The organism is Achromobacter sp. 1014246743 (assembly GCF_059760725.1).
This window is the reverse complement of record NZ_JCBANA010000046.1, coordinates 1-53,885: the sequence shown is the minus strand read 5'-3', so window position 1 is coordinate 53,885 and position 53,885 is coordinate 1. Positions and strand designations below refer to the sequence as shown.

General features: G+C 67.6%; 54 protein-coding genes and 1 pseudogene (1 of these 55 running past the window's edge). 20 read left to right on the top strand and 35 right to left on the bottom strand.

Annotation, left to right across the window (positions count from 1 at the left end; translation table 11 throughout):
* A protein-coding gene (locus tag AC6LJ2_RS19525) for a substrate-binding domain-containing protein (RefSeq protein ID WP_498151985.1) crosses the window boundary here: on the top strand, positions 1–474 show its 3' portion. 336 nt of this gene lie to the left of the window's left edge; the window shows 474 of its 810 coding nt (coding positions 337–810); its start codon lies beyond the left edge, outside the window; the stop codon is at positions 472–474.
* Here the strand turns inward: AC6LJ2_RS19525 and AC6LJ2_RS19520 are convergent.
* The 5 genes from AC6LJ2_RS19520 to AC6LJ2_RS19500 form a co-directional block, all read right to left on the bottom strand.
* A complete protein-coding gene (locus AC6LJ2_RS19520; protein ID WP_498151981.1) occupies positions 409–1,176 on the bottom strand; it encodes an SDR family oxidoreductase in 768 nt (255 codons plus the stop codon). The two genes, AC6LJ2_RS19525 and AC6LJ2_RS19520, sit on opposite strands and share 66 nt — an antisense overlap.
* Positions 1,177–1,320: 144 nt before the next feature.
* On the bottom strand, positions 1,321–1,572 hold the full coding sequence (locus AC6LJ2_RS19515) for a hypothetical protein (RefSeq protein WP_263913161.1): 252 nt from the start codon (positions 1,570–1,572) through the stop codon (positions 1,321–1,323).
* A 129-nt stretch (positions 1,573–1,701) separates the two neighbouring features.
* Entirely contained in the window at positions 1,702–3,396 is a 1,695-nt protein-coding gene (locus tag AC6LJ2_RS19510) for a nicotinate phosphoribosyltransferase (RefSeq protein WP_498151980.1), read from the bottom strand.
* Positions 3,397–3,432: 36 nt separating this feature from the next.
* Complete coding sequence (gene prs, locus AC6LJ2_RS19505; protein WP_498151979.1) at positions 3,433–4,290, bottom strand: ribose-phosphate diphosphokinase; 858 nt, start codon at positions 4,288–4,290, stop codon at positions 3,433–3,435.
* Between the two features lie 99 nt (positions 4,291–4,389).
* Complete coding sequence (locus AC6LJ2_RS19500; RefSeq protein ID WP_498151978.1) at positions 4,390–5,043, bottom strand: NUDIX hydrolase; 654 nt, start codon at positions 5,041–5,043, stop codon at positions 4,390–4,392.
* 197 nt (positions 5,044–5,240) lie between these two features.
* Here AC6LJ2_RS19500 and AC6LJ2_RS19495 point away from each other — a divergent pair, with 197 nt between their 5' ends.
* The 3 genes from AC6LJ2_RS19495 (at position 5,241) to chrA (ending at position 8,200) form a co-directional block, all read left to right on the top strand.
* A complete protein-coding gene (locus tag AC6LJ2_RS19495) occupies positions 5,241–5,792 on the top strand; it encodes a cytochrome b (protein WP_498151977.1) in 552 nt (183 codons plus the stop codon).
* Between the two features lie 87 nt (positions 5,793–5,879).
* Positions 5,880–6,821, top strand: coding sequence for a chromate resistance protein ChrB domain-containing protein (locus AC6LJ2_RS19490; RefSeq protein ID WP_498151976.1), 942 nt, complete (start codon positions 5,880–5,882; stop codon positions 6,819–6,821).
* Positions 6,818–8,200 carry a chromate efflux transporter gene (chrA, locus tag AC6LJ2_RS19485; protein ID WP_498151975.1) on the top strand — a complete coding sequence of 461 codons (1,383 nt, stop codon included), beginning with the start codon at positions 6,818–6,820 and terminating at the stop codon, positions 8,198–8,200. The genes AC6LJ2_RS19490 and chrA overlap by 4 nt, the downstream gene beginning before the upstream one ends.
* 18 nt (positions 8,201–8,218) lie before the next feature.
* On the opposite strand, the gene rpiB is transcribed toward chrA, so the two are convergent.
* Together rpiB and AC6LJ2_RS19475 are read right to left on the bottom strand one after the other, a co-directional pair.
* The gene (gene rpiB, locus AC6LJ2_RS19480; RefSeq protein WP_498151974.1) at positions 8,219–8,653 is read right to left on the bottom strand and encodes a ribose 5-phosphate isomerase B; all 435 of its coding nucleotides are present in this window, start codon (positions 8,651–8,653) and stop codon (positions 8,219–8,221) included.
* A gap of 316 nt (positions 8,654–8,969) precedes the next feature.
* The gene (locus AC6LJ2_RS19475) at positions 8,970–9,833 is read right to left on the bottom strand and encodes an aldo/keto reductase family oxidoreductase (protein ID WP_498151973.1); all 864 of its coding nucleotides are present in this window, start codon (positions 9,831–9,833) and stop codon (positions 8,970–8,972) included.
* Between the two features lie 113 nt (positions 9,834–9,946).
* Here AC6LJ2_RS19475 and AC6LJ2_RS19470 point away from each other — a divergent pair, with 113 nt between their 5' ends.
* Entirely contained in the window at positions 9,947–10,846 is a 900-nt protein-coding gene (locus tag AC6LJ2_RS19470; protein WP_498151972.1) for a LysR substrate-binding domain-containing protein, read from the top strand.
* A gap of 6 nt (positions 10,847–10,852) precedes the next feature.
* Here AC6LJ2_RS19470 and AC6LJ2_RS19465 read toward each other — a convergent pair whose 3' ends face one another.
* Complete coding sequence (locus AC6LJ2_RS19465) at positions 10,853–11,470, bottom strand: CGNR zinc finger domain-containing protein (protein ID WP_498151971.1); 618 nt, start codon at positions 11,468–11,470, stop codon at positions 10,853–10,855.
* A 123-nt stretch (positions 11,471–11,593) separates the two neighbouring features.
* Here AC6LJ2_RS19465 and AC6LJ2_RS19460 point away from each other — a divergent pair, with 123 nt between their 5' ends.
* The 3 genes from AC6LJ2_RS19460 to AC6LJ2_RS19450 all read left to right on the top strand — a co-directional run bounded on the left by AC6LJ2_RS19460 (position 11,594) and on the right by AC6LJ2_RS19450 (position 13,861).
* On the top strand, positions 11,594–12,511 hold the full coding sequence (locus AC6LJ2_RS19460; protein ID WP_498151970.1) for an alpha/beta fold hydrolase: 918 nt from the start codon (positions 11,594–11,596) through the stop codon (positions 12,509–12,511).
* Between the two features lie 128 nt (positions 12,512–12,639).
* The gene (locus tag AC6LJ2_RS19455) at positions 12,640–13,236 is read left to right on the top strand and encodes an NAD(P)H-dependent oxidoreductase (RefSeq protein WP_498151969.1); all 597 of its coding nucleotides are present in this window, start codon (positions 12,640–12,642) and stop codon (positions 13,234–13,236) included.
* 25 nt (positions 13,237–13,261) lie between these two features.
* Positions 13,262–13,861, top strand: a complete 600-nt coding sequence (locus AC6LJ2_RS19450) for a TetR/AcrR family transcriptional regulator (protein WP_445656529.1) — start codon at positions 13,262–13,264, stop codon at positions 13,859–13,861.
* A 12-nt stretch (positions 13,862–13,873) separates the two neighbouring features.
* On the opposite strand, the pseudogene AC6LJ2_RS19445 reads toward AC6LJ2_RS19450, so the two are convergent.
* The 3 genes and pseudogenes from AC6LJ2_RS19445 to AC6LJ2_RS19435 all read right to left on the bottom strand — a co-directional run.
* A pseudogene (locus AC6LJ2_RS19445) lies at positions 13,874–14,869 on the bottom strand (NADP-dependent oxidoreductase); the annotation flags it as partial.
* Positions 14,870–14,935: 66 nt separating this feature from the next.
* On the bottom strand, positions 14,936–15,724 hold the full coding sequence (locus AC6LJ2_RS19440; RefSeq protein WP_445656527.1) for an SDR family NAD(P)-dependent oxidoreductase: 789 nt from the start codon (positions 15,722–15,724) through the stop codon (positions 14,936–14,938).
* Positions 15,725–15,750: 26 nt separating this feature from the next.
* A complete protein-coding gene (locus AC6LJ2_RS19435; protein WP_263913178.1) occupies positions 15,751–16,842 on the bottom strand; it encodes an oxidoreductase in 1,092 nt (363 codons plus the stop codon).
* Between the two features lie 180 nt (positions 16,843–17,022).
* Between AC6LJ2_RS19435 and AC6LJ2_RS19430 the strand changes: the two genes are divergently transcribed.
* Positions 17,023–17,595: a TetR/AcrR family transcriptional regulator gene (locus AC6LJ2_RS19430; protein WP_263913179.1), complete on the top strand. Its 573-nt coding sequence runs from the start codon at positions 17,023–17,025 to the stop codon at positions 17,593–17,595.
* Positions 17,596–17,719: 124 nt separating this feature from the next.
* On the opposite strand, the gene AC6LJ2_RS19425 is transcribed toward AC6LJ2_RS19430, so the two are convergent.
* From AC6LJ2_RS19425 to AC6LJ2_RS19405, 5 genes are all read right to left on the bottom strand, one after another.
* Positions 17,720–18,811 (bottom strand): extracellular catalytic domain type 1 short-chain-length polyhydroxyalkanoate depolymerase, encoded by a 1,092-nt coding sequence (locus AC6LJ2_RS19425; RefSeq protein ID WP_263913180.1) that lies wholly within the window; start codon positions 18,809–18,811, stop codon positions 17,720–17,722.
* Between the two features lie 27 nt (positions 18,812–18,838).
* The gene (locus AC6LJ2_RS19420; RefSeq protein ID WP_263913181.1) at positions 18,839–19,261 is read right to left on the bottom strand and encodes a ribbon-helix-helix domain-containing protein; all 423 of its coding nucleotides are present in this window, start codon (positions 19,259–19,261) and stop codon (positions 18,839–18,841) included.
* Positions 19,262–19,369: 108 nt separating this feature from the next.
* On the bottom strand, positions 19,370–20,158 hold the full coding sequence (locus tag AC6LJ2_RS19415; protein WP_263913182.1) for a hypothetical protein: 789 nt from the start codon (positions 20,156–20,158) through the stop codon (positions 19,370–19,372).
* A 147-nt stretch (positions 20,159–20,305) separates the two neighbouring features.
* The gene (locus tag AC6LJ2_RS19410; RefSeq protein ID WP_498151968.1) at positions 20,306–21,334 is read right to left on the bottom strand and encodes a MerR family transcriptional regulator; all 1,029 of its coding nucleotides are present in this window, start codon (positions 21,332–21,334) and stop codon (positions 20,306–20,308) included.
* A 71-nt stretch (positions 21,335–21,405) separates the two neighbouring features.
* A complete protein-coding gene (locus AC6LJ2_RS19405) occupies positions 21,406–22,383 on the bottom strand; it encodes an alpha/beta fold hydrolase (RefSeq protein ID WP_498151967.1) in 978 nt (325 codons plus the stop codon).
* Positions 22,384–22,451: 68 nt separating this feature from the next.
* Here AC6LJ2_RS19405 and AC6LJ2_RS19400 point away from each other — a divergent pair, with 68 nt between their 5' ends.
* The gene (locus tag AC6LJ2_RS19400) at positions 22,452–22,868 is read left to right on the top strand and encodes an RrF2 family transcriptional regulator (RefSeq protein WP_498151966.1); all 417 of its coding nucleotides are present in this window, start codon (positions 22,452–22,454) and stop codon (positions 22,866–22,868) included.
* A gap of 7 nt (positions 22,869–22,875) precedes the next feature.
* Here AC6LJ2_RS19400 and AC6LJ2_RS19395 read toward each other — a convergent pair whose 3' ends face one another.
* Positions 22,876–23,214, bottom strand: coding sequence for a hypothetical protein (locus tag AC6LJ2_RS19395; protein WP_498151965.1), 339 nt, complete (start codon positions 23,212–23,214; stop codon positions 22,876–22,878).
* A 140-nt stretch (positions 23,215–23,354) separates the two neighbouring features.
* On the opposite strand from AC6LJ2_RS19395, the gene AC6LJ2_RS19390 reads away from it, so the two are divergent.
* The 7 genes from AC6LJ2_RS19390 (at position 23,355) to AC6LJ2_RS19360 (ending at position 29,431) form a co-directional block, all read left to right on the top strand.
* A complete protein-coding gene (locus AC6LJ2_RS19390; protein WP_263913187.1) occupies positions 23,355–24,035 on the top strand; it encodes an RraA family protein in 681 nt (226 codons plus the stop codon).
* Positions 24,032–25,315, top strand: coding sequence for an aminotransferase class I/II-fold pyridoxal phosphate-dependent enzyme (locus AC6LJ2_RS19385; protein WP_263913188.1), 1,284 nt, complete (start codon positions 24,032–24,034; stop codon positions 25,313–25,315). Before AC6LJ2_RS19390 ends, AC6LJ2_RS19385 begins: the two co-directional genes overlap by 4 nt.
* An 81-nt stretch (positions 25,316–25,396) precedes the next feature.
* The gene (locus AC6LJ2_RS19380; protein WP_445656518.1) at positions 25,397–26,218 is read left to right on the top strand and encodes an ABC transporter substrate-binding protein; all 822 of its coding nucleotides are present in this window, start codon (positions 25,397–25,399) and stop codon (positions 26,216–26,218) included.
* A 16-nt stretch (positions 26,219–26,234) separates the two neighbouring features.
* Complete coding sequence (locus tag AC6LJ2_RS19375) at positions 26,235–26,924, top strand: amino acid ABC transporter permease (RefSeq protein ID WP_263913190.1); 690 nt, start codon at positions 26,235–26,237, stop codon at positions 26,922–26,924.
* Positions 26,917–27,606: an amino acid ABC transporter permease gene (locus AC6LJ2_RS19370; RefSeq protein WP_025140471.1), complete on the top strand. Its 690-nt coding sequence runs from the start codon at positions 26,917–26,919 to the stop codon at positions 27,604–27,606. The genes AC6LJ2_RS19375 and AC6LJ2_RS19370 overlap by 8 nt, the downstream gene beginning before the upstream one ends.
* 31 nt (positions 27,607–27,637) lie before the next feature.
* On the top strand, positions 27,638–28,372 hold the full coding sequence (locus AC6LJ2_RS19365) for an amino acid ABC transporter ATP-binding protein (RefSeq protein ID WP_263913191.1): 735 nt from the start codon (positions 27,638–27,640) through the stop codon (positions 28,370–28,372).
* A gap of 117 nt (positions 28,373–28,489) precedes the next feature.
* Positions 28,490–29,431 (top strand): LysR family transcriptional regulator, encoded by a 942-nt coding sequence (locus tag AC6LJ2_RS19360; protein ID WP_498151984.1) that lies wholly within the window; start codon positions 28,490–28,492, stop codon positions 29,429–29,431.
* Between the two features lie 63 nt (positions 29,432–29,494).
* Here the strand turns inward: AC6LJ2_RS19360 and AC6LJ2_RS19355 are convergent, their stop codons facing one another.
* From AC6LJ2_RS19355 to imuA, 6 genes are all read right to left on the bottom strand, one after another.
* Positions 29,495–29,881 (bottom strand): I78 family peptidase inhibitor, encoded by a 387-nt coding sequence (locus AC6LJ2_RS19355; RefSeq protein ID WP_263913193.1) that lies wholly within the window; start codon positions 29,879–29,881, stop codon positions 29,495–29,497.
* 106 nt (positions 29,882–29,987) lie between these two features.
* Positions 29,988–31,208 carry an MFS transporter gene (locus AC6LJ2_RS19350; protein WP_498151964.1) on the bottom strand — a complete coding sequence of 407 codons (1,221 nt, stop codon included), beginning with the start codon at positions 31,206–31,208 and terminating at the stop codon, positions 29,988–29,990.
* 53 nt (positions 31,209–31,261) lie between these two features.
* On the bottom strand, positions 31,262–32,140 hold the full coding sequence (locus AC6LJ2_RS19345) for an amidohydrolase family protein (RefSeq protein WP_498151963.1): 879 nt from the start codon (positions 32,138–32,140) through the stop codon (positions 31,262–31,264).
* A 119-nt stretch (positions 32,141–32,259) separates the two neighbouring features.
* Positions 32,260–35,484, bottom strand: a complete 3,225-nt coding sequence (locus tag AC6LJ2_RS19340) for an error-prone DNA polymerase (RefSeq protein ID WP_263913196.1) — start codon at positions 35,482–35,484, stop codon at positions 32,260–32,262.
* A gap of 28 nt (positions 35,485–35,512) precedes the next feature.
* On the bottom strand, positions 35,513–36,982 hold the full coding sequence (locus AC6LJ2_RS19335; RefSeq protein ID WP_263913197.1) for a Y-family DNA polymerase: 1,470 nt from the start codon (positions 36,980–36,982) through the stop codon (positions 35,513–35,515).
* A complete protein-coding gene (gene imuA / locus AC6LJ2_RS19330) occupies positions 36,912–37,610 on the bottom strand; it encodes a translesion DNA synthesis-associated protein ImuA (RefSeq protein ID WP_445656514.1) in 699 nt (232 codons plus the stop codon). The genes AC6LJ2_RS19335 and imuA overlap by 71 nt, the downstream gene beginning before the upstream one ends.
* 300 nt (positions 37,611–37,910) lie before the next feature.
* Here imuA and AC6LJ2_RS19325 point away from each other — a divergent pair, with 300 nt between their 5' ends.
* Positions 37,911–38,963 carry a cache domain-containing protein gene (locus AC6LJ2_RS19325; RefSeq protein ID WP_498151962.1) on the top strand — a complete coding sequence of 351 codons (1,053 nt, stop codon included), beginning with the start codon at positions 37,911–37,913 and terminating at the stop codon, positions 38,961–38,963.
* A gap of 40 nt (positions 38,964–39,003) precedes the next feature.
* Here AC6LJ2_RS19325 and AC6LJ2_RS19320 read toward each other — a convergent pair whose 3' ends face one another.
* Entirely contained in the window at positions 39,004–40,536 is a 1,533-nt protein-coding gene (locus AC6LJ2_RS19320) for an amino acid permease (protein ID WP_498151961.1), read from the bottom strand.
* Positions 40,537–40,606: 70 nt separating this feature from the next.
* Here AC6LJ2_RS19320 and ypfH point away from each other — a divergent pair, with 70 nt between their 5' ends.
* Entirely contained in the window at positions 40,607–41,323 is a 717-nt protein-coding gene (gene ypfH / locus AC6LJ2_RS19315; RefSeq protein WP_263913201.1) for an esterase, read from the top strand.
* A gap of 40 nt (positions 41,324–41,363) precedes the next feature.
* Positions 41,364–42,164 (top strand): IclR family transcriptional regulator, encoded by an 801-nt coding sequence (locus AC6LJ2_RS19310; protein WP_175216595.1) that lies wholly within the window; start codon positions 41,364–41,366, stop codon positions 42,162–42,164.
* Between the two features lie 115 nt (positions 42,165–42,279).
* Here the strand turns inward: AC6LJ2_RS19310 and AC6LJ2_RS19305 are convergent, their stop codons facing one another.
* The 11 genes from AC6LJ2_RS19305 to queE all read right to left on the bottom strand — a co-directional run bounded on the left by AC6LJ2_RS19305 (position 42,280) and on the right by queE (position 53,373).
* The gene (locus tag AC6LJ2_RS19305) at positions 42,280–43,113 is read right to left on the bottom strand and encodes an SDR family NAD(P)-dependent oxidoreductase (protein ID WP_498151960.1); all 834 of its coding nucleotides are present in this window, start codon (positions 43,111–43,113) and stop codon (positions 42,280–42,282) included.
* A gap of 1 nt (position 43,114) precedes the next feature.
* The gene (locus AC6LJ2_RS19300; protein WP_263913204.1) at positions 43,115–44,104 is read right to left on the bottom strand and encodes a tripartite tricarboxylate transporter substrate-binding protein; all 990 of its coding nucleotides are present in this window, start codon (positions 44,102–44,104) and stop codon (positions 43,115–43,117) included.
* A 41-nt stretch (positions 44,105–44,145) separates the two neighbouring features.
* Positions 44,146–45,879, bottom strand: coding sequence for a thiamine pyrophosphate-binding protein (locus AC6LJ2_RS19295; RefSeq protein ID WP_263913205.1), 1,734 nt, complete (start codon positions 45,877–45,879; stop codon positions 44,146–44,148).
* Between the two features lie 14 nt (positions 45,880–45,893).
* On the bottom strand, positions 45,894–46,727 hold the full coding sequence (locus AC6LJ2_RS19290; RefSeq protein WP_498151959.1) for a hypothetical protein: 834 nt from the start codon (positions 46,725–46,727) through the stop codon (positions 45,894–45,896).
* Positions 46,728–46,923: 196 nt separating this feature from the next.
* Positions 46,924–48,345 (bottom strand): efflux transporter outer membrane subunit, encoded by a 1,422-nt coding sequence (locus AC6LJ2_RS19285; RefSeq protein WP_498151958.1) that lies wholly within the window; start codon positions 48,343–48,345, stop codon positions 46,924–46,926.
* A 59-nt stretch (positions 48,346–48,404) separates the two neighbouring features.
* Entirely contained in the window at positions 48,405–49,325 is a 921-nt protein-coding gene (locus AC6LJ2_RS19280; RefSeq protein ID WP_263913208.1) for an efflux RND transporter periplasmic adaptor subunit, read from the bottom strand.
* Positions 49,326–49,327: 2 nt separating this feature from the next.
* Entirely contained in the window at positions 49,328–49,540 is a 213-nt protein-coding gene (locus AC6LJ2_RS19275) for a DUF1656 domain-containing protein (protein ID WP_025140452.1), read from the bottom strand.
* Entirely contained in the window at positions 49,537–51,588 is a 2,052-nt protein-coding gene (locus AC6LJ2_RS19270) for an FUSC family protein (RefSeq protein WP_263913209.1), read from the bottom strand. The genes AC6LJ2_RS19275 and AC6LJ2_RS19270 overlap by 4 nt, the downstream gene beginning before the upstream one ends.
* Positions 51,585–52,058, bottom strand: a complete 474-nt coding sequence (locus AC6LJ2_RS19265; RefSeq protein ID WP_263913210.1) for a MarR family winged helix-turn-helix transcriptional regulator — start codon at positions 52,056–52,058, stop codon at positions 51,585–51,587. The genes AC6LJ2_RS19270 and AC6LJ2_RS19265 overlap by 4 nt, the downstream gene beginning before the upstream one ends.
* A 242-nt stretch (positions 52,059–52,300) precedes the next feature.
* The gene (queD, locus tag AC6LJ2_RS19260) at positions 52,301–52,744 is read right to left on the bottom strand and encodes a 6-carboxytetrahydropterin synthase QueD (RefSeq protein WP_498151957.1); all 444 of its coding nucleotides are present in this window, start codon (positions 52,742–52,744) and stop codon (positions 52,301–52,303) included.
* Complete coding sequence (queE, locus tag AC6LJ2_RS19255) at positions 52,741–53,373, bottom strand: 7-carboxy-7-deazaguanine synthase (RefSeq protein ID WP_263913212.1); 633 nt, start codon at positions 53,371–53,373, stop codon at positions 52,741–52,743. Before queE ends, queD begins: the two co-directional genes overlap by 4 nt.
* Positions 53,374–53,885: the final 512 nt, after the last annotated feature.

The window sequence follows — 53,885 nt, the reverse complement described above, 5'->3', positions numbered from 1 at the left end:
CTGGGCCTATCGTCCGGCCTGGTTACGCCGGACGCCCTGGCGGCGTTGCCGCTGATTGTCACGATGGAAGGGTGCCGCTATCGGGAATACCTCGAGGCCCTGTTGCAGGAAGCCCCGGCGCGGCCCCGCATCCGCGGGGTTGCGGATAGCGTTCCCGCATTGATGCAGATGGTGTCCGCCGGGTTGGGCGTATCAATCTTGCCGAGAATGGCCATGAACCCGGCCGGGACGATGCCTGGCCCGTCGGGAGGGGCCATGAAGCCCGCTGAGGCAATGCCCCGCGTCGAGTGGCGGCCGCTGGCGACCCGCAGCGGCGAAGGGCTTCCCATCTGCCTGCTCACCCAGCCCCGGCCGCCGGCCCGCCACGTCGCCGCGTTCATCGACATGATCCGCCTGGCGGCTACGCCGTCAGACGAGCCGATGCCCGCCGTCCACATGCAGCACCGTGCCGGTTGTGTAGCCATTGCCAAGTAGAAAGACGATGGCATCGGCGATGTCGTCGCCGGTGCCGACCCGGCCGACCGGCAGCCGTTCGGCCATGGCTGCCAACAGCGATTCACTATCCGCGCCCGCGACGTCGTTCCAGATGGGCGTGCGTACCCACCCCGGCGATACGGCGTTGATGCGCAGCGGCGCAAGCTCGACGGCCATGGCGCGCACGACGCCTTCCAGGGCGGCATTGATGGCGGCGACGGCGACGCCTTTGGGTCTGGGGCGGTAGGCGGCAATGCCGGACGTAAGGGTGATGGAGCCGTGCGTCGGCATGCGCGGCGCGCCGTGTTTAGCTAGCAGGATGGGCGCGATGACCTTTGAGCGGATGGCGCGGTCCAGCGCGTCCAGGGGCAGCTGCGGCAGTAGTTCGTAGGCGCCGCGGATGTCGGCGGCGGTGCAGATCACGTGGTCCACCGGGCCTGATTTCTCGAACAGTTGTTGGACTTGTGCTTCGTCGGTCACGTCTGCTTGAAGCAGGATGGGGTCGTTGAAGGCGGGCGCTTGCTTGGGGGCCTTGTCGCCCAATGCTCTCAACTGCTCGCGCGCCGCATCAAGCTTGTCGCGGGACCGGCCCACGATCAGCACCTGGCAGTGCATTTTCAGCAACCGCGCACTGACGGCCAGGCCCATGCCCGAGTTGCCGCCGACGACCATGACCCGCTGTCCTGCAAGGCTGTTGCCCATGTTCCATTCCTTGAAGTCTGTGTGTGGAATGGGCGATGTTGGCGCGACGCTCGGCCAGGCGCCAGCAGGAAGATCTGATAGGGGTATCGGCCTTGCCGATGCGGTTTGCGGGCCTGTGGCGCTCGGCAGCAGGCCCGCTGCCGATCAGTTGCTATTGATCCAGGTCTGCGTATCGCGAATGAACCACGGCAGATTCAGCCTTTCCCCTTCGCCCGTCTGAATGGTCAGGTTCTGCCCCGAGGACGCCGCGCCGCTGGGCACGGGCTTGGCCGCCGTGGGCGGCCGGCTGCGGTAGTCCATGTCGGTGCGCTTGGGCGGGGTATTCGCGCAGGCGGTCAGTGACGCGCAGGCGACGGCGATCAGGATGGGGGGGAGGGCGGAACGAAGGGGCTTCATGGTTTACGGATTCCTGCGGGGGGCACAGGCCGGGGTGCCGAGCAATCAAGGCCTCGTACCCCATACCTTACTCGCAATGCCGCCACCCGGTGAATCGCGCATTGAAGTCGGCGATTCACCCGGTCAGTCTCAGCGGCTTCCCCAATCGATAGTCCCCGCTTCCGGGCAAACCCAAGACCCTTGCAGCCGTTCCCGAATCTCGCCCAAGCTCTGCTCGACCAGCAGCTTGCCATCCCGAAACACCGGCACCAAGGCGCCGCCTTCCGCTTGCTGCGCGGTCTGTTGGTCATGCAGCACATAGCCGGTGGCCGTTTCATCGACCCGCAGCAAGCCCTTGGCCGACCGCTTGACGCCTGAATCCGTCACGGGGTCCTTCACCAGTTCCTGGGCCTCGCCGTTGACTTCGGCGTACGTTGCCTTCAACGCCCAGCCAAAGGTGTCGCGCGTCAGATACTGGTAGGTATACGAGCCGATGCCCAAAACGACGTTGCCGGATGCAAAACCCTTTTTCTCCAGCCGCACCAGAATGTCACGGCCCCGGGCCAAGGTGATGGAATCGCCGTAGATCAGGCCGACGTGCGAGTCCAGCAGCTTGTAGCCGCGGTCGGTGACGACGCCGCCGAAGGTGTCCCACAGGCATTGCACGGCGCCTTTGACTTCGGGTTCGCGCAGCGTTTGGGCGGCACGTGCGTCTTCGTCCAAGCGCCAGTACATGCCGGTCGCAACATCGCGCACCGCTTCGAAGCCTTCGCGACGGGCAGCCGCCAGTGCGGCGGCGTCTTCCACGCTGGCCACGTCGGTGCAGAAATAGCCGGTCAGGATCTTCACGGGATCACCCGAGTCCGGGCGGAACACGACCTTGGCGTTGCCGAACGGATCGGGCTGACGGGCCAGGATCTCGGCCTTCAATGCCGCCGCAAAGTCCGTGACGACTTGCCAGAAGTCCCAGGTATCGGACACGACCGACACGATGCCGGCGGGATAGACCTGGGTGACCAGGCGGCGGATGGTTTCGATTTCGCCTTCCTTGCTGCCCAGGCACATGACCGAGTGTTCGGTGGCCGGGACCGAACCGCCGATCAGCTCGCGATCGGAATCCGCGCCGTACAGGTCTTCCAGGTAGTCAATCGCCGGAATGGTGTCGGTGCCGGTGAACGACAGCAAGTGGCCGGCGCCGCTCTTGCGGGCGTCGTACAGGCCGGACATGCCGCGCATCGAGAAGTCGTGGCCTTGCCAGTTGACGAAGTCCATCGGGCTGCCGGTCAGGCGGGCGAAGTAGGTGAGAAGCTTGCGGTATTCGAAGGCGATGGTGGCGACGGTGGAGGCCTTCCAGGATTCGCAGCTGAACAGGGTTTCGATGTAGGTCACCAGCCACGCGAATTCCGGGCGGGTGTTGACGAAGGTGACCGGGGGCACGCGGATGTCGACGCGGGCGCCTTCGGGCAGCGAGCGGATTTCCAGGGGCAGGTAGCCCAGGTCGTACAGGGCTTGCAGGTGGTCGACGGTGACGGCGCCCTTGCCCAGGGCGTTGTCGACGCGGCGCTGGTACTGGCGCACGGCGGCGCCTGCGGGCTTGGCGAAGAATTCGCGGTTGAACAGGTCGATCAGGATTTCCTTGATGAAGCCTTGCAGGCCAAACCAGACGATCTTGTTGTCGAACAGTTCAGGCAGCACGGGCGCCAGCCGGGCCGAACGGGGCGTGAAGTTGGCCAGGATCTTGTTGGTGCCCTTGGGGTACTGAAAGGGGTGGCCAGTCTTGTAGAAGTCGGCTTGCAGAAAGGGGTTGATGCCGTTCTTGACGGTGAGGGGAGCGGGGGCGTTCATGGTGCGGACTCCTTCTTGATACTTGATCGTTGATGCTTAGTTGTGGGGGCCGGCGGGCGTGGGGTTGACGACGACGGGCGCATCGGCGCCGTCGGAACCCGTCCAGTCGTAGGCGGTGTAGACGCCGGCAAAGCGGGCGTTCAGTTCGGCCAGGCCTTTGCTGAAGAGGCCGTGCGTGACGTACAGGTACAGGGGCTGGCGGGTCGTGTCGCGCAGGGCGGCGGCCAGTTCCAGGAAGGTGCGGCCGCCGTCGCAGATGTCGTCGACCACCAGCACGGGCTGGGCGGGGATGTCGTCGGGGACGCGGGTTTCCGTGATGCGGCCGGTTTGCGGGTCGCGGACTTTTTCGGCGTAGCGCACGTCGGGCACGCCCAGTTTCTTGGCCAGGGCCTGCACGCGCTTGCGGGCGCCGGCGTCGGGGGCCATCAGGGTGACGCCGTTGGCAAAGGCGGGGGCGGCCAGGGCGTTCTTGAGGAAGGCGCTGGCGTCGACCACGCGCACGCGTTGCAGCAGGGCGGGCGTGACGTCGCTGTGGGGCTCGACGATGGTGACGGTGGCGTATTGCTGGTCGTTGATCAGTTTGCAGAACACGGCGGCGCCCAGCGCTTCGCCCGGGTTGCAGACGCGGTCTTGCCGGGCGTAGGGCACGTAGGGCATGTCCAGGTGCACGGGCGCGGCGGGGTTCAGGCGGCGCAGGGCGTCGGTCAGCATCAGCAGCTGCATGACGTCGTCGGCGGACTTGAGCAAGGCGTGGATGCGAAATTCGCTGGCCGTATCGGCCTGGGCCTGCAATGACGCCGGCACGGTGACCTGGCTTTCGCCGCCGGGGAACACGAACGCGGCCGGGGTGGCGCTGTGGCGTTGTCCTGCTACTACCGCTGTGATGGTGAACATGATGTGGCCTTAGTGGCAAATTAAAACTAAGTGAGGCCAGTATAGGCCGACTTATTGTTTGTTTGCAACTATGTTGGATTCAAGAGGTGGACGCGATGCTTATCCGACGCTGCGGTCGAACAGGGTGAAGTCTTTCAGGCGGTACAGGCGGGCGGGGCGTTGGGCGCCCAGCACGTAGTCCTCGGTGGCTTCCAGCACGCCCCAGGCTTCCATCTTGCGGCGGAAGTTGGATTTCTCCAGCCGGGTTTGCAGGATGGCTTCGTAGGTGTGCTGCAGCTCGGTCAGCGTGAAGCGTTCCGGCAGCAGAAAGAACGGCAGGGTGGAATAGCTGGACTTGCCGCGCAGCCGGGCGACGGCGGCGGCCACGATGTCGGCGTGGTCGAAGGCCAGGGGCGGCAGGGCGTCGACGTTGACGAACTGGAAGGCGGCCTGGCTCGCGGCTTCCAGCTCGGCGGCGGGCACCAGGGCCACGTAGGACACGGACAGCGACCATTTGCGCGGGTCGCGGTCTTGCCCGGAGAACACCTGCAACTGCTCCAGGTAGCGCGGCTCGAAGCCGGTCTTGTCCCGCAGGACGCGGCGGATGCTGGCTTCGGTGTCGGCGTCTTCGTCCACATGGACCACGCCGCCCGGCAAGGCCATGGCGCCCTTGAACGGCGCGCGGTCGCGCGGGTGCAGGGCGATTTCCAGGCCGGTGGCGCGCAGGGTCAGCAGGACGGCGTCGACGGTGACGAGGGGCTGGGGGTGGTCCAAGAGGGGTTCCGTAGGCAAGGCTTCGGGCTAAGGTGCCACTAAGCGGCGGTTTGGTCAATCGCGTCTGGACGTTTGTGCGGGATCAAGCCCGGGGCGGGGGCGTAGCGGTTCGCCGTGGCGGCGGCGCGGTATCCTGGAACGCGGCCGGGCAGCAGGTCGCCCATCCGTCCGTGGCAGGCCTTGAAAAGGGAAAAATCATGGATATCAAGAACACCGACACGCGCTATGGAAGTCTTGTCATCACCTTGCACTGGCTGATGTTGGGGGTGCTGGCTTTGGTCTACGCCTGTATGGAATTGCGCGGGTGGGCCACCAAGGGCAGCGATCTGTACAACAACATGAAGGCGCTGCATTTTTCGCTGGGCTTGTGCGTGATCGGCTTGGTGGTGCTGCGGCTGGTCGTGCGCCTGGCTGCGGGCAGGGCGCCCGCCGTCCGTCCGCCCATGCCGCGCTGGCAGGATGTGCTGGCCCGGCTGATGCATTACGCGCTGTATGCGTTCATGCTCGCCACGCCGATCCTGGGCTGGCTGACGCTCAGTGCAGGCGGCAAGCCGATTCCACTGTTCGGGCTGGAGATGCCTGCGCTGGTGGGGGCCGACAAGGCGCTGGCGGACCAGGTGAAGGCGTTGCACGAAACACTGGCAACGGTGGGCTATTTCCTGGTGGGCCTGCATGCGGCGGCCGCGCTCGCGCATCACTACTTGTTGCGGGACAACACGCTGGTTCGCATGCTGCCCGGCCGGCATTGATGCGGGGGCGGGGCACTTGAGTTTTTAATCGGTGCAGCGTACGCTACAAAATACGTAGCAATCGCTACACACTCTGATCAAGCGCCCATGGACTGGCTGACCCTGATTCTTTCCTTGCCCACGGAAAACGCCACCGTCCGGATGCGGGCGTGGCGCGCCCTGAAGGGCTGTGGCGCTTCGGTATTGCGCGACGGGGTCTATCTCTTGCCACGGCGGGACGCCACCCCCGAAACCTTGACGACCATTGCGCAGGACGTGCAGCAGCATGGCGGCACCGCGTACCTGGCCCAGGCCGAATTCGTGGACGTGCCGGCGGGGCAACTGCAAGCGCTGTTTGACCGGTCAGAAGACTATGGCGAGCTGATGCAGGCCATCGCGTCCGTTCGTCAGGCGCTGAGTGCCGACACGGCAATGGACACCCTGAAACAGTTGCGCAAGCTGCGCAAGACCTACGCCCAGCTGGCCGAGATTGATTTCTTTCCGGGGCAGGCGCAGCGGCAGGCCGACGCGGCCCTGCTCGAGCTGGAAAAAGGGGCCAACCGCGCGCTCGCGGCGGATGAGCCGCAAGCCACCGATGCGGCGATCGCGCGGGTGGCGACGCAGGATTTTCAAGGCCGCGTATGGGCGACTCGGGCGCGGCCCTGGGTCGACCGGCTGGCCAGCGCGTGGCTGATCCGGCGGCATATCGACGCGCAGGCGCGCTTTCTGTGGCTGGCGTCGTCGGCCGATTGCCCTGCGGACGCGGTGGGATTCGATTTCGACGGCGCCCGCTTCTCGCACGTCGGCGAAAACGTCACCTTCGAGCATCTGGTGGCCGCGTTTGGCCTGCACCGCGCGGGCCTGGCGCGCATGGCCGGCGTGGTCCATTTTCTGGATCTGGGCGGCGCGCAGCCGCCTGAAGCGCCGGGCGTGGAACAGGTGCTGGCCGGCCTGCGGGCGACGGTAACGGACGATGATCAGTTGCTGGACCTGGCCAGCGCGGTGTTCGATGGGTTGCTGGCCAGCTTTGAACGTGAGGGCAAGGCATGACATCCCCCGCACCGGACGCGGCCATCGCGCCAGCCCGGCACGACAGTCTGCCCCCCGCGCCCCCGCAGCCGGTCAGCTTTCGGCAGGCGTTGTGGTTCTGGCTGAAGCTGGGTTTCATCAGCTTCGGCGGCCCGGCCGGGCAGATCGCCATCATGCACACCGAACTGGTCGAGCGCCGCCGCTGGATCAGCGAGCGGCGTTTCCTGCACGCGCTGAACTACTGCATGGTGCTGCCCGGACCGGAGGCCCAGCAACTGGCGACGTACATCGGATGGCTGCTGCACCGTACCCGCGGCGGGATCGTCGCCGGTGGCCTGTTCGTGCTGCCTTCGTTGTTGGTATTGATCGCGCTGTCCTGGGTGTATGTCGCCTGGGGCGACGTCCCTGTCATTGCCGGCCTGTTCTATGGCATCAAGCCGGCCGTGACGGCCATCGTCCTGCACGCGGCGCATCGCATCGGCTCCCGCGCGCTGAAAAACCCCGTGCTCTGGAGCATCGCGGCGGCGGCCTTTGTGGCGATTTTCGCGTTGCAAGTGCCGTTTCCCCTGATCGTGGGTATCGCGGCGCTGACAGGCTGGGTGGGCGGCAGGCGATGGCCCGCTTACTTCGATGGCGGGTCGCGCCATGGCGCCCAGGCACGCGGCCATGGCCCGGCCTTGATCGATGACGACACGCCGACACCGGACCATGCTCGCTTCCGGTGGGCTCGCCTGGCCTGGATCGTGGGCATCGGCGGGGCCCTCTGGGCGGCGCCGATGGCGGTGCTGACCGGGCTGCACGGCTGGCAGGGGGCGTACACCCAGATGGGCTGGTTCTTTACCAAGGCGGCGTACCTGACCTTTGGCGGCGCCTATGCCGTGCTGCCGTACATCTACCAGGGGGCGGTGGACCACTATGCCTGGCTGACGCCGGTGCAGATGATCGACGGCCTGGCGCTGGGCGAAACCACCCCGGGCCCGCTGATCATGGTGGTGGCGTTTGTCGGATTCATCGGCGGCTACAGCCACGGCCTGCTGGGCCCGGATGCGCTGTTCCTGGCCGGAGCCCTGGCCGCCTGCATCGTGACCTGGTTTACCTTCCTGCCGTCATTCCTGTTCATTCTTGCGGGCGGCCCGCTGGTCGAGGCCACGAAGGAAGACCTGAAGTTCACGGCCCCGCTGACGGCCGTCACCGCCGCTGTCGTGGGCGTCATCCTGAACCTGGCCGTGTTCTTCGGCTATCACGTCATGTGGCCGAAGGGGTTGGCAGGGCACTTCGATTGGGGCTCGGCACTGATCGCCCTGGGCGCCGCCGTGGCGCTGTTCCGGCTGAAGTGGGGGGTGATCAAGGTGATTGCGACCTGCGCTGCCATCGGGCTGGGGGTGACGCTGTTGGCGTGAGCCGGCCGAGAGGCGGCGCTAGTCCTGCTTTGCCTGGCTCAACCTATCAATGCGGCGTTGATGGCGCCCACCTTCGAATGGCGTGTCCAGAAAGGCGCTGACGCAGTCCCGCGCGACCTCGAACCCCGTGATGCGGCTGCCCAGCGCCAGGACGTTGGCGTCATTGTGCTGGCGGCTCAGGCGGGCCATGGTGCTGTTCGTGCACAGCGCCGCGCGGACGGCGGCGAACCGGTTCGCGGCGATGGAGATGCCGATGCCGGACCCGCAGATCACAATCCCTTGTCGGGCCATGCCCTCGGTAATGGCTTGCCCCATGGCAAAGCCAAAATCGGGATAGTCGACGGACGCTGAGCCGTGGGTGCCCAGGTCCAGCCATTCGATGTCCTGGAACGCCTGTTTGAGTTGTTCTTTCAGGTCGTAGCCGGCGTGGTCGGAGGCGATGGCAATGGGCATGGGAGACTCGATACGCAAGGTTTGAGGGATTTCGATGGGGCTGAAGCTGTTCGCGGTTTCTGGCTCGCTACTTGCCGCGGTAAGACTTCTTTCCGCTGTCGGAATAGCAAAAGGTGCCGCCGCGCGGACCAGTGCAGTACTGACCATCCCGGCAGTGACATGACCCGCTTGCCGCCCACCTCTCATCCGTGTCGTCGCAGGTCAGGCGGTTCAGCATCGGCGTGATGCGCAGGGCGCGCTTGACGCTGGCCACCATCGCGGCGGATTCCGGGTTTTGCGGGGAATGGTGGTGCTGGGCGGATTGAGCAGGGTTTCATCAATACATGCCATCCAGTTCCGCCACGGCCTGCGGCGACAGCGTCAGCTGCGCCGCCTGGACGTTCTGCCGCAGATGCGCCACGGACGACGTGCCGGGAATCAGCAGGATGTTGGGCGAACGCTGCAGCAACCACGCCAGCGCCACCTGCATGGGCGTGGCCTGGCACTCGGCGGCCACGCGTTCCAGCGTGGCGGACTGCAAGGGTGAGAAGCCGCCCAGCGGGAAGAAGGGCACGTAGGCGATGCCTGCCTGCGCCAACTGGGTGATCAGGGCGTCGTCGTGGCGATGCGCCAGGTTGTACTGGTTCTGCACGCAGACGATGTCGGCAATGCCGCGGGCCTGGGCCACCTGCGTGGCCGTGGCGTTGCTCAGGCCCAGGTGGCGCACCAAGCCTTGGCGCTGCAGGTCGGCCAGGGTGCTGAACATGGCTTCGATGTCGCCCTCGGCCGGCCCGGCCACGTCGAACATGAGCCGCAGGTTGACCACGTCCAGCACGTCCAGGCCCAGGTTGTGCAGGTTTTCGTGCACGGCGGATTCCAGTTCGGCCGGCGTTGCGGCCAGCAGCCACGAGGCGTCGGAACCCCGGCGCGCGCCGACCTTGGTGACCAGGGTCAGGTCATCGCGATAAGGGTGCAGGGCTTCGCGGATCAACTGGTTGGTGACGTGCGGGCCGTAGAAGTCGCTGGTGTCCATGTGGTTGATGCCCAATTCGACGGCTTCCTTCAAGACGGCGATGGCCTGGGCCTTGTCTTTGGGCGGGCCGAATACGTGGGGGCCGGCCAGTTGCATGGCGCCGTAGCCCAGGCGGTTCACGGTGCGGTCGCCCAGTGAGTAGGTGCCGGCTTGTTCGATGGAAGTCATGACGGGTTCCTGAGGGGAGGGGGAATGGACGTCAGTCTAGGCCTGGGAGTACCGTACGACAATCCAGCGTAATCGCACAGCTTGTGCGGAATTCAGAACAATCGAGACCCGCCATGCAAGACCTGCAAGACATCAGCGCTTTCGTGGCCGTGGCCACGCACGGGGGCTTTCGGGGCGCGGCCCGTCACACAGGCACCAGCGCATCGCAACTGAGCGAAGCTGTGCGCCGGCTGGAAACGCGGCTGGGCCTGCGGCTGTTCAACCGGACGACCCGCAGCGTGGCCACCACGGCGGCCGGACAGCATTTGCTGGAACAGCTGACGCCGGCGCTGAACGCGGTGGAGTCGGCGCTGGACGTGGCCAATCGCTTTCGTGACCGGCCGGCGGGCAGGCTGCGGCTGAATGTGCCGCTGTCGGCGTCCCGGCTGGTGTTGCCGCGCATCATCCCGCCGTTTCTGGCGGCGTATCCCGAGATCCGGCTGGAAGTGGTTGTCGAAGACCGCTTTGTGGAATTGCTGCAGTCGGGTTGCGATGCGGGCATACGCTACGAAGAAAGCATGGACCAGGACATGGTCGCCATTCCGATCGGCCCCAAGCGCCAGCGGATGGGGGCGGCGGCCTCGCCTGCGTACCTGGCCAGGCACGGGCGGCCGACGCATCCGGACGATTTGCGCAACCACCTGTGCCTGCGCGGGCGCTTTTCCAGCGGGGCCATGCCGGCCTGGGTGTTCGAACAACCGGGCAAGCGCGTGACGGTGGAGGTGGACGGCCCGTTGATCGTGAGCCTGGGCGAAGCGGCCGACCTGGCGGTGGATGCCGCCGTGGCCGGCGCAGGCGTGGTGTATCTGTTCGAGGACTGGTTGCAGCCGTATCTTGAGCGCGGCGAGCTGGAACCGTTGCTGCAGGATTGGTGGCCCGGCTTTACCGGGCCGTTGCTGTATTTCCCCGGGCGCCGCTATCTGCCGGCGCCGCTGCGCGCGTTCGTGGATTTCGTGCAGACCCAGCGCTGGTAGAGCCGCCTATTTGCCCGGGCTTGCCGTGCCGCCGCCGCTGCGCTTTCTGAACTGCGCCGCTTTGTAGCGGTTGCCGCATTGGGCCATGCTGCACCAGCGGCGCTTGTGCGACTTGGTGCGGTCGTAGAACCACAGGATGCAGTCCGGGTGTTCGCACTGCTTGACCAGCGAGAAATCGCCGTCGACCAGCAACTGTGCGGCGGCTTCGGCCACGGGCCCCAGCAAGGACGCAATCGCATCACCTTGCGGGCTGCGGGCCAGCACGAATCTGCCATCGCCCTCGCGCTCCAGCCGCGGTGAAGTCAGATACCCCTGCAGGTATGGGTTCAGGCGGTCGACCTCGACTTCCTGCCCGGTCTTGCGGGCGGCGATCAGGTCGTGCACCACGTTGCGCAGTTGCTTGCCTTGCGCCAGCAGGTCTGCCGAGGCCGCGCGCGGGCGCTTGGCGGGGGGCGTGACGTGGTGCCGTTCCAGCCAGCGCAGCACGTCATCGCCGCTGTTCCAGAAATCCACGACCCGGCCTTCGCTACGGGCCTGGGTATTGAGCAGATCCATCGCCAGGTGGTCGCCGATCATGGGCGGCTCGGTCGGGCCAGCGTCGTGCCGGGGGGCTGTGGGGGACATTGAGTAACCTTTGAAAATGGTGTTGACAGGTTACCACGGACTGGCGCAGACTGCGCCAAAGTAACCAATGAATTTGAATTTATATGGTTACTTTGTCGCTCACCCCCTTTGACAGGAATCGCCATGAACGCCGCTCATCCTCATCCCGCTACCGGTCTTTCCCACACGGCAAGCCGCCCTGAACAGGTGCGCCACGCGTTCCTGGACGTGGCGGGCGCCAATGTCTTCTACCGCGAAGCCGGGCGCGCGGATGCGCCCACTGTGCTGCTGCTGCACGGCTTTGGCGCGTCGTCGTATATGTTCCGCAACCTGATACCGGCGCTGGCCGGCGACTACCACGTGATCGCGCCGGACCTGCCGGGCTTTGGCCAGACGACGGTGCTGCCGGGCGTGGACTTCGCCTACACCTTCGACAACCTGACGTCGGTCATCGACGCCTTCACGCAAGCCAAGGGCCTGTCGCGCTACGCGGTGTATGTGTTCGATTACGGCGCGCCGGTGGCCTGGCGCCTGGCCGTCAAGCACCCGCAGAAGATCAGCGCCATCGTGAGCCAGAACGGGAACGCCTACGAAGAAGGCCTGAGCCCCGGCTGGGCGGACATGCGCCGCGCCTGGAACGAGCCGACCGCCGAGAACCGCGAGGCCCTGCGCCGCTTCAACACGCCGGACATGATCAAGTGGCAGTACGTCGAGGGCGTGGAAGACGCATCGCTGATCGCGCCCGAGACCTATCAGCTGGCGTCGGCCGCCATTGCGCGCATCGGCGACGAGCCGCAAATGGACCTGTTGCTGGACTACGGCAGCAACGTCAAGCAGTACCCGCAACTGCATGCGTTCTTTCGCGAATACCAGCCGCCCACCTTGGCGATCTGGGGCAAGAACGACCCTTTCTTCCTGCCGCCGGGGGCGGAAGCGTTCAAGCGCGATAACCCCCGGGCCGAGGTGCGGTTCGTGAACAGCGGCCACTTCGCCATCGAAACCCACGGGGCGGAAATCGCGGCGGCGATGCGGGAATTCCTGAACCGCCACGTCAGGGCGTAAGGGGCGCAACGCGGGCACGACGGGCTCGGCGAGCGCCGCCGTCGGGGTGCCAGGGTGGGGGGCTTTCGTAACCTACTAAAAGTAGACTACGATTGGTATATAGAAACTTTTCCCACGAGGTCCCCGACATGCATGCGCTTATCGTTGTGTCCCACCCCGACAAATCTTCCCTGACGCACGCCATTGCGAATCACGTGGCGCAGGGCGTCACGGCATCCGGCCCGCAGCATTCGTTTGAAATCGCGGACCTGACCACGGAAGGCTTTGACCCGACCTTTACCCAGGAAGACACGGCCTTGCTGCTGTCGCGCGGCAAGCCGCCGGCCGATGTGGCTGCCGAACACGCACGGATCGACCGCGCCGATGCGCTGGTGCTGGTCTACCCGGTGTACTGGTGGTCGTTTCCCGGCCTGCTGAAAGGCTGGATCGACCGCGTGTTCACCAACGGCTGGGCCTATGACGACGATCTGGAAGGCAAGCTGGTCAAGAAGCTGGAACGCCTGGACGTGCACTTGATTGCCAATGGCGGCGCCGATATGCGAACCTACGCCCGGCATGGCTATTTCGGCGCGATGAAAACGCAGATCGACCATGGCATCTTCGGCTATTGCGGCGCACGCGTCGCAACCTCGGAGTTGATGGTGCCGTCGGATGCAGGTTTTCCGACCTCGCACCTGGATGCCTCCCATGCCATCGGCCAACGCATCTTTGCCGCGCCACGATGATTCAACACCCCTGAACAGAGACCCCATGCCTGCTGCCCCAGCCCCCGAACCCCGCCGCCGTTTCACCAAGCAAGCGCGGCTGCGGCAGCTGTTGGATGTGTCCTGGCAGTTGATCCGCGATGAAGGCACCGACGCCTTGACGCTGGGGCGGCTGGCGGAGCAGGCCGGTGTTTCCAAACCCGTGGTCTACGATCATTTCGGCACGCGCGATGGCTTGCTGGCCGCGCTGTACCAGGATTTCGATGTGCGCCAGACGGCCATCATCGACGAGGCCATTGCCGCCAGCAAACCTGCGTTGAAGGATAAGGCGGACGTCATTGCATCGCGCTATATCGCCTGCGTGCTGACGCAGGGCCGCGAGATTCCCGGCGTCTTGGCGGCGCTGGACGGGTCGCCCGAGCTTGCCGCGCTGAAACGGCAGTACCAGCATGCCTTCATTGAAAAATGCCAGCAGATTTTCGGGCCGCTGGCGGGCGCCAAACCGCTGACGCTGGCCAGCCTGTGGGGCATGCTGGGGGCAGCGGACGCGCTGTCGCAGGCGGCCGTGGAAGGCGAGATCACCCCGGAAGAAGCGCGCCAAGAGCTCTATCAGACCATTTTGAACATGGTCAAGCGTGGCCGGTGAATCAGGCTGGGGCATCTGCACCACGACCTTGCCTTTGGCTCGGCCGCTTTCCGAGTAGGCCAGCGCCTGCCGGATATCTTGAAAAGGGAACACTTTGTCGACCACGGGGCGAATGGCGCCGGATTCGACGAGGGCCGTGATCTCGTGCAGTTGCGCCCCGTCGGCGCGCATGAAGACAAAGGTGTATTCCACGTTTTGCTTCTTCGCCTTGCGGCGGATGCCATGGCTCATCAGGCGCAGCACTTGCCTGAGCGGCCACGCCAATCCGCGCGCGAGGGCGAACGCCGGGGTTGGCGGCCCGGACAGGGAGATCAGGTGCCCGCCCGGCTTGAGAATCTTGAGGGATTTGTACAACACGTCGTTGCCCAGGCTGTTCAGGACCACGTCGTAGTCGCGCAGAACGGTCGAGAAATCCTGCTGGCGGTAGTCGATGACGACGTCCGCGCCCAAGGCCTGCACCCAGGATCGGTTGGCGGCACTCGTGGTCGTGGCGACGAAGGCACCCAGGTATTTGGCAAGCTGGATGGCGAGGGTGCCGACCCCGCCGGAGCCGGCGTGGATCAGCACCTTCTGTCCTTTTTTCAGCTTGGCGGTTTCCACCAGCGCCTGCCAGGCCGTCAGGGCCACCAGAGGCAGCGAGGCGGCCTCGACCATGCCGACATTGGTCGGTTTGCGCGCCAGTGACGAGGCCTTGATGGCGACCAACTCGGCAAAGGTGCCGATACGGTCATCGTCGGGGCGCGCATAGACTTCATCGCCTGGCTTGAACTGGCGCACGCGCGCGCCGACGCGCACGACAGTGCCCGACATATCGTTGCCCAGCACCAGCGGCAGTCGGTAGGGCAGGATCAACTTGAACTCGCCACTTTTGATCTTGGCATCCAGCGGGTTGACGCTTGCGGCGTGGACCTTGACCAGGACATCATCGTCCGGCAACGCCGGCTCCGGTACCTCGCCGATGCGGCCGGGTTCTTTCTTGCCATAGCGGTCGATGATGAATGCTTGCATGGTCTTGGGTCTCTGGATGGAGGGTCGGCCAGGCCGAAAAAGGGGCAACGCCGGACAGGGCCGGCCTCAGGGGGCGGCGCGATAGCGTTCGGCGGCCTGCCCCTGCCGGATGTCGCCCAGCAGGGCCTGGCGCGAGCCTTCCAGCGTATCCCAGCGCGCCGCCACATGCAGCGGGGGAATGGTGACGGCTTCGCGGCGGTCGAAGCCGATCAACGCGGCGTCGACCAGTTCGCCCACATCCATCACTTCAGGCAGCGTGTCGATGTCGATGCCGGCACGCTCCCAGATTTCGGTGCGCGTGGCGGCAGGCAGCACCGCTTGCACGTAGACCCCCTTGGGCGAAAGCTCCAGGCTCAGCCCCTGCGACAGAAACAGGGCAAACGCCTTGGTCGCGCCGTAGAGGGTCATGCCGAATTCCGGCGACAGGCCGACCACCGAACCGATGTTGACGATCGCGCCTTCGCCCGCCTGCGCCAGCCGCGGCGCGGCGGCGGCCGCCAGGCGCGTCAACGCGGTCGTGTTCAAGGCCACCAGCCGATCGATGCTGTCGGCCGATTGGTCGAGAAAACCGCCCGATTGGGCGATGCCGGCATTGTTGATGAGTATGCCGATACGGGCGTCGTTGCGCAGGCGCGTTTCGACGCGGGCCAGGTCCTCTTGCTGCGTGAGATCGGCGGGCAGCAGCTCGACCGCGACGCCGGTTTCCTTGCGCAGGCGGGCTGCGAGGGTTTCCAGGCGAGCCTGGTCGCGTGCGACCAGCACGAGATCATGGCCGCGCCGCGCAAAGCGCTCGGCGTAGGTGGCGCCAATGCCGCTGGAGGCGCCGGTGATGAGGACGGATGGACGAAGGGTCATGATGGGTTCCTTTGGAATGGGCCGCCTTATCGGGCGGCGGGGGCGGTCAAGGTGGGGTAATCGGTGTAGCCTTGCGCGCCGCCGCCATACAGGGTGGCGGGGTTCAAGGCGGCCAGCGGCGCGCCGGTCTTCAGGCGTTCGACCAGGTCGGGATTGCTGATGAACAGACGGCCAAAGGCGAACAGATCCGCCTTGCCTTCGATCAGGCGGGCGGTGGCCAGCTGCAGGTCGTAGCCGTTGTTGGCCAGGTAGGTGCGCGTGAAGCGGCGGCGCAAGCTGTCGTAGTCGAACGGGGCCACGTCGCGTCGGCCGCCGGTGGCGCCTTCCACGACGTGCAGATAGACAATGCCCAGCGCGTCGAGCTGTTCGGCGATGTAGTCGTACTGCGGTTGTGGATCGTTGCTGGAAATGGCGCCGGCCGGCGACACGGGCGAGATGCGCACGCCGGTGCGGTCGGCGCCAATCTGCTCGACCACCGCCGCGGTGACTTCCAGCAACAGGCGTGCGCGGTTCTCGATGGACCCGCCGTAGGCGTCGGTGCGCTGGTTGGCGCCGTCCTTGATGAACTGCTCCAGCAGATAGCCGTTGGCGCCGTGGATTTCCACGCCGTCGAATCCGGCCGCGATTGCGTTGGCGGCGGCCTGGCGGAAGTCGTCGACGATGCCTGGCAATTCCTCCAGGGAGAGCGCACGCGGCTCGGAAACGTCGGCAAAGCCGTTGTTGACGAAGGTCTTGGCCTGGGCCCGTATGGCCGAGGGGGCGACCGGGGCGGCGCCGTCATGCAGATCGACGTGAGAGATCCGGCCCACATGCCACAACTGCGCGAAGATGCGCCCGCCTCGCGCGTGGACGGCGGTGGTGACGTCGCGCCAGCCGTCGATCTGTGCCTGCGTGTACAGCCCCGGCGTGTCCTGGTAGCCCTGGGCCTGGGCCGAGATCTGCGTGGCTTCCGAAATGATCAGGCCGGCCGAGGCCCGCTGAGCGTAGTAGGCGGCGGCCAGCGCGTTGGGCACGAGGCCGGCGCCCGCACGGTTGCGCGTCAGCGGCGCCATCACGATGCGGTTGGCCAGGGTCAGCGAGCCGAGTGTGTAGGGCTGGAAAAGCGTGGTGTCGGTCATGTCACGTCCGAGGGTTGATCTGGGAGGGGTCCAGGGGCAGGGTGTGCGCCAGGGCCGCTTGGGAAACAGGCCTAATGATGATGGTCATCATCTTTAAAGTCAATGGTTTGATGATGGTCATAATCTATCGGTGGTATAGTGACCTCCATCCATCGGCAGCACATCCAGGGGCACCGGGCTATGAAGGTCACCAAGGCACAGGCGCAAGCGAATCGGGCGCATATCGTCGAAACCGCGTCCACCCTCTTCAGGGAGCGGGGTTACGACGGCGTGGGCGTGGCCGACCTGATGGCGGCGGCCGGCTTCACGCACGGCGGCTTCTACAAGCACTTCGGTTCCAAGGCCGATCTGATGGCGCAGGCCGCAAGCTGCGGCCTGGCCCAGTCCGTGGAGGCGGCGACGGATGTCGATCCGGCGGACTTCATGAGGTACTACCTTTCCCGGGCGCATCGGGACAGCCCGGGCGATGGCTGCACCTTGGCCGCGCTGTGCGCGGACGCCGCGCGCCAACCCGAGCCGGTCAAGGCGGCCTTTGCCGCGGGTATCGAACGTCAGCTGGCCAGGCCCGCGGGCCCACGGGGCGGGGCGGGGCAGGGCTCAGCCGACGAGGCCCGCGCACGCAGGATCGCGCTGATGGCGCAAGCCATTGGCGCGGTGGTGTTGTCGAGGTCCTGCCCCGACGATTCGCCGTTGGCGGATGAGATTCTGGATGTCTGCCGCGCCGATGCCCTGGCGCGGATGTCGGACGGATGAGCTGGCGCCAGGCGCGTCGCTGCCCGGGGCAGGCAGGTCGCGGCAGGGCGCCGCGCCTGGGTTCAATCCGGGCCGATGCCCGCCGCCGGCCGCTCGCAGCGAGCCTGCGGGCATGGCGGCCGGTTCAGGCCCTGCCAGGCAACGCGCGGGCAAAGAAGAACTTCAGCATTTCGCCGGTGGCGTCTGGACCGTTGCGGTCCGTGCAGGATCCGCTGGCGCTGCCGCCGGCCCAGGCATGTCCGGCGCCATGGATTTCCCAACGTTCAGCCACGACCGTGCCCGCCGCGTCGCGATAGACGTATTTCGTGCTGTCGTGTCGGTGGCCCGCGCCGGGGACGTGGCGGGCTTCGATCCGGGCGCCGGCGCCAGCGGCGCACGCCGCCACGCGTTCGGCATTGCCGGGATGCACCGTGGTGTCGCGGTCGCCATGAAAGACCAGGGTGGGTACGCCGTGGCCTGCCTGACTGGGCGCCTGCATGCCCAGGCCCTTCATCGCGCTGAGCGCGGACGGCAGATCGGATGCCGCGCCGGCGGCCAGGCCCGAATGCACGCCCACCGCCGCATACAGTTCCGGGTGGGTGTTGGCGAGAATCGCGGCCATGGCGCCGCCCGCCGACAGGCCGGCCACATAGACGCGTTGGGGATCGATGGCGTGCGTGGCCATGACATCGCGCGTCATGCCTGCCAGGATGGCGGGTTCGCCGCTGCTGGCGCGCTGATGGGTGTGCTTGAACCAGTTCCAGCACTTTTGCGGATTGACCTCACGCGGCTGCACTGGGTACAGCACATAGAACTCTTGCGTGCGCGCCGCGTCGTTCATGGCGGTGCCGGCCGCGAAATCGTCGGCGTCCTGGGTGCAGCCATGCAGCATGACCACCAGGGGCAAGGGTTGATCGCCCGCGTTGGGCGGCACGTAGAGCTTGTAATGGCGTTGCCCCGCCGCATTGCGGAACACGCCCGCGGTGAAGGTGTCGCCGCGCAGGCCCGGGCGGTGCTCGGGCGCAATGGGCTCGGACGGGGCGGGGGACCTGGCCGCGTCGGGGTCGGGGATTTCCCACGCCTGGACGTCGATGACGTCGGCATCGTCCTGGTGGGGAGGGACAGGGCGTGCGCCGGGGCGCAAGGCGGCCTGGATGGCGGCCGTGGCGGCGGTCAGGTTGCCGGACTGGGTCAGTCGGGTGGCCTGGTTGATCAAGGACTGGAATTCCGGGTGCATGGCATTGCCTAAGGGGTCAAGCGTTGGTCAGCGGATGCGCTGATGCAGAGCAGCCTTGACGGCGGGGCTGGCGTGCAGGGCGCCCAGTACCGTCAGGGATTCGATGGTGGCTAGCGCCAGTTCGGGGGTGACGTCGGGCGCGATGGTCGCCAGGCCCAGCACGCGGATCTGGAGCATTTCGCCGGCGGCCTGCACCGCCAGCAGGTCCTGGGCGCTGTAGTGCTGGATGCCCAGCGCCAAGGTCTTGCGGGTGACGGCCTGGCGCAGGGCGTCGCCGTGCGTGGCGAGCTGGTTGCGGATGGCCGTGCGGATCAGGTCGGTGCGATTGGCGTAGAAGCCTTCCTGGACCAGAAGGTCGATCTGGCCCAGGTCGACGTAGCCGACGTTGATGGTGATTTTTTCATCGGCGGGTTTGGACGCCGAGGCGAGGGAGGGGGCACGGGGAGGCATGAACCCATGCTAATACCATCCACTTGGATGGTACATGGCTGTTTCAAAATGACAGGTGTGCCCGCCGGGGACGGAAACGTCCCCGGTAGGGTGGCCCCTGGGGGCGTTCTACGGAAGGGAAACGCGCGCCGGCTGCGATGCGGTAGGGTCGACGCGTGGCACGGCATCGCGATACGCAACGCCGTACATGGCCATCAGCACAAAGGTGATCGGCACGCACAGCAAGACACCCAGCGCGCCGGTCACCGCGTCGACGTTCGTGAGCTGGTGCCGCAGCTCGATCAGGTCGCCGTTGAAGTAGCCGGCCACCGAGATCAGCAGAAGCAGCCCCAGCATCAGCGGCCAGCGCGGATATCGCTTCATGGTGAGCAGCGTGCGCAAGCCGAATTCGCCCGTTGCCGCGATACGCGGCAGGCCCAGGCCATAGGTGGCGAGCAGATAGCAGACCGGCAGCCAGATCAGCACCTGCACGGCCATCAGCGCCAGCCAGAACCGCGTGTCGTCGGCGCCGTTGAGCAGCACGTAGACGATGAACGGCACGTCGCCGTTGGCGCGGGCCAGGACTGCCACGGGAAGGGCCAGCGCGGCCAACAGCAGCAGGTGGCGCGTCTGGGCGGCAGCGCCGCGTCCGGCCGTGGCGGGGGCGGCATCGCCCAGGACCACGACGCGGTGCCAGGCGAAGGTCATTCGTGCGAACGCGATCAGGTTGACCAGCGCCAGCAGCACCCACAGCAGGTCGATGGGCTGGTACAGGCGCGTGGTCATCAGGGCGAACGGCAGCGACAGCGTGAAAATGGCAAGGGACCATGGCGCGGCGGCCAGCATGCTGCGGCCTTGCTGGCGCAGGGTCTGCGCGGTTGCCGCGATGAAACGACTCGCCCCGAGGGTGTGAGACACAAGATTCCTTTACGGGAAATAACGGGCCTCGTTTATACCCCAGCCGCCGGACCAGATATGAACAATGGTTTCAGACTGAGAAGATTATTGTCGGGCGGCGACAGCGCCGTGTGCGTCGCCGCCCGATGACCTGTCGGCCCGGCGCGATCAGCGTGCCGCCGCCAAGGCCCCCATCGCCTGCCGCATGAAGCCCAGCGTGGCGTCGTCGGCCCAGGTGCCGGCGGTAAGTTCCGGTTCGGTCATCAGGGCATGGCGGAATTTGGCGTGCGTGGCCGGGTCCTTGCCGGCGTAGGTGCAAAACAGTTCCAGCCATTGCCGGGCCAGGTCCAGGCCGGTGGGCGAGGCCGGCGCCTGGCCCGCGTCGATGGCATCGCGTACCCGCCCCATCAGCGCCGGCCATTCGCCCATGCGGTCGCCGTAATGCGCGCGCATGAACCGGGCTTCTTGCGGCGTCAGGTGCTTTTCGTACAGGCGCAGTTTGCTTTCCGAGAAGGCTTGCAGCACGTAGTCCCGCATGGCCGGCGAAATGCCGACGTGTTCCTGCATGGCGGGTTCCTGTTCGTGCATCTGGTTCAGTTTCACGAGCAGGCGCGGATCGTTGTTGGTATCGCGCAGCAGCAGCGTCATCCAGCGCAGCGCCAGGCCTTGCGAATGGGCGTCTTCGGGCGGGGCGCCGCTGTCCATCTGCTGGCGCACCTGCGCGATCAACGCGGGCCAGTCGCCATCGTCATCGCGGGTGCGGCCATACATGGGCAGGCGAGACAGTTCTTCGGGAGAAAAGTACTTGTCGTACATGGTCATCAGTTCCAGAGTGGTCAGCCAATCGGCCAGCTCCGGTTCGGCGCCCATCGCCAACTGGCCTTGCAAGTGCGCGAGACGATCGCGCAGCGTGGCGGCCTGTTGGATCTGGCGGTCGAGCATCGTGATCTGTTTCGCGATGATCTCGTCCAGCGGCGTACCGGGCTGGTCCAGGGTGGCGCCGATTTCAGCCAGCGGCAGTCCGAAGCGACGCAGGGCCTGAATCTGATGCAGTCGGGCAATGTCGTCGCGGCCGTATAGCCGGTAGCCGTTGTCGGCGCGCGCCGAAGGCGTCAAGAGGCCGATCGCGTGATAGTGGTGCAGCGTGCGGACGGTGAGGCCGCTGCGCTTGGCCAGTTCTCCGACTTTCAGTCGCATGAGGTTCCTTCGTTGTTTACGCAGGGCGGACTTTGGGGGATGACGTTACGTGAGGGTCAAGCGGGGGGATGTTAAAGACTGCGCAGGAAATCGATCAACGCCTGATTGACCTCTTGCGGCGCTTCCTGCTGCAGCCAGTGTCCCGCGCCGGGGATGATTTCACTGGCGCGCAGTTGCGGCACCAGGGCAGGCATCGCCTTGATGATCTGGTCCATGCCGGGAATGGCCAGGCCGGTGTCGCGTTCGCCCACCAGGTACAGGGCGGGTACGTCGACCGTCTTGCCGGCCAAGGCGCCTTGCAGCGCCCAGTTGCGGTCCAGGTTGCGGTAGTAGTTCAGGCCGCCGCGAAAACCACTGGCTTGATAGCTTTGGACGAACACCGCCAGGTCTGATTCGGTCAGCCAGGCGGGCAGGGCGTTCGGGACGGGCAGCGCGTCGAGCAGGCCACGCCCCGCGGGCACCATGCCGAAGGGGTTGGGCGTGGCGGGGTCGGTGCGGGGTCCGGCCGCGCCCGAGGCGGCGAAATAGAGGGCGCGCAGCGTGGCGTCGACGTCGCGTTCGAATTCCCGTTCGGCCACGCCCGGTTCGTTGAAGTAGTGGGTGTAGAAGACGGCGGCGTCGGTCTTGGGGAACAGGCGGCTGGGCGGGATGGGCGCGCGGCCCATCATGGGGACGCCCAGCGCGGCCACGGCCCGAAAGCGGTCGGGCCGCAGTTGCGCGGCTTGCCAGGCGATGTTGGCGCCCCAGTCGCCGCCGACGATCACGGCGGTGTCGGCGCCTTCGCTGTCGACCAGGGCGATCAGGTCGCCCATCACATCCAGCGTGGTGTAGGCCGTGGCGTCTGCCGGGCGGTCGCTGGCGCCATAGCCGCGCAGGTCTGGGGCCACGGCGCGAAAGCCCGCCTGGGCCAGGGCGGGAAGCTGGTGGCGCCAGGCGTACGACGTTTCGGGAAAGCCGTGGCACAGCAGGACGAGGGGGCCGTCGCCCTGGGCGGTGACGCGCAGCGTGATGCCGTTGACGTTGACGGGACGGGATTGCAGATCGGTCATGGTGGGGCTCGCAGGCGATATCCGGTGCGGATATAATACCGTAACACTCAAAGTTACGGTATTTCGACATGGCCTGCGACACCCGCTTTGCCCGCCTGCTGCACGTGCTGGTTCACATGGACCTGCGGGGCGGTACGACCACGTCCGGCACGCTGGCGCAGATGCTGCATACCAACGAGGTCGTGGTGCGGCGAACCATGGCGGCGCTGCGCACGGCGGGCATGGTGACGTCCACCGGGGGGCGCAAGGGGGGCTGGACGTTGGCCCGGGCGCTGGACACCGTTACGGCGCGGGAGGTGTACGAGGCCATCGGCCACGGCGCGGTATTCACCATCGGGCCGGCCGACGACAATCCGGCGTGCCCGGTGGAGCGGGCGTCGAACCAGCTGGTGGCGCAGGCGCTGGGCGAGGGCGAGGCCGCGTTGCTGCAGCGGCTAGGGGCGACGGTGCTGTCGGACCTGGCGGCGCAGGTCGCGGGACACTGAAGGGCGATCAGTCCTCAGGCGGCATCCGATCGGCAAACTCCGCTGCCGACAGGCTGAAATCCTCGATCAAGGCGTTGCTCAATTCGGGGCACACGCTGCCCTGCATCTGCCGCAGCCATTGGTGGAATTCGGCAAAGAACGCATCGGTCGCCGACGTCAGTTCAAACACCCCTGAATCCGTATGCGTCAGCGCCAACGCCGCCACGATGCGCTGGAACTGCGTGGGATGGGCGGCGATGTTGTGCGGCGGCACTTGCATCAGCGCCCGGATCAGCTTCATTTCCTGGGCCTGGTCCAGGATGGTCGGCAGGCCGGCCAGTTGCTTGCTCAGGCTATGGATGTCCATGTGCTTGTCCCTCCAGTCATGCCATCCACGAAAATAATTCGTGGATAAGCGGGAATTTATATCGTTTTGAGGATCAGGGCGCGCGGCTTTGTAATGCAGGTTCGCTTAACGCCGTTCACGCTTTCAAGACTTTCCTCTCTATGAATCCCATCGGATACCGCATTCTCCCCCGGTCCGCGCCCGCCGTCTCTGCCGACGTGCTGGCCGGTTTCGCCGCCATCGGGTCGGCCCAGATCAGTGACTGCATGAACCGCCTGTATGGCGTGGCCGGGTTGCGGCCGCTGCACGCCGGCCAGCAGCGCACGGTGGGCCTGGCGCTGACCGTGAAGACCCGCCCGGGCGATAACCTGATGATCCACAAGGCGATTTCGCTGGGGGGCGCGGGTGACGTGATCGTGGTGGATGGCGCCGGCGATACCAGCAACGCGCTGGTGGGCGAGCTGATGATGATGGACGCGCAGGGCCGCGGCATCGAAGGCTTCGTGATCGACGGCGCGGTGCGCGACCTGGACGTGTTCGCGCAGGGGCAGTTCGGTTGCTTTGCGCGGGCGGTGTCGCACAAGGGGCCGTACAAGGATGGCCCGGGCGAGATCAATGTGCCGGTGTCGGTGGGCGGCCAGGTGGTCCACCCCGGCGACGTGGTGGTGGGCGACGCCGATGGCGTGGTGGTGATTCCCGCCGAGCACGCCGAAGCGGTGCTGGCGCTGGCCATGAAGAAGGAAGCCGACGAAGCCGTGGCCAAGGAAAAGCTGCGCGCCGGCACGTACACCAAGCCCTGGCTGGAGAAGACGCTGGCCGAGAAGCGGGGAGGCGCGCAATGAGCCAAGCGACCCCTGGCCAGACCGGCGCCGAGAGCGGCCGCCCGGTGGACCCGAGCGCTGCCGCCGCGTCCGCGCGCCCCGGCATCGTTGCCGACCGCATCAAGCGCATCAAGCTGTCGCCCAGCGTGGCGGCGCGCGCCATCATTGCGGAACTGCGCGAGCAGGGCCGCCGCATCATCGACCTGACGATCGGCGAGCCGGATTTTTCCACCCCCGAACATATCCGCCAGGCCGCGACGGCTGCCATGAACCGTGGCGAAACCAAGTATCCGCCGGCCCAGGGCACGGTGGCGCTGCGCAAGGCGGCCCGCGGCCATCTGCTGGCGGCGACCGGGGTGGACTACCCGGTGGCCCGCATCATCGTCAGTACGGGCGCCAAGCAGGTGATCTTCAACGGCCTGGCCGCGACGCTGAACGACGGCGACGAGGTGCTGATCCCTGCGCCGTTCTGGGTCTCGTACCCGGACATGGTGCTGGTGAACGGCGGCGTGCCGGTGGCGGTGGCGACCACGCCGGCCACGGACTACAAGCTGACGCCGGACGCGCTGGAACGCGCCATCACGCCGCGCACCAAGTGGCTGATGATGAACGCGCCGAGCAATCCGACGGGCTCGGTCTACACTGCCGACGAGCTGCGCGGGCTGACCGAAGTGCTCAAGCGCCATCCGCAGGTGTGGCTGATGACGGACGACATCTACGCGCGCCTGAATTTCACGGATACGCCCACGGTGCACCCGTTGCAGGTGGCGCCGGAACTGGCCGACCGTACGCTGGTGGTCAATGGCGTGTCCAAGGCGTACGCCATGACGGGCTGGCGCATCGGGTATGGCGCGGGGCCGGACGAGCTGATCAAGGCCATGGCGATTCTGCAATCGCAAAGCACGTCGGGCGCGTCGTCGGTGAGCCAGGCGGCCGCGCTGGAAGCGCTGGCCGGTCCGCAGGATTGCGTGGCCGAATTCGCCCGGGTGTTCCGCGAACGCCGCGACCTGGCGGTGGCCGAATTGTCGGGCGCGCCGGGGCTGGACATCGTGGTGCCGCAAGGCGCGTTCTACGTGTTTCCGGACTGCTCGGGCCTCTTGGGCAAGCGCACGCCGGGGGGCGACGAGATCCGCACCGATACCGACCTGACGCACTACCTGCTGCGCGAAGCCGGCGTGGCGGTGATCGACGGCCATGCGTATGGCGCGCCGGGCACGTTCCGGCTGTCGTTCGCGGCCTCGCTGGACGATATCCGGCAGGGCTGCTCGGCGATCCGCGAGGCCTGCGCCAGGCTGGTGTAGGGCGACGGCCCGCGCAGGGTGTCGATGCCTTCGCGCGGGCCCATTCTGTTTTCTTGACCATAAACACAAGGGGAATCAACCATGACTTACCGTTCACGCATTGCCGCCTGCCTGGGCCTGGCCACGCTGTTGCTGGGCACTGCCGCCCAGGCCGACCAGGTGGCCGACATCAAGGCGCGCGGGGAATTGATCTGCGGCACGCTGGGCACGTCGCAGCCGTTCAGCTTCCAGGACGCCGCCTCGCGCCAACTGGTGGGCTATGACGTCGACGTCTGCAAGCTGGTGGCCGACAAGCTGGGCGTGAAGGTCAGCTACAAGCTGCTGTCGGTGGCGGCCCGCGTGCCCGAACTGAACGAAGGCCGGGTCGACATCCTGGCGGCCAACCTGGGCTATTCGCCGGACCGCGCGCAGCAGATCGCGTTCAGCCACGCCTATTACGTCAGCCCGCAGAAGCTGCTGGTGCGCAAGGATTCGGGCCTGGACACGATTGAATCGCTGAACGGCCGCCGCATCGGCGCGACCAAGGGGTCCAGTTCGGAACGCGAGATCAAGCGCATCCTGGACAAGTCGCAGGTCATTGGCTATGGCGACAGCTCGGCCACCTACCTGGCCCTGCAGCAAAAGAAGGTGGACGCGCAGTTTGCGTCGGAACTGGTGCTGGCGCGCCTGGTGCTGCAAAGCCCGCCCACGGCGCCGGTGACCGTGATTGCCAAGTCGGTGTTCGACGAGCCCTGGGGCCTGGGCGTGCGCAAGACGGAACCTGGCTTGCTGCAAGTGGTGAACCAGGCGCTGGACGAAGCCGAAAGCTCGGGCGTGGCCGCGCAGCTGTTCGACAAGTGGTTCGGCGCGCAGACGCCGTACAAGCTGGAGCGCGGGTTCAAGATCGGCCCCATCGCGGGTTGAGCGGCGGTTGCGTTTCATGAGCCTACTTGACGCTTCGCAATACCAGCTGCTGGCCAGCGGCATGGCGGTGACGCTGCAGCTGTTCCTGGTGTCCTGGGTGATGGCCTTCACGATCGCGGTGACGCTGGTCGTGGTGCGGGCCACCAACCTGGCGCCATGCCGCTGGCTGGTCGATGCCTATGTGGAATACCACCGCAACGTGCCGCTGCTGGTGCAGGTGCTGTTCTGGTATTTCGGCATGCCCGAGCTGCTGCCGGAAGGTTTCCGGCTGTGGCTGTACCAGCACAACGCCGAGATGTCGCTGGCGGCCATCGCCCTGGCGCTGGGGTCGGCCGCGTACATCGCCGAAGACATCCGCAGCGGGCTGCGCGCCATTCCGGGCACGCAGTTCGAGGCGGCCCGGGCGCTGGGCGCCAGCTACCTGCAATGCATGCGTTTCGTGATCGTGCCGCAGGCGGTGCGGATTTCGATCCCGCCGCTGGTGGGCCGCGCCTTGCTGCTGTTCAAGAACACCAGCGTGGCCATGGCCATCGGCGTGATGGAACTGACCTACCAGGCGCGCGAGATCGAAAACGAGACCTACCGCACCTTTGCCACGTTCGGCGCGGCCACCCTGATGTACCTGCTGGGATCGTTTCTGATCATGCTGATCGGTTCGCGCATCTATGCCCGCTACCGCCTGAATCGCGGAGGCCACGGTGCTTGATCTGCTATTGCAATACTGGCCCACGCTGCTGGTCGGCCAATACCCGAATGGCCCCTTGGGCGGCCTGGCGCTGACGCTGATCCTGGCGGCCTGCGGCCTGGCCCTGTCGCTGCCGCTGGCGCTGGCCATCGCGCTGGCGCGAGTCAGCCCGTATGGCTGGCTGCGCGTGGCCAGCAAGACGCTGGTCAATGTGGTGCGGGGCATGCCGCTTTTGATGCTGATCTTCTGGGCCTATTTCGTGGTGCCCAAGCTGACCGGGCAGGTGATCAGCGGCTTCTGGACCCTGATCGCCGCGCTGGTGGTGTACGAAAGCGCTTATCTGTCGGAAGTGATCCGCTCGGGCATCGAGGCGGTGCCGCGCGGCCAGATCGAGGCCTCGCGCTCGCTGGGCGTGGGCTACTGGACGACGATGCGGCGCGTGGTGCTGCCGCAGGCGCTGTTCAACGTGCTGCCCAGCCTGACCAGCCAGTTCGTGTCGACGGTGAAGGAAACCTCGCTGGGCTATGTGATCAGCGTGAACGAACTGACGTTCGCGGCCAACCAGGTCAACAACCTGGTGCTGACGCAGCCGCTGCAGGTGTTCGGCATCCTGGCGATCATCTACTTCGTGGTGTGCTTCAGCCTGAGCCGCGGCCTGTCGTGGCTGGACCTGCGCATCCGCCGCCAACGCGCCATGGCCTGAGCCGGCGCAAGGGCCCTTACGGAATCTTTTCATGATCAAGCTTGAGAAAGTCAATAAATGGTATGGCGAGCACCACGTCCTGAAGGACGTGGACCTGTCGGTGGCGCGCGGCGAAGTGCTGGTGGTGTGCGGGCCGTCGGGCTCGGGAAAATCGACCATGATCCGCACGGTGAACCGGCTGGAACCCATTGAAAAAGGCCGCATCCTGATCGATGGCGCCGACATCTACGCCAAGGGCGCCAACCTGAACGCGCTGCGCCAGAAGATCGGTTTCGTGTTCCAGCAGTTCAATCTGTTTCCGCACATGAGCGTGCTGGAAAACGTGATCTTCGCGCCGGTCAGCATCCGCAAGCAGCCGCGCAAAGCGGCCGTGGAACTGGCCCGCCAGTTGCTGGCGCGGGTGGGGCTGGAGCACAAGATCGACGCCTATCCGGGGTCGCTTTCCGGCGGCCAGCAGCAACGGGTGGCGATTGCGCGGGCGCTGGCCTTGCAGCCGCCGGTGATGCTGTTCGACGAACCCACCAGCGCGCTCGACCCCGAAATGGTGGGCGAGGTGCTGCAGGTGATGAAGGGCCTGGCCAAGGACGGCATGACGATGGTCTGCGTGACCCACGAAATGGGGTTCGCGCGGGACGTCTGCGACCGGGTGGTGTTCATGGACGCGGGCGAGATCCTGGAAATGGATACGCCGGAACGCTTTTTCAGTGCGCCCAGCCATCCCCGGGCGCAGCGTTTCCTGGCGGACATCCTGCATCCGCGCGGGTAGGCGGCGGCTTGCGCAGGCCCGGCCGCCTGGCGGGCGCCTGCGCAGGTCCCGGGGCAGCGCGGCATCGCGGTCGACGATAATGTGAGGGTTTCCATGCGATTCGCATCCACCGCCGCGATGTACACCCTTAAACAGCTAGAGGCTTTCTACTGGAGCTCGCAACTGGGCAGCTTCAGTGCCTCGTCGCGCAAGCTGCACACGACCCAATCGGCCGTGGCCAAGCGGGTGGGCGAGCTGGAAGCCTTTGCCGGGGCGCCGCTGTTCGAGCGCCGCGCCAAGAAGCTGGTCATGACCCCGCAGGGCCGCAAGCTGTTCGAGCTGGCCCGTGAAATGCTGGACCTGAACAGCCGCATCGTGCAGAACATGGCCGATCCGGCCAGTTTCGAAGGCGTGGTGCGGCTGGGCGTGACCGAGCTGGTCGGCATGACGTGGCTGGCGCGGCTGGTCAGCCAGATCAGCCTGCGCTATCCGCGGGTGCAGCTGATGCCCGAGATCGACGGCGGCATCACGCTGTACGAGCGACTGGAACAGGACCAGCTGGACCTGGCGATCATGCCGGGCCCGTTCTGGAGCTATCAGTACGACTGCGTGCACCTGGGGGCGGTGACCAACGTCTGGATGGCCAGCCCGGCGCTGGACATCGATTTTTCGGCACGGCTGACGCCGCAGGACCTGGCGCCGTATCCGGTGATTTCGCAGCCCACCAATTCGGCCTTGTCGCACCTGTACGACGCCTGGTTCGCCGAGCAGGGCCTGCCGGTCAAGCGGGTACTGACCTGCAACAGCCTGGGCATGATGGCGCAATTGACGATGCTGGGCCTGGGCATCAGCTACCTGCCGGGTGCCTATTTCGCGCCGCTGGTCGAGCGCGGCGCGCTATGCCAGCTGGACGTCAAGCCCGACCTGCCCACTATCAATTATTACGCGGTGCACAAGAAGAACATCGTCAATCCGGTGGTGTCGCGGGTGATCGATATTGCCCGCGAGGAATGCGGATTCGAGGTGGCGGGGGCGTTTTTGCCCCATGTGCCGCCGGCAACCCGGCCGGGTGGGGCGTAGCCGGGGCGGACGGCGCGAGGCGGTTGCTGCCCCGGCGCCGCCGGCCGGTCAAGGCTGCGGGGCTTAACCGCAGCGGATCGCGGTCATGACGTCTTGTTTGTCCACGATCAGGTTCAGGCGGGTGTCGTTGTATTCCATGGTGACCAGTTGGCCCGGGCGCAGGATGCGGCCGGTGGTGGCGCCGCTGCGGCCGCGCAGGTCTTCCAGGACGGCGGGGGTGGCCTTCTGGCCGATCTGCGATTGCAGGCCGCTGGCGTCGCAGGTCTTGCCCGTGGGGCGGCCCGACGACGTGGCGCCGTAGGACGGGCTGGACGAGGAGTCGGAAGCGGAAGCCGGGCTGCTTGAGCTGGAATCGGTGGACGCGGAAGCGGACGAGGAACGCGGGGTTCCGGGATTGGCGCAGGCGCTCAGCGCGGCGACCAGCAGGACGGGAATCAGCTTGCGGATCATGAATTACTCCTGAAAGATGTCCGAGGCGCATCCACTGCAAACGTTTCAGCGCCGGGGAAAAACATCATAGACCAGCCGCCCGTGCCGCGCTTGGCCGGCAAGCGTGCTATTGCAGCTGGCGTCCTTTGGTTTCGGGCAGCAACAGCGCGGTCAGGATGACGACGGCATAGGCCCCCGCGGCAAATACGCCGATCGCCCAGCCCAAGCCTTGCTGCTGGCTGAGAAACCCCACCAGACTGGGAAACAGGGCACCCACCCCGCGACCGAAGTTGTAGGCGAAGCCCTGGCCGGTGGCGCGGACGCTGGACGGGAACAGTTCGGTCAGGTAGGCGCCGATGCCACTGAAAATGCCCGAAGCGGCGAACCCCAGCGGAAAGCCCAGCACCAGCATCTGGCTGTTGGTCAGGGGCAGTTGCGTATAGACGTAGACGCTGACCGCGGACAGCACCGAGAAGATCAGCAGATTGGCGCGGCGACCCAGGCGGTCGGCCAGGTAGGCGCCGGCGATGTAGCCGCAGAAGGATCCCACGATGATCACCAGCAGGTAGCCGCCGGTATTGAGTATGGACAGATGGCGTTCGACTTTCAGGAACGTCGGCAACCAGGTGGTGATGGCGTAGTAGCCGCCCTGTACGCCGGTGCACAGCAGCGCCGTGACGACGGTGGTCTTGAGCAGGGCGGGCGAGAAGATGGTCCAGAACGACGCCGCCGCGATACCGCTGGCCTGGCGCCTTTGGAACATTTCGGGTTCGGGGACGTGCTTGCGGATGTAGAGCACCAGGAAAGCGGGCAACACACCGATCCAGAACAGGCTGCGCCACGCCCATTCAGGCGGCAGCACGGAAAACGCCAGGGTGTAGAGCAGGGCGGCGGCGCCCCAGCCCACGGCCCAGCCGCTTTGCACGGTGCCTACCGCCTTTGCGCGATGCTGGGCGCGGACGATTTCACCCATCAGCACCGAGCCCACCGCCCATTCGCCGCCGAAGCCCAGGCCTTGCAGGGCGCGCAGGACGAACAGTTGTTCAAAGTTCTGCGCGAAGCCGATGGCGACGGTGCAGAGGGAAAACCAGATGATGGTGTATTGCAGGATGCGCACGCGGCCGTAGCGGTCGGCCAGGATGCCGGCCAGCCAGCCGCCCACCGCTGAAAACAGCAAGGTGACCGTGCCGAGCATGCCGGCCTGGCCCTTGTCGATGTGCCAGAGCGTCATCAGGGTGGAAATGACGAAAGTGAAAACCATGAAATCCAGGGCGTCGATGGCCCAGCCGCCGAACGCGCCGATGAAGGTGCGGCGTTCGGTCGTATTCAATTCTCGAAACCATTGCATGGGGGGTCTCCGTGAGGGGGGAGCGGACGCGTCCGCGCTGTTGCCGGGCGGGTTCAGGCCGAGGCAAAGCCGTAGAGGTGTTCGGGGTTGGTGACCAGGATGCGCTGGCGCAGGGCGGCGTCGGGGGCCCAGTCGGCCAGTTGGTTGCGCAGGCCGCCGGTATCGACCATGCGGGGGATATGGACGTGCGGCCAATCGCTGCCCCAGAGCATGCGGTCGGGCGCGGCCTCGATCAGGGCGCGGGCCCATGGCGTGACGTCGTTGAAGTCGTCGAAGCGTTCGCTGATGCGATAGGCCCCGGACAATTTGACCCACCAGCCGTGGTCCTGCACCAGGTGCTGCATGGCCTGAAAACCGGGGCTGTCGGTGCCGTCCGCGACGGGCATGTGGCCCATGTGGTCGATCACGCCGGTGACGGGCAGCCGGCGCATGCGCGGCATCAGTTCCGGCAGGTGGCGCGCATCCAGCAGGAATTGCATGTGCCAGCCCCGTTCGGCGCAGCGGTGGGCCAGGGGTTCCATGGCGTCGAAACCGACGCCGCCGCCAAAAAGCACATTGACGCGCAGGCCGCGCACGCCGGCGGCATGCATGGCATCGAGTTCTCGGTCGTTCACCGACGGGTCGACCACGCCTACGCCGCGCAGGCGCTGCGGGTGGCGCCGCAGCACGTCCAGGAAGTAGCGGTTGTCGGTGCCGTACACACTGATCTGCACGAGCACGCCCCGGGTCATGCCGGTGGCGTCCAGCATGGCGAGGTAAGACGCTTCAGGGGCAGGCGGCGGCGTGTAGGTGCGCTCAGGCACGAAGGGGTAGGCGTGGGGGTCGGCGGCCACCACGTGGGCATGCGTGTCGCAAGCGCCTGGAGGAAGGTTGAATCGGGCGGCGGCTACCGTGGGCAGCGGGCCCAGGCAGACAGGAGGAGCGGCAGGCATGAAGCGTGTCCTTGCGGGGGGAGGGTTGCGAAGGCCACTATCGTAGAGAAGAAAATTGCGTATGTGGAGAAAGCGCCCACATCTAGGACCAGCAGAGGTTTGCCAGCGCGAGCGACGCCTTAATGGAAGTTGCGGCTGGGTGTGCTGAGCCCGCCGAGCAGGTCGGACAGGTCCACCAGCCGCTGTGCGATCAGGTGGCGCACGCCGTCGACGTTCTGCCAGGTGCCGTACACGCCCAGCAGGCTGGCGCCGAGCAGTTCGCGGCGCTGGCGTTCGATCAGTTCGGGGCGCACCACCACGTTGACGGGGCCGGTCTCGTCTTCGAGGGTGACGAAGATGACGCCCTTGGAGGTTTGCGGCCGCTGGCGCACGGTGACGATGCCGCAGGCGCGGGCCACGCGCTTGTCGGGGTAGCCGTTGAGCACGGCGGCGGGCTGGAAGTTGCGGGCGGCCAGTTGCGGGCGCAGCAGGTCCACGGGATGGCGTCGCAGGGTCAGGCCGACGCTGCGGTAGTCGGCCGCGACGGTCTGGCTTTCGGATGGCGCGGCCAGTGTCGGGGCGTCGGTTTCGTGGATGGCGGCGTCGCGCAGCAGGTCGCGGCTGTGGACGCTGGCGGCGGCTTCCCAGCTGGCCTGGCGGCGATGGCCGGCCAGGGTCAAGAGGGCGTCGCCGGCCGCCAGGGCGTTGAGGTCGTGGCGGTTCAGGGCGGCGCGGCGAGCCAGGTCGCCGGTATTGGCAAAGGGCGCGTCGGCGCGCGCGGCTTCGATGCGGCGCGCGGTGTCTTCGCGCAGGCCCTGGATCAGGCTCAGGCCCAGCCGCACGGCGGGGCGGGTTTCATGCGGGGCGGGTGCGTGCGGGCGCGCCGGACGCGGGGCGTGCCCGTCGGGCAGGGCTTGCAGCGCCGAGTCCCAGCCGCTGACGGTGACGTCCACCGGCAGCACGCAGACGCCATGGCGACGGGCGTCCTGCACCAGTTGCGCGGCGGGGTAAAAGCCCATGGGCTGGGAATTGAGCAGGGCCGCCAGGAAGGCCTCGGGTTCGTGGCGCTTGAGCCAGGAACTGTAGTACGCAAGCAGGGCGAAGCTGGCGGCGTGGCTTTCGGGAAAGCCGTATTCGCCAAAGCCCTCGACCTGCCGGAACAGGGCTTCGGCGAATTCCAGCGTGTAGCCGTGGGCCAGCAGGCCGCCCACCAGCTTGGTGCGGTATTTGTCGACGCCGCCCTTGCGCTTCCAGGCGGCCATGGACCGCCGCAGCTGGTCGGCATCGCCGGGGGTGAAGCCGGCCGCGACCACGGCGATCTGCATCACCTGTTCCTGGAAGATGGGCACGCCCATGGTGCGGCTGAGCACGCCGCGCACTTTTTCGCTGGGATAGCTTTCTTTTTCGCGGCCCTGGCGGCGGCGCAGGTAGGGGTGCACCATGCCGCCCTGGATCGGGCCGGGCCGCACGATGGCCACCTGCACCACCAGGTCGTAGTATTGGCGCGGCCGCAGGCGCGGCAGCATGCTCATCTGGGCGCGCGATTCGATCTGGAACACGCCCACAGTGTCGGCGTCGCAGATCATGTCGTAGGTGGGGATGTCGCCTTCGGGGATGTCTTGCAGGCGTATCGGCTGGCCGCGGCGCTGGCCGGCCAGTTCGAGCGTGCGCCGCAGCGCCGACAGCATGCCCAGCGCCAGCACGTCGACCTTGAGCAGCTTGAGCGCGTCCAGGTCGTCTTTGTCCCATTGCACGACGCTGCGGTCGGCCATGGCGGCGTTTTCGATGGGCACCAGCCGCGACAGCTTGCCGCGCGAGATGACGAACCCGCCCGGATGCTGCGACAGGTGGCGCGGAAATCCCATCAGGGTCTGGGCCAGCGCGGCCCATTGCCGCGCCACCCGGGATTCGGGGTCCAGCCCGCAGGTGCCCAGGGTGCGCAGCATTTCCTTCTTGCCATCCCACCACTGGTGGGCGCGCGCCACGGTGTCGATCACGCCCAGGTCGACCCCCAGCGCGCGGCCGGTATCGCGCAGCACGCTGCGCGGCCGGTAGGAAATGACCACGGCGGTCAGGGCGGCGCGCTGGCGGCCGTATTTTTGGTAGATGTACTGGATGACTTCTTCGCGGCGCTGGTGTTCGAAGTCGACGTCGATGTCGGGCGGCTCGTTGCGTTCTTTGCTGATGAAGCGTTCGAACAGGTTGTTGCCGCGTTGCGGGTCGACTTCGGTGATGCCCAGGCAGTAGCAGACGGCCGAGTTGGCGGCCGACCCGCGGCCCTGGCACAGGATGCCGGCCTGGCGGGCGAACAGCACGATGTCGTAGACGGTCAGGAAGTAGGCTTCGTAGTGCAGGTCGGCGATCAGGGCCAGTTCTTTTTCGATCTGCTCGGAGACGCTGGCCGGCACCCCGGCCGGAAAACGCCGCGCGGCGCCGGCCAGGGTTTCCTGGCGCAGGAAGGTGGCGGGCGTGTGGCCGCGCGGGACGATTTCGTCGGGGTATTCGTAGCGCAGTTCGTCCAGCGAAAACGCGCAGCGCCGCGCCACCACCAGGGTCTGGGCCAGGGCGTCGGGCGGATACAGGTTGGCCAGCCGCATGCGGCTGCGCAGGTGCTGCTCGGCGTTGCCGGCCAGCGCGTAGCCGCACTGTGCCACGGACTGGTGGGTGCGGATGCCGGTCAGGGTGTCGTGCAGCGGCTTGCGCGAACGCACGTGCATCTGCACCTGGCCCAGGGCCACCACGGGCAGGTCGGCGGCCTGCGCGGCGTGTTCGACGGCGGCGCGATGCAGGTCGTCGCGCGAGCGGTACAGCAGGGTCAGGCCGACCCAGGCGCGGCGTTCGAAGGTGGCGGCCAGCCAGCGCGCCTGCTGGGCCATGCGGTCGGGGTCGTCGCCGTAGGTGGGCGACAGGATGGCCAGGCATTCGGGCAGGTGGCGCAGGTGGGCGTAGCCGGGCGGCGGGTCGGTGAAGTCTTCGGGGGCCAGGCGGTATTCGCCCTTGGGCGCGCGGGTGCGCGCCAGGGTGATGAGTTCGGACAGGTTGCCGTAGCCCTCGCGGGTTTGCGCCAGCAGGGTCAGGTCCAGCGGCGCGGCGTCGGGGCCGGCGCGCAGCCGGAAGGTGGCGCCGATGATGAGCGGCAGCTTCTGGGTCTTGGCTTCCATGTGGGCCCGCACCACGCCGGCCAGGCTGCATTCGTCGGTGATGGCCAGGGCCGCGTAGCCGAGTTCGGCGGCGCGGGCGGCCAGTTCTTCGGGGTGCGAGGCGCCTTGCAGGAACGAGAAGTTGGACTGGCACTGCAGTTCGGCATAGCCGGGCAGCCCGATGAGCGGATCGGGGGCGTCAGGGGAATCGTCGAACGGTTGCATGGCGGATCGCGAGGCGGAAGGGGCGCCGTCAGGCGTACAGGCCGTGCAGGAACCAGCGGGCGTGTTCGTCGTCGCGTTCGCGGTAGATCCAGTAGCGCGCGCGGGCGGCGTCTTCGGCGACGAAGTAGTCGCGTACGGTCAGGGCCGGGTCCCACCAGCCGCTTTCGATGCGTTCGGGGCCGCGCATCAGCCGCAGGGCCTGGCCGGCGTATTGCGGGCGGTGGCCGGACAGCTTCAGGAGCAGCGGCGGATCAAGCAGCCAGAAGGGGCGGTCGAGCGTGGGGGGCAGGGGGCCGGCCGGCTGCGGGGCATCCAGCGCGTCGCCCCAGGAATTGGCGGCTTCGGGGCGGTGGTCGGGCGTGGGACAGGGGCGGCGCACCTGGTCGCGCCCCAGCCGCGCGGCCAGCAGGTCGAGCAACCGGGCGTGGTCGGCCGCGGTGCCGCCGGGCTCGGGAAACAGGGTGGTGCTGGCAGCGGGCTGGTCGACCGTGTCGGGGGCCAGCAACGCCACCGCGATGACGGGGGCTTCGAGCGTGAGCCGGCCCAGCTTTTCGCGCAGCAGGTTGAGAACCTGGGGCGCCTGCCAGACGGGCTGGGCCAGGGCCAGTTCGAGTTCGGTGGGCGGGCGGGCGTGGCGGCCGCGTTCGTGGTCCAGCCGCAGCAGCACGCGCCGCACCGCCAGTTGCCGCGCGGCCAGCCAGCCGCCCAGCTGTTCGGCCAGGCGCCGCGCCACGGCCAGCACCGCGTCGGTGTGCTCGACGTAGTCCATGAGTTCGATGCGGCGCGAGAAGCTGGGCGGCGGTTCGATCCAGCGGTGCAGTTCGGGCGACTGGCCGTAGGCGGCATCCAGGGCCTGCAGCAGGTCGGGGGTGCTGCGCCGTTGCAGGCCGGCACGCGGCAGGGCGCGCAGGTCGGCCAGCGTGTGGCAGCCGATGTCGTGCAGCCAGTCCAGGCGCGGCTGCGCCTGCGGCAACAAGGCCACGGGCAGGGCGTCCAGGCGGCGCGCCAGCGTGGGCAACGCCAGGGTGCGGCGCAGCCGGGCGCGCCCCGGACGGTGGGCCAGCAGCCAGGCGCCGGCCGCCGTGGGCGCCATGCCCAGCGAGACGCGCAGGTCCAGCGCGCCCAGCGTGGCCGCCACGCGCCGATGCAGGGCCCGCGGCCCGCGAAAGAACTGCAGGCTGGCGCCCACGTTGAGCAGGATGGTGTCGTCGTCGGCCAGGGCGACTTCGGGGGTGTATTGCAGCAACGCCAGGGCCGCGCCTTGCAGGGTGTCGGCTTCGGCCAGGGGTTCGCGCGTCAGCAGGTCGACGTCGGGCGCGATGGCGGCCGCGCCGCCGCGGCGCATGCCGGGGCGCACCCCGGCCCGATGGGCGGCGGGGGTGAGGGCGGCCACGCGTTCCTGGTCGAGGACCGCGCAGGCCTGGTCTTCATGCGGCCAGTGCGGGCGCAGGGCGTCCAGCGGCAGGCAGCGCAGGTAGGCGGCGATCCAGAGGCGCATGGCGGGAAGGCGTAAGGGCGCCGGGCTCGAGGCCCACGTACAGCGGGGTGTCGCAGACCGGCCCCCGGCGCTTGAGAATATGGACGGACAACCCACCCGCGGCGGGCGCAAGCGCCAGGCGCAAGGGGGCGGGGGTGGGGTTTTGCGCCGCGCTGGCCGGGCGCAGGGCGACAAAGAGCAGGTCGCTGGCCTGGGCGGCCAGGTGCAGGCGACGCAGGGATTCGGGGCGCACGTGGGGCAGCCAGCACAGCAGCGCGCCGCAACTGCCGTTTTTAAGGATCTGTTCGGCGGCCCAGAGGGCATCCAGGGGTTTTTCGGGGGCCACCCACAGCAGTTGCCGGGGATCCAGCCGCCAGCTCATCCAGCTGGCGATATGCGGGGCGTGCGGCGGCTGCACCAGCGCAATGGCGCGGCGGGTTTCAAGCTGCGCCAGGGCCGGCCGCAGCAGGCGGATTTCGCCGATGCCGGGCTGCGGGGTAAGCAGTTCGATCAGCGAACCCAGCGGCCAGCCGCCATCGGGCAGCTCGGCCGACAGGGCGGCATGGCCGGTGGGCAGGCTGCGGGCGGCGCCCCGGGCAAGCTGGGTAGCGCGCCACACGGCGGGGTGGATGTGTTCTGGAGACTGCATGGCGGGCGGACGACCCGGTTTTCCTGGGGTGGGGAGGGCCAGGCAAGCCGCCTGGAATTCAATATTGCTGTATGAATATACAGTATTTTACCTGAGCCGGACGTAGCGGAACGTGTCCTGACTATGCACCGTCATGGTGCGAAACATGCATCCCGATCCGGCGCGGAACGCGACCGTCACGGACACCGCCGCGGCCGTCACGCCCGTTGTTCACCCAGGCCTGACTTGGCACGCTTCCTGCTTGTATCCACATGTCACCGTCTCCCCACGCAACAACAACCAATGAACGGAGTGTTGAACATGGCCCATCAACCGGAAAAGATCGTCGAACTTTCGCGTCGCGTCGAGCGCATTTCGAACGAGAAGATCGAAAGCATTGTTGATATCAACCAGCAGGCCAAATACCTGTCGCTGAACGCGCGCATCGAAGCGGCGCGCTCGGGCGAGGCGGGGCGGGGATTCGCGGTGGTGGCTAACCAGGTGCAGTACGTGTCCGAGCAGATCACGGGCATCGCCGACGCGCTCAAAGAAGAATTGGCCGGCTCCATCGCCGACCTGATCCGCATCGGCGAAAACACCCTGCACGAGATCCGCGGCTACGAAGGCCGGCGCCTGGGCGACCTGGCCTTGAACATGATCGAGACCATGGACCGCAACCTGTACGAACGGTCTTGCGATGTGCGCTGGTGGGCGACGGATTCGGCGGTGGTGCAGGCGCTGGAAGCGCCCGGCGCCGCCACGGCCAGCCATGCCTGCGGACGGTTGGGCGTGATCCTGGACAGCTATACGGTCTATCTGGACTTGTGGGTGGCCGACGCGCAGGGGCGGGTGGTGGCCAGCGGCCGCCCCGACCGCTACCCGCAGACGCGCGGCGCCAGCGTGGCCCACGCCGACTGGTTCCGGCGCGGCATGGACACGGCGGACGGGGGCGACTATGTGGCCATGGACGTGGACAGCGAACGCCTGCTGGGCGGCGCCCACGTCGCCACCTACGCCACCGCCATCCGGCGCGACGCCGACAAGCACGGCAAGCCTCTGGGCGTGCTGGGCATTTTCTTTGACTGGAGCCAGCAGGCCGACAGCATCGTGAAGTCGGTGGGCCTGTCCGAGGACGAGTGGTCGCGCACCCGCTGCATGCTGGTCGACAGCAAGCATCGCGTCATTGCGGCGTCCGACGGCGCGGTGTCGCTGAAAGAGCGCTATGTGCTGCGCCACGACGAGCGGCCTCGCGGCTTTTACGAAAACGCCGACCACAGCCTGGTGGGGTTTTCGGTGACGCCGGGCTACGAGACCTACGCCGGCCTGGGCTGGTACGGCGTGATCGCGCAGCGGCCGCGCGCGGCGTTCGAATAACGTGATCGCAGCGGGGCCGCGCGGGCGGCTCCGGCCGGGGTCAGGGCCGCACGGCCGCCGGCGGGGCTTCGTGTCCGACGCCGGCGGCGCGGTCCGCCTCCAGGCCGTAGAACTGCATGTCCTCGTAGCGGATCCAGTGCGACTTGCGTATCAGCCGGTGGCCGATCCAGAACGCCAGGAACAACGGAATCGCCAGGTAGGTCGAGGCCACGCCGATCCAGTCGATGCGCTCGTCCAGAAAGGCCTGGTAGTTCTGGCCCAGCGTGACCAGCAGGCACAGCACGAAGGCCAATAGCGGGCCGAACGGGAACAGGCCGGCCTTGTAGGGCAGGTTGGCCGTGTCGTAGCCGTGCTTGATGTAGCCCTGGCGGAAGCGGTAATGGCTGACCGCGATGCTCAGCCAGACGATGAATTCGGTCATGCCCGCGAAGTTGAGCAGCCAGATGTAGACCGCCTTGGGGCTGTAGACCACGCTGAACATGCACAGGCAGGCAAGCGCGGTGGTGGCCAGCAGCGCGTACAGCGGCACGCCGCTGCGCGTCAGGCGCCTGAAGAGGGCCGGCGCCTGGCCTTCGACGGCCATGTTGAACAGCATGCGCGTGGCGGCGTACATGCCGGAATTGCCGGCCGACAGCACCGACGTCAGGATCACCGCGTTCATCACGGTGGCCGCCGACAGCAGCCCGGCGTGCTGGAACACCAGCGTGAACGGGCTGACGGCCACGTCCGCGACTTCGTTGCGCAGCAGTTGCGGGTCGGTGTAGGGGATGAGCAGGCCGATGATCAGGATGGCCAGCACGTAGAACAGCAGGATGCGCCAGAACACATGGTTGATGGCGCGCGGCACGTTGCGGCGCGGGTTTTCGGATTCGCCGGCCGCCACCGCCACCAGTTCGGTGCCCTGGAACGAATAGGCCACCACCATGGCCACGCCCACCCAGGTGGCGGCGTTGCCCACGAAGGGCGCGTCGCCCACCGCCCAGTTGCGCACGCCCACCGGCGCGTCGCTGTGGATGATGCCCGCCAGCATGGCCACGCCCAGCACGATGAAGCACAGGACGGCGACCACCTTGATGATGGCGAACCAGTATTCGGCCTCGCCGAAGCTGCGCGCCGAAAAGGCGTTCAGCCCGAAAGTCAGGGACAGGAACAGGATGCTCCAGATCCATCCAGGCGTATCGGGAAACCAGTACGCCATGACCAGTTGGGCGGCCACCACGTCCACCGCCACCACCGTGGCCCAGCTGAGCCAGAAGTTCCAGCCCAGCGCGAAGCCGAAGCCGCCGTCGACATAGCGGGACGCATAGGTGCAGAACGAGCCCGACACGGGCATGAAGGTGGCCAGCTCGCCCAGGCTGGTCATGATGAAATAGACCATCAGGCCGATCAGCAGATAGACCATCAGCGCGCCGCCGGGGCCCGCCTGCGCGATGGCGGCGCCGGACGCGATGAACAGGCCGGTGCCGATGGCGCCGCCCAGGGCTATCATGGTCAGGTGGCGTGCCTTGAGCACGCGGTGCAACTGGTTTTGGCCGGCCGGAGGATTTCCCGAGTCTGTCGTCGGTGTTTTCATGGAATGCGTCGAAATGCGTATGGCGCGCATTTTACAATGGGCCTGTCCAGTGCCTTTGCGGAGCCGTTACATGGCTGCTTCTCCCCCGATTTCCCGCTCGCTTGAATTCTTGCCCGAGCCCGGCACCGATGTGCGCCAGCTGTTCATCCTGCTGCACGGCGTGGGCGGCTCGCCCGACAACCTGTTGCCGCTGGCCGAGGCCGTGCGCGCCGCGTTTCCCGCGGCGGCGGTGCTGATCCCCGAAGGCTTCGAGCCCTTTGACGGCGGCGGCACGGGCCGCCAGTGGTTCTCGGTGCGCGGCGTGTCCGAAGAAAATCGCCCCGAACGCGTGGCCCAGGCCATGCCGCCGCTGGAAGCCTACGTGCGCCAGGCCCAGGCCCGCTTCGGCCTGCTGCAGTCCGACACCGCGCTGGCCGGCTTTTCGCAGGGCGCCATCATGGCGCTGGAACTGGTGCAGGCGCACGACGGCATGGCCGGACGCGTGATCGCCTTTTCGGGCCGTTACGCGCAATTGCCCAAGACCGCGCCGATGTACACCACGCTGCACCTGCTGCATGGCGCCGACGACCCCGTGATGCACGTGTCGCACATCCAGGCCGCGCAGGCGCGGCTGGACGAACTGCACGGCGATGCCACCATCGACATCGCCACGCACGTGGGCCACGAGCTGCACCCGGCCCTGATCCAGCGCGCCATCGTGCGGCTGCAGACCTGCGTGCCGCTGCGCAGCTGGGAAGCGGCGCTGGGCCTGAACCAGACGCCGCCCGACGGCGCGACGCTGCATTGAGCCCGCGCGCCCAAGCGTCTTGCCGGACGAGGGCTGTCCGATGAGCCCCGCGAAATCCGCGGCTGCGCGCGATGCGGACCCCGTCGGCGGTGCGCAAAGCATCTTCCGGGTGCTGCGCATCTTGAAATACGTGGGCGCGGCGCCCGCGCGCGGCGTGGGCCTGACCGACGTGGTGCGCGAACTGGGCCTGACCCCGCCCACCGCGCACCGCATGCTGGCGGCGCTGCTGCAGGAAGGCTTTCTGTCGCTCAACCCCAAGCTCAAGACCTATAGCCTGGGGCGCGAGTCGTACATCCTGGGGCTGGCGGCCGAAAGCCGCCACGGCATCAAGGCCATCGCCGAATCGGCGGTGCTGCGCCTGGCCCAGTCCACCGGCGACACCAGCTTTCTATCGGTGCGCTCGGGCCACGAGGCCGTCTGCGTCGACCGCAAGACGGGCGATTTCCCCATCAAGATCCTGACGCTGGAAGTGGGCCACCGCCGCCCGCTGGGCGTGGGGGCGGGCAGCCTGGCGCTGCTGGCGTTCCTGCCCAATGACGACATCGAACGGGTGCTGGCGCGCTACGACGCGTCGGCCGCGCCCGACCTGCCGTCCACCGCCATGCTGCGCGAGGACATCGCCGCGGCGCGCAAGCACGGCTATGCGCTGAACCCGGGCCGCATCATCCCCGATATGCTGGGCGTGGGCGTGCCGGTGTTCGACCGCGCGCAGCACGTGGTGGCCGCATTGAGCGTGGCGGCGATCCGCTCGCGCCTGTCGGGTGCGCGCTTGCAGGAAGTGGTGGCATCGCTGCAGCGCGCCGCCACGGAACTGGCGGCGGAACTGGCGCCGCGGGCCTGACAGGCCCGGCAAGCATCTGGCTGGCATCGCTGACCGGCACCGCTGACCAGGCCTGGCCGGCCCCGCCGCGCAATGTGGCAAACCGGCCCCGCCGCGCAATGCGGCAAGCTGGCCGTTACCGCCCCGCGCAGGACTTGCCGCCGTCCACCGGCAGGCACACGCCGGTGATGTAGCGGGCGTCGTCGCTGGCCAGGAACAGCGCGGCATGGGCCACGTCCCAGGCGTCGCCCATGCGGCCCATCGGGCTGGCCGCGTTGCGTCGGCGGCGCATGTCCTCGACATCTTCGAACTGGCCCGCGATCTGCGCGTAGATCAGCGGCGTGTCCATCACGCCCGGCAGCACCGCGTTGACGCGGATGTTGTCGGGCGCATAGCGCACCGCCAGCGCCCGGGTCAGGTGGTTCAGGCCGGCCTTGGCGGCGTAGTACGAGGTGTAGGGGTAGGTGTTGACCTGGATCGACGCCAGCGACGAGATATTGACGATGCTGCCGCCGCCCTGGGCCAGCATGACCGGCAGCACGTGCTTGCAGGTCAGGAACACGCCGGTCAGGTTGGTGTCGATGACCCGGTGCCAGCTTTCCTCGCTGGCCTCGATGGGGTCGCCCATTTCGGTGATGCCGACGTTGTTGTGCAGCACGTCGATGCGGCCGACCTGCTCGCGCATGGCCTGCACCGCCGCCAGGATCTGGCCGCCGTCGGTCACGTCGGCCGCCAGCGCGGTGCAGCGCCCGCCTTCTTCCTGGATGATGCGGCGGGTTTCCTCGGCCGACTCGGGGCGCAGGTCCGCCGCGAACACGTGCGCGCCTTCGCGGGCATACAGGGCCGCGGCGGCGCGGCCGTTGCTCCAGCCCGGCCCGGACGAGCCGGCGCCAAAGACCAGGGCGGTCTTGCCCTGCATGCGCCGGCCCGCGCCCGGCCGGCTGCCTTCGTGGATCTCGGCCTGGCCCATGTCAGTCCGCCGAAATATGCGCGAAGTCGGCCACCTTCTTCCACTTGGCCACGTCTTCCTTGATCATCGCGGCAAAGGCCTGGGGCTGGTCGGCGACCACGTAGGCGCCCACGCCGGCGTACTTGGCCTGCACCTCGGGGTCGGCCAGGGCGCGGCGCGAGGCTTCGTTCAGTTTGGCCAGGATGGGCGCGGGCAGGCCGGCGGGGGCCAAGAGGCCGTTCCACATTTCGGCGTCGTAGTCGGGCAGGCCGACCTCGGCAAAGGTGGGCACGTCGGGCAGTTGCGGCAGGCGTGTCTTGGCGGCCACCACGATGGCGCGCAGGCTGCCGGACTGGATGTGCGCCATGGACGAGGCCGCCGTGTCCCACAGAATGGGCACCTGGCCGGCGATGACGTCGTTCAGCGCCGGGCCGGTGCCGCGGTACGGCACGTGCATCATGTCCAGCCCCGACAGCGATTTGTAGTATTCCATCGCCATGTGGGTGGCGCCGCCGTTGCCCGACGACGCATACGAATACTTGCCCGGCGCGCCCTTGATCAGCGCGAAGAACGCGGCGTAGTCCTTGGCCGGGAAGTTCTTGTTGACCACGATCACGCCCGGCACGCGGATGATCTGGGTGACCGGCGTGAAGTCCTTGATGGCGTCGTAGGGCAGGTTCTTGTACACCGCCGAATTGGTGCCGTTGGTGCTGGACGTGCCCAGCAGCAGCGTGTAGCCGTCGGGCGTGGCGCTGGCCACGGCGCGCGAGCCTACCGTGCCGCCGGCGCCGCCGCGGTTTTCCACCACCACCGGCTGGCCGATCTGCTTGCCCAGCGCTTCGGCAAAGATGCGGCCCACCACGTCCGACGTGCCGCCCGGGGGAAAGGGCACGATCAGGCGGATCGGGCGGTCGGGGTAGCTGCCCGCGGCATTGCCTTGGGCTGCGGCAGGGCCCGCCAGGGCGGTGGCCAGGGCCGTCGCCGCCAGGGTCAGCCAGTTGCGGATTCTCATGGTTTGTCTCCTCGCTTGGGGATTATGTTTTTTTTAATGGCTCAGGCGATGCGGTCGCCCGGCTTGATCTTGGCTGCGCGGCTGTCCACGCCCGGCAGCATGTGCGCGGGGTCGCGCGTGACCACTACGTCCAGCACCGTCGGCCGATCGCGGCAGGCGTAGGCGGCGGCCAGCGCGGCGGGTATCTCGGCCGGGTCCTCCACCCGGATGCCGTTGCAGCCCAGCGCACGCGCCACGTTGGCGTAATTGGTTTCCGCCAGGTCCGACGACTGGTAGCTGCCGCTGCCGTACATCAGGTGCTGCAGCGCCTTGATATAGCCCGACGCGGCGTTGTTGACCACCACCAGTGTGAACGCCAGGCCCATGCGCACGGCCGTTTCCAGTTCGCCCAGCGACATGTTGCAACCGCCGTCGCCCGTCAGGCTGACCACCTGCCGGCCCGGGGCCGCGGCCGCCGCGCCGATGGCGCCGGGAATGCCGTAGCCGATGGACGCAAAGCCGCGGTCGGGCACGAAGCCGCGGCCCGCGCGCTTGGTATCGAACAGCAGGCCGCCCCAGTGCGCGGCAAAGCCGCCGTCGGCCACCAGCACGCCGTCTTCGGGCAGGCTGGCGTTGATTTCGTGCATCAGCCGCGCCATGCCGATGGGCCGGTCGGCCGACGTCAGCTTGGCCTGCACCGACTCGCGCCAGGCGTGCATGGCCTGGCCCACTTCGTCGGCATAGCCCTGGCGGCGCGCATCGCCGGCATCGGCCAGCGCCGCCAGTTGCCGGTCCAGGTCGGCCAGCGTGGCGCGCACGTCGCCCCACAGCCGCAGCGCGGGCGTGGTGGTGCGGTCGAATTCCTCGGCCACGATGTCCAGGTGGATGATGGGGGCGCCCGTGGACAGCAGGTCGTAGCGGCGCGTGGCCACCTCGCCCAGCTTGCAGCCCACCACGAACAGGCAGTCGGCCTTGGATATCAGTTCGTTGGCGATGCGGCTGTAGCGGCCGAACAGGCCTGCGTTCAACGGGTCGCTGCAGGCGATCGCGCCCTTGCCGCTCATGGTGTGGGCCACGGGAATGTTGTAGCGCCGGGCGAAGTCCTGCACGGCCTGCGCGGCATCGCTGATGTGCACGCCGCCGCCGCACAGCATCAGGGGGCGGTCGGCGCCGGCCAGCATGGCGGCGGCTTGCGCCAGGCCATCGGCGTCGGGCCGGCAGCGCAGCGCAGGCGCGCGGCGGTAGGTGTCCACGGCATGGAAGGCGGCGGCGTCGAAGGCGTGGACTTCATGGGCGATGTCTTCGGGCACGTCCAGCACCACCGGGCCGGGGCGGCCGCTGGTGGCGATGGCAAAGGCGCGCCGCACCAGTTCGGGGATGCGTTCGATCTTCTCGACCCGCAGCACGTCTTTGACCACCGGCCGCAGCACTTCCAGCTGGCGCGCTTCCTGGGTCATGTTCTTCCAGGAATGCATGCGGTGCGAATCGCCCACCAGCGCCACCATGGCGGTGCCGGCGTTGTAGGCCTCGGCCAGGCCGGTGACCAGGTTGGTCGCGCCCGGCCCCAGCGTGGCATCGCACACGGCGGGTCGGCCGCTGACCTTGGTATAGGCGTCGGCCGCGAACACCGCGCAGCGTTCATCGTTGATCAGGTTGTGGTTCAGCTTCAGGCGCCGCACCGCGTCGTAGAACGGCAGCAGCTGAAAGCCGCCCATGCCGAACATCAGGCCGACGTCATGCGCCGCGAACATGCGGGCGATGGCTTCGCCGCCCGTGATTTCCAGTTTTTCCGACATGCGGAGGTTGCTCCCTAGTGGATTGCGCGCCCTGTCAGCAGGGCGTCGATAAAGGTTTTCAGGGCCATGCCGGGGCGGCAGCCCAGGTCGCGGGCGCGGGCGTTGGCCGACGACACCACGCCGTCTTCGAAGCATGAGCGGGCATCGCCGATGCGGGCGCTGTGGGCCGATACCGTCAACGCTGCGATGCCGCGCTGCTGCAGCAAGGGCAGGCGGCCGATGCCGGCGCTGTCCTTGCCGATGCCGGCATCGTTGAAGGTCACCAGCCGCGGTTCGGCGCGCACGCCGTCGGTGGCAAGACCCGCCAGCCGCTCGCCGTGGGAGGCGGTGACGGCGATCAGGCCGTTGTCCGCTGCGCCCAGCAGCGAGACCGAATCGGCGCCGATGACGAGCGGCGCGCCGTCGGTGCCGGTGGCCAGGATGCGGCGCGCTTCTTTCTGCGGTGCGGGGTGGGTGGGCGCCAGGTCGGCCCGGGCCAGCCGGGCAGCCGCCTGCGCCACCGCCATGCCGGGCCGGCAACCCAGGGCATAGGCCAGGTCGTTGACGTGGCTGATGATGCCGTGGCGTGCCATGTCGGCGCCGTCGCCGATGCGGCAACTGCGGTAATCGGCCGTGGCGGCGGCCACGCCCCATTGCTGCAGGTCGTGCAGGCCCGCAATGCCGGCCTGTTCCCAGCCTACGCCGGCATCGTTCAGCACCACCGCGCGGACCCGGCCGCGGGCCGCGCAATACGCGGCGTAGCGGCCGCCGTGCGAACCGGCGATCACCACGCGGCCGGCATCTTCGGGCGCCAGCTTGGTGATGCTGTCCAGGACGCGGGCTTCCCGGATGTCTGTCTCGTATTCCATATTATGGATTTTTATCCCGGCACCCAAGCGGCGCAGATACGGCGCTCAAGGGCGGGGTTGTCTCCGTGCAGATATCAATGATGTTCTGCAGGCGATTCTACGAGCGTGCGTTTCCCTGGAGCAATGATGTCTCCATATTATGGAAATCAATTTCTGGAAAGGCGCCCGGGGCCGAGCGGCCCGCCCGCAGCGACGCTTACTTCTCCCAGCCGCCGCCCAGCGCCAGGAACACGGCGATCTGGTCGTTGCTGAGTTCGGCCTGGCTGGCGGCCAGGGCGCTTTCGTTGGCGGCCAGGGTGCGTTCGGCGTCCAGCACGGTCAGGTAGTCGGTCTTGCCGTACTGGAACAGCTGGCGCGCCTGCGAGGCGGCCACCGCGGCCTGGTCGCGCGCGGCGCGCAGGGACGCCTCGCGGTCCAGTTGGCGGGCGTAGACCACCAGCGCGCTCTCGGTTTCGCGCAGGGCGTTCAGCACCGACGCATCAAAGCGTGCCACGGCAGCCTTGGTGTTGGCCTGGGCTTCGGCAATGCGCGCCTGCACCGCGCCGGTGTTGGGCAGCGTCCAGGAAATCAGCGGACCGACGCTCCAGCTGAAGGTGCCGCGGTCGCCGAACATGGCGGCGGGGCCGCCCGACGCGCCGGACAGGCCCAGCGTGATCTTGGGGTACAGGTCGGCCGTGGCCACGCCGATGCGCGCAGTGGCGGCGGCCAGGCTGCGTTCGGCCTGGCGGATGTCGGGACGGCGGCGCAGCAATTGCGCGCCGTCGCCCACGGGGATGGTCTGGGTCAGCTTCGGCGCGGCGGCGCATTGCAGCAACGACGCGGGAATCTCGGCGGGCGTCTGGCCGGTCAGGGCGGCCAGACGGTACAGCGCGGTGCGCTGCTGTGCCTGGAAGGGCGGCAGGTTGGCCTGCAACTGCTCCAGCTGGGTACGCGCGCGGGTCACGTCCAGCACGGTGCCGCGGCCGGCGCGTTGCAGGCGCGACACGGCGTCCAGCGATTCCTGCTGCACCTTGACCGAATGCTGCGCCGACGCCAGCTGCATGCCGGCCGCGCACAGGTTGGCGTAGGCGCGCGCGGTTTCGGCGGCGACGGTGACGCGGGTGGCGTCGTAGGCGGCCTGGGCCGATTGCGCATCGGCGTTGGACGCCTCGATGGCGCGGCGGATCTGGCCGAACAGGTCCAGCTGGTACGACATGCTGGCGCCGGCCGAATACGACCAGCGGTTGGGCGGATCGATGCCGGGCGCCAGTTCCTGGATGCCCGATACGTGGCCGAAGGTGGGCGAGGCATTCACGCCCAGGCTGGGCTGTCGCTGCGCCTGGGTTTCGCGCAGGGCGGCCTGGGCGCGTTCGAGGTTGGCGCTGGCCACGCGCAGGTCGGTGTTGGCCGCCAGCGCCTGTTCGACCAGCCCGTCCAGCGTCGGGTCGTTGTACAGGCGCCACCAGTGGCCGGGCACCTCGTTCTGCTGGAACACGCCTTCCTGCGCTTCGGTGAACGGCACCTGGGCGCTTTGCCGCGTGGCGACCGACCCGGCAGGCACCTGGTAATCAGGGCCCACGGTGGTGCACCCGGCCAGCGCGGCGGCCAGCATCAGCGGCAGGAAGAATTTGGTGTTCATGGCGGTTACGGCTTGGCGTTGTCGATAGGTTGAAAGGGTTGAAGAAGGTCGCGTGGGGATCAGGACGGCTGCTTGGCCGCGGGCTCGGCCGGGCGCGGCGCGGCGGCGTCGCCCACGGCCACGGTGGCGGTCTGGCCGGCGACCAGGCGCACGCCTTCGGGCACCTCGTCGATCTTCACGCGCACCGGAATGCGCTGCGCCAGACGGACCCAGTTGAAGGTCGGGTTGACGTTGGGCAGCAGGTTGGCGCTGGTGCTGCGGTCGCGGTCGGCGATGCCCAGGGCAATGCTCTCGACGTGGCCGCGGATCTGGCGGCTGTCGCCCATCAGCGTGACGGTGACGGGGTCGCCCTCGTGGATGCCGGGCAGCTTGGTTTCTTCGAAGTAGCCTTCGACGTAGAACGAGCTGGAATCGACCAGCGCCATCACGCCGCGGCCGGCGGTGGCGTAGGAACCTGCGCGCAGGTCCAGGTTGGTGATGCGCCCGTCGGTCACGGCCAGCACGCGGCTGCGTTCCAGGTTCAGGCGCGCGGTGTTCAGTTGCACTTCGGCCTGGGCCAGCGCGGCCTCGGTCTGCTGCAGCTTGGTCTGGCTTTGTTCCAGCGCCTCGGCGGCCACCAGTTGGCCCAGCGAGCGGTTGCGCTTGGCGTCGCGCATGGCTTGTTCGCGCGCCACCTGTTGCGAGTGCACGGACGCCTGCGCCTGGTCATAGGCCAGCTGGAAGCGCGCGCGGTCGATCTCGAACAGCAGGTCGCCGGCCTTGACGTCCTGGTTGTCGTGCACGGGCACGGCGGTGACCAGGCCGGATACGTCCGGCGCCACCTGCACCACGTAGGCCTTGACGCGGCCGTCGCGGGTCCAGGGTTCGACTTCATAGTGCACCCAGAGCTGCCAGCCGGCGGCGACGGCGGCCACCACGACGGCGGCCGTCAACGCGAATTTGCCGAGGGCGGCGGGGCGCAGGGCATTGGGGAGTTTCATACCTATCTCTGCAAAAAATAAGGGGAAATAAGGGATACGCCATACAGCAGCACCACGAACAGCGCCAGGTCGAACAGCGCGGGGTGCCACACCAGGCGGTACAGCCCGGCGCGCGCCAGCACGCGGCGCACGGCCCAGGCCACGCCCAGGGTGACCACGCCCAGCACCAGCAGCCAGGGGAAGTAAATGCCGTAGAGGTTGAATTCGCCGATCATGGGGTTTCCAGCGTGGGATGGGCGGGTTGATAGTCGGCCGCGTCCGGGAAGAACGCGCGGCGCAGCCCCACCAGGGCCACGACGGCGCGGTCGCGGGCGGCGGCGCCGGCCGGCGTGGCCGAGACGCTGGCCAGCGCGCGGTCGATCTGCGCCAGCATGTCCGGCGTCTTTTCACCGGCGCGCCACGTCGAGCGGGCGCGGAAGAACTGCGCCAGGCTGTCCAGCACCGGCGCGATGGTGGCGTCGGCCATGGGCAGGTGGCGGCGGGCGTGCTGCAATTCGGTGATGTCGCGGCCCACGCGCAGGTCTTTCAGCGCGTCGGCGGCGACCAGGTCGTCGGGCCGCTTGGCCAGCGCCAGGCGCGGCTGCAGCAGGCCGATGCGGTCCAGCATGCGGGCGGCATAGGTGTGGCGTGCCGGGGCGCGCGGCGAACTTGCCAGCACGGCCAGTTCTTTCCAGTTGGCGGCCTGGATGCGGCGGGCGCTCCAGTCGGCGCTGACGGTGCGGAAGATGGCGGCGATGATGGCGGCCGCGCCCACGCCCATGCACTGCGCCACCTGGGTGTCGATGAACGACACCAGGTCGGCGGTGTGGGTGTCTTGCAGCGCCATGGTGCCCAGAAACCCGAACAGCACGGCCATGGCCTTGCCGGTGGACGCGGGCCGGGCGATGAAGACGCCCAGCACGAAGGCGGTGGGCAGCATCGCCAGCGCGAGCATCTCGAACGAGTGGATGGCGGGCATGATGCCCAGCAGGTACAGCGCCGACAGCGGAATGGAATACACCGTGTAGACCAGGAACTGCATGATGCCGGGCACGGGGTTGTCCTGCGAGGCGAAGAAGCAGCTGAAGATGGCGGCCATCATGGCCGCGGTGGCGCCGTTGCTCCAGGCCGTGCCGATCCAGAAGGCGCAGACGACCGAAATGGCCACGCCCGCGGCCAGGGCCGACAGCAGCGCCATGCCGTGGTCGCGGTGCAGCGTGCTGGTGTTGTTGGCGGCGCGTTCGGCGCGCGGTGCGCGCAGCGGGGCGCCGGCCAGGCCGGCGCGGATTTCCCGGCGCAGCGCCAGGCAGGCGTCGTAGGTATCGATGAGTTCGCGCAGCCGCGTCATCAGGCTGGCCAGCAGCGCATCGCGCCAGCTCGAGCGGCTGTCGATGTCGGGCGTCAGCTGGGTGACGGCGGCGCGCAGTTGCACGGCGGTTTCGTGGGTGGCCTTGGCGCCGGCGTTGATCCATTCCGAGATGTCGGCCAGCACCTGCGAGACGGGCTCGGGCAGGGGCTGGCCGTTGGCCTGCAAGGCCCGCATGCGGTCTTCGACGGCGGACACGGCCGGCGTCAACGCGGAAATCTGGTCCTGCATGGCGCGCACCGCGCCGGCGGTCCAGCGCAGGTTGCTGGTGTCGAACGGCACGTGGGTAGACAACAGGCGCAGCTGCGTGATGTCGTTGGCGAGCACGCGGCGGTCGCGGTCTTTCTGGTCGGCGTTCTGGCCGCTCAGGGTGTCGTGGATCCAGAGCTTGGCGTCGCGCACGGCCTTGTCCAGCTGCAGGGTCAGGGCGGGCGCCAGGCCGCGCGGCAGCACGATGCTGTGGACCAGCGTGGCGCAGACGATGCCCAGGCTGATTTCCTCGACGCGCGCCAGGGCGGTATCGAACACCAGCGACGGGTCTGACACGCTGGGAAAGCCGATCATGGCGGCGGTGTAGCCGGCCAGCATGAACAGGTACGAACGCGGCGTGCGGTCCAGCACCGACAGGTACAGGCAGGCGCCGACCCAGGCCACCATGGCGGCGGTCATGACGACGGGGGAATTCGACAGGCGCGGCACCATGTAGACGGTCATGGCCGAGCCGCAGAAGGTGCCGACCAGGCGGTACAGGGCCTTGGACCGCACGGCGCCGGACCAGGGCTGGGCCACGATGTAGGCGGTGGTCATGGCCCAGAACGGGCGGGGCAGGCCGATGCTGTACGAGAGATACAGCGCCATGATGGCGCTGATATAGCTCTTGAGCGAAAAAATGGTCTCGCGGACGTTCGGCAATTTCATGGGCGCCGGTCCTCTTGGGCCCCGGCCGTGCCGCGGCCCAGCGCAGTCTTCAAGGTGTCGAACACGCGCAGGCAGGCCTGCAGGTCGGCTTCGCTGACGCCGTCGAAGAGGCGGCGGCGCAATTCCACCAGCACGTCTTCGACCTGTTTGCGCAGGGCATGGCCGGCTTCGGTCAGGTGCAGGGTCTTGGCGCGGCGGTCGTGCGCGTCTTCGCGCCGTTCCATGAGGCCCGCGGCCACCAGTTGATCGAGCACGCGCACCAGCGAGGGGCCTTCGACGCCCAGGGCTTCGGCCAGCGCGCCCTGGCGTACGCCGTCGCCCAGCCGGCCGGTCAGGATGACGGGCCAGGCCGTGGCTTGCGACAGGCCGTAGTCGGCCAGCGCCTTGTCGGCCGCGCCGCGATAGGCGCGCGACAGCACGATCAGGTTTGCGGTGGTAGCCATGAGTTGGGAGTCGGTGGGCGGGTTCATGAATTCGATTGTATCCTATCTATTAGCTTACTATTAATTGAAAATGGCGAATATCTCCATAGATTTTTCCAATCGGAAGAATAGGGGGCAGGCTTTCCGTGGATGGAAAGCCGGGGACGCGTCAGGGGCGGGGAAGCGGCGGCGACGGGCGTGTCTGCGATGAGACAGGCGTCAGCCGCGGTCCGTGAAGGCCGGCAGGCCGGTCAGCCGGGGCCTGTCAGCAGGCCCCGGGCGGTGCGGCGTCAGCCGTTGCAGTCGGCCCAGCAGTTGGGCGTTTCGTACAGGCGCACGCGGGTCAGGCGCAGGTCGGCGCCGTAGTGGCCGTGGTAGTGCGGCGCCAGGGTGGCGAAGACGATGGCGGCCAGGTTTTCGGCGGTGGGAATGCGGTCGAGCACGACGGTTTTGTGGCCGGGCAGGGTATCGAGGAAACCGCGCACGGCGGCGTCGCCTTCGTAGACGAGGAAGGCGTGGTCCCAGACATCGACGATGTGGGTCTTGGCGATGTGCTTGATTTCGGAGAAGTCCATCAACATGCCGTTGTCGGATTCGCCGGGGGCCTGGACGATGTCGCCGGTCAGGGTGATTTCAAGCACGTAGCGATGGCCGTGCAGGTTGCGGCACTGGCTGCGGTGGTCGGGAATGCGGTGGCCGGCGTCGAATTCAAGCCTGCGGGTCACGGAAATCATGGAATGCCTATGTATTTATGGGTCTGCAGGCTGAGTCGCCATTGCGGGTGCTGCATGCAGTATTGAACGGCCTGTTCGGTGTTGGCGACGCGGGCGGGGCCGTCCATGGGCTGCAGGAAGAAGTGCTGGAAGTCGAGGTGTTCGAAGTTGGGCGGCAGGGCGTTGGGCTGGGGGTAGACCAGCTTGAGCTCGTTGCCGCGTTCGATGACGACGGGGGCGGTGCCTTTGGGGCTGACGCAGATCCAGTCGATGCCGGGGGGCGGTTTGACGGTGCCGTTGGTTTCGATGGCGACGGTGAAGCCGCGGGCATGGATGGCGGCAAGCAGCGGCTCGTCGAGCTGGAGCAGGGGTTCGCCGCCAGTGAAGACGACGTAGCGGTTGTCGGTGGTTTCGCCCCAGGCGGTGGCGATGGCGTCGGCGAGCAGGTCGGGGGTGGCGAATTTGCCGCCGCCGTGGCCGTCGGTGCCGATGAAGTCGGTGTCGCAGAAGTTGCAGGCGGCGCTGGCCCGGTCGCTTTCGCGGCCGGTCCAGAGGTTACAGCCCGCGAACCGGCAGAAGACCGCCGCACGGCCTGCGTGGGCGCCTTCGCCTTGCAGGGTCTTGAAGATTTCTTTGGCGGTGTAGGTCATGGACTTGCGGGGGGCTGGAATGGGGCAAAAGCGGATTATTTTAGTCTTTCTGGGGAATGGGTGATTCTGGGCTTGCTGGTGGTGGGGATTTGTTCTTGCTTGTTTTCTTGGGCGGGTGGTTGGTTTTGCTTGCTGCGATTGGTTCTTCGTAGGTCGCCCGCGGGGCTGGGCCTTGTTGTGGCGAGCGCCCACGATTGCGGTCCGGAGCCTTCGCTCCGGACTGCCCCGTTGTCATCCTCGTCCTCGCCTTCGGCGACTCCTACGGATTCCCTCGGGCGCATCGAGGTTGCTCGCCACAACAAGGCCCAGCCCCGCGGGCTACGGGTTTCGAGGATTGGGGCGCTGCTGCGTCGGGGCTTGCATAGAGATTTGCGGGGCCCGCCGCTTTCGGCCGCGCGGGCGGCCTCATCGGCTTACGTGGTGTCTTGCGTCGGCCAGGGGGCGTTGCGCGGCGGGGCAGGGCGTTCTGGCTTTGGGGTGGTTGCCAATTGCGTCGCGTCGCCGTTACCAGT

Excerpts from the sequence above, each read along its gene's own strand:
- AC6LJ2_RS19435 (WP_263913178.1), bottom strand. The coding sequence starts at position 16,842 with ATGACCGACACCACGCTTTTCCAGCCCTACACACTCGGCTCGCTGACC.
- chrA (WP_498151975.1), top strand. The coding sequence starts at position 6,818 with ATGACATCCCCCGCACCGGACGCGGCCATCGCGCCAGCCCGGCACGAC.
- AC6LJ2_RS19300 (WP_263913204.1), bottom strand. The coding sequence starts at position 44,104 with ATGAGAATCCGCAACTGGCTGACCCTGGCGGCGACGGCCCTGGCCACC.
- AC6LJ2_RS19520 (WP_498151981.1), bottom strand. The coding sequence starts at position 1,176 with ATGGGCAACAGCCTTGCAGGACAGCGGGTCATGGTCGTCGGCGGCAAC.
- queD (WP_498151957.1), bottom strand. The coding sequence starts at position 52,744 with ATGATTTCCGTGACCCGCAGGCTTGAATTCGACGCCGGCCACCGCATT.
- AC6LJ2_RS19515 (WP_263913161.1), bottom strand. The coding sequence starts at position 1,572 with ATGAAGCCCCTTCGTTCCGCCCTCCCCCCCATCCTGATCGCCGTCGCC.
- AC6LJ2_RS19440 (WP_445656527.1), bottom strand. The coding sequence starts at position 15,724 with ATGACCCTTCGTCCATCCGTCCTCATCACCGGCGCCTCCAGCGGCATT.
- AC6LJ2_RS19410 (WP_498151968.1), bottom strand. The coding sequence starts at position 21,334 with ATGCGACTGAAAGTCGGAGAACTGGCCAAGCGCAGCGGCCTCACCGTC.
- AC6LJ2_RS19285 (WP_498151958.1), bottom strand. The coding sequence starts at position 48,345 with ATGAACACCAAATTCTTCCTGCCGCTGATGCTGGCCGCCGCGCTGGCC.
- AC6LJ2_RS19355 (WP_263913193.1), bottom strand. The coding sequence starts at position 29,881 with ATGATCCGCAAGCTGATTCCCGTCCTGCTGGTCGCCGCGCTGAGCGCC.
- AC6LJ2_RS19450 (WP_445656529.1), top strand. The coding sequence starts at position 13,262 with ATGCCTGCTGCCCCAGCCCCCGAACCCCGCCGCCGTTTCACCAAGCAA.
- ypfH (WP_263913201.1), top strand. The coding sequence starts at position 40,607 with ATGGCTGCTTCTCCCCCGATTTCCCGCTCGCTTGAATTCTTGCCCGAG.
- AC6LJ2_RS19365 (WP_263913191.1), top strand. The coding sequence starts at position 27,638 with ATGATCAAGCTTGAGAAAGTCAATAAATGGTATGGCGAGCACCACGTC.
- AC6LJ2_RS19460 (WP_498151970.1), top strand. The coding sequence starts at position 11,594 with ATGAACGCCGCTCATCCTCATCCCGCTACCGGTCTTTCCCACACGGCA.
- AC6LJ2_RS19425 (WP_263913180.1), bottom strand. The coding sequence starts at position 18,811 with ATGCACCCGGAATTCCAGTCCTTGATCAACCAGGCCACCCGACTGACC.
- AC6LJ2_RS19385 (WP_263913188.1), top strand. The coding sequence starts at position 24,032 with ATGAGCCAAGCGACCCCTGGCCAGACCGGCGCCGAGAGCGGCCGCCCG.
- prs (WP_498151979.1), bottom strand. The coding sequence starts at position 4,290 with ATGTTCACCATCACAGCGGTAGTAGCAGGACAACGCCACAGCGCCACC.
- AC6LJ2_RS19360 (WP_498151984.1), top strand. The coding sequence starts at position 28,490 with ATGTACACCCTTAAACAGCTAGAGGCTTTCTACTGGAGCTCGCAACTG.
- AC6LJ2_RS19470 (WP_498151972.1), top strand. The coding sequence starts at position 9,947 with ATGCAAGACCTGCAAGACATCAGCGCTTTCGTGGCCGTGGCCACGCAC.
- AC6LJ2_RS19265 (WP_263913210.1), bottom strand. The coding sequence starts at position 52,058 with ATGAACCCGCCCACCGACTCCCAACTCATGGCTACCACCGCAAACCTG.
- AC6LJ2_RS19390 (WP_263913187.1), top strand. The coding sequence starts at position 23,355 with ATGAATCCCATCGGATACCGCATTCTCCCCCGGTCCGCGCCCGCCGTC.
- AC6LJ2_RS19310 (WP_175216595.1), top strand. The coding sequence starts at position 41,364 with ATGAGCCCCGCGAAATCCGCGGCTGCGCGCGATGCGGACCCCGTCGGC.
- AC6LJ2_RS19290 (WP_498151959.1), bottom strand. The coding sequence starts at position 46,727 with ATGGAATACGAGACAGACATCCGGGAAGCCCGCGTCCTGGACAGCATC.
- AC6LJ2_RS19305 (WP_498151960.1), bottom strand. The coding sequence starts at position 43,113 with ATGGGCCAGGCCGAGATCCACGAAGGCAGCCGGCCGGGCGCGGGCCGG.
- AC6LJ2_RS19335 (WP_263913197.1), bottom strand. The coding sequence starts at position 36,982 with ATGCGCCTCTGGATCGCCGCCTACCTGCGCTGCCTGCCGCTGGACGCC.
- AC6LJ2_RS19350 (WP_498151964.1), bottom strand. The coding sequence starts at position 31,208 with ATGCAATGGTTTCGAGAATTGAATACGACCGAACGCCGCACCTTCATC.
- queE (WP_263913212.1), bottom strand. The coding sequence starts at position 53,373 with ATGACCTACACCGCCAAAGAAATCTTCAAGACCCTGCAAGGCGAAGGC.
- AC6LJ2_RS19405 (WP_498151967.1), bottom strand. The coding sequence starts at position 22,383 with ATGACCGATCTGCAATCCCGTCCCGTCAACGTCAACGGCATCACGCTG.
- AC6LJ2_RS19455 (WP_498151969.1), top strand. The coding sequence starts at position 12,640 with ATGCATGCGCTTATCGTTGTGTCCCACCCCGACAAATCTTCCCTGACG.
- AC6LJ2_RS19345 (WP_498151963.1), bottom strand. The coding sequence starts at position 32,140 with ATGCCTGCCGCTCCTCCTGTCTGCCTGGGCCCGCTGCCCACGGTAGCC.
- AC6LJ2_RS19395 (WP_498151965.1), bottom strand. The coding sequence starts at position 23,214 with ATGGACATCCATAGCCTGAGCAAGCAACTGGCCGGCCTGCCGACCATC.
- AC6LJ2_RS19275 (WP_025140452.1), bottom strand. The coding sequence starts at position 49,540 with ATGATCGGCGAATTCAACCTCTACGGCATTTACTTCCCCTGGCTGCTG.
- AC6LJ2_RS19430 (WP_263913179.1), top strand. The coding sequence starts at position 17,023 with ATGAAGGTCACCAAGGCACAGGCGCAAGCGAATCGGGCGCATATCGTC.
- AC6LJ2_RS19420 (WP_263913181.1), bottom strand. The coding sequence starts at position 19,261 with ATGCCTCCCCGTGCCCCCTCCCTCGCCTCGGCGTCCAAACCCGCCGAT.
- AC6LJ2_RS19325 (WP_498151962.1), top strand. The coding sequence starts at position 37,911 with ATGGCCCATCAACCGGAAAAGATCGTCGAACTTTCGCGTCGCGTCGAG.
- AC6LJ2_RS19490 (WP_498151976.1), top strand. The coding sequence starts at position 5,880 with ATGGACTGGCTGACCCTGATTCTTTCCTTGCCCACGGAAAACGCCACC.
- AC6LJ2_RS19280 (WP_263913208.1), bottom strand. The coding sequence starts at position 49,325 with ATGAAACTCCCCAATGCCCTGCGCCCCGCCGCCCTCGGCAAATTCGCG.
- rpiB (WP_498151974.1), bottom strand. The coding sequence starts at position 8,653 with ATGCCCATTGCCATCGCCTCCGACCACGCCGGCTACGACCTGAAAGAA.
- imuA (WP_445656514.1), bottom strand. The coding sequence starts at position 37,610 with ATGCAGTCTCCAGAACACATCCACCCCGCCGTGTGGCGCGCTACCCAG.
- AC6LJ2_RS19475 (WP_498151973.1), bottom strand. The coding sequence starts at position 9,833 with ATGACTTCCATCGAACAAGCCGGCACCTACTCACTGGGCGACCGCACC.
- AC6LJ2_RS19400 (WP_498151966.1), top strand. The coding sequence starts at position 22,452 with ATGGCCTGCGACACCCGCTTTGCCCGCCTGCTGCACGTGCTGGTTCAC.
- AC6LJ2_RS19510 (WP_498151980.1), bottom strand. The coding sequence starts at position 3,396 with ATGAACGCCCCCGCTCCCCTCACCGTCAAGAACGGCATCAACCCCTTT.
- AC6LJ2_RS19375 (WP_263913190.1), top strand. The coding sequence starts at position 26,235 with ATGAGCCTACTTGACGCTTCGCAATACCAGCTGCTGGCCAGCGGCATG.
- AC6LJ2_RS19340 (WP_263913196.1), bottom strand. The coding sequence starts at position 35,484 with ATGCAACCGTTCGACGATTCCCCTGACGCCCCCGATCCGCTCATCGGG.
- AC6LJ2_RS19495 (WP_498151977.1), top strand. The coding sequence starts at position 5,241 with ATGGATATCAAGAACACCGACACGCGCTATGGAAGTCTTGTCATCACC.
- AC6LJ2_RS19270 (WP_263913209.1), bottom strand. The coding sequence starts at position 51,588 with ATGAAATTGCCGAACGTCCGCGAGACCATTTTTTCGCTCAAGAGCTAT.
- AC6LJ2_RS19295 (WP_263913205.1), bottom strand. The coding sequence starts at position 45,879 with ATGTCGGAAAAACTGGAAATCACGGGCGGCGAAGCCATCGCCCGCATG.
- AC6LJ2_RS19380 (WP_445656518.1), top strand. The coding sequence starts at position 25,397 with ATGACTTACCGTTCACGCATTGCCGCCTGCCTGGGCCTGGCCACGCTG.
- AC6LJ2_RS19465 (WP_498151971.1), bottom strand. The coding sequence starts at position 11,470 with ATGTCCCCCACAGCCCCCCGGCACGACGCTGGCCCGACCGAGCCGCCC.
- AC6LJ2_RS19320 (WP_498151961.1), bottom strand. The coding sequence starts at position 40,536 with ATGAAAACACCGACGACAGACTCGGGAAATCCTCCGGCCGGCCAAAAC.